Annotated in this window: 51 protein-coding genes and 1 tRNA gene (1 of these 52 cut by a window edge); 32 read left to right on the top strand and 20 right to left on the bottom strand. The window is 70.6% G+C overall.

Annotation, left to right across the window (positions count from 1 at the left end; genetic code table 11):
* The 5 genes from IC605_RS13130 to IC605_RS13110 all read left to right on the top strand — a co-directional run.
* Positions 1-951, top strand: the 3' portion of a protein-coding gene (locus IC605_RS13130; RefSeq protein ID WP_216324674.1) for a TolC family protein. The gene continues 87 nt to the left of window position 1, outside the view; 951 of the gene's 1038 nt are visible here — the last part of the coding sequence; the start codon falls outside the window, past its left edge; the stop codon is at positions 949-951.
* Between the two features lie 5 nt (positions 952-956).
* Positions 957-2294 carry an efflux RND transporter periplasmic adaptor subunit gene (locus IC605_RS13125; RefSeq protein ID WP_216324671.1) on the top strand — a complete coding sequence of 446 codons (1338 nt, stop codon included), beginning with the start codon at positions 957-959 and terminating at the stop codon, positions 2292-2294.
* A complete protein-coding gene (locus tag IC605_RS13120; protein WP_216324668.1) occupies positions 2291-5722 on the top strand; it encodes an efflux RND transporter permease subunit in 3432 nt (1143 codons plus the stop codon). The genes IC605_RS13125 and IC605_RS13120 overlap by 4 nt, the downstream gene beginning before the upstream one ends.
* A 203-nt stretch (positions 5723-5925) precedes the next feature.
* Positions 5926-6783, top strand: a complete 858-nt coding sequence (ypfJ, locus tag IC605_RS13115; RefSeq protein ID WP_216325063.1) for a KPN_02809 family neutral zinc metallopeptidase — start codon at positions 5926-5928, stop codon at positions 6781-6783.
* Positions 6784-6829: 46 nt separating this feature from the next.
* Positions 6830-7540, top strand: coding sequence for a M48 family metallopeptidase (locus tag IC605_RS13110; RefSeq protein WP_343216609.1), 711 nt, complete (start codon positions 6830-6832; stop codon positions 7538-7540).
* Between the two features lie 60 nt (positions 7541-7600).
* Here IC605_RS13110 and IC605_RS13105 read toward each other — a convergent pair whose 3' ends face one another.
* Entirely contained in the window at positions 7601-7807 is a 207-nt protein-coding gene (locus IC605_RS13105; RefSeq protein WP_216324665.1) for a hypothetical protein, read from the bottom strand.
* A 234-nt stretch (positions 7808-8041) separates the two neighbouring features.
* Here IC605_RS13105 and IC605_RS13100 point away from each other — a divergent pair, with 234 nt between their 5' ends.
* The 6 genes from IC605_RS13100 to IC605_RS13075 all read left to right on the top strand — a co-directional run bounded on the left by IC605_RS13100 (position 8042) and on the right by IC605_RS13075 (position 13795).
* Positions 8042-10096, top strand: coding sequence for a pilus assembly PilX N-terminal domain-containing protein (locus IC605_RS13100; protein ID WP_216324662.1), 2055 nt, complete (start codon positions 8042-8044; stop codon positions 10094-10096).
* Positions 10093-10596 carry a prepilin-type N-terminal cleavage/methylation domain-containing protein gene (locus tag IC605_RS13095; RefSeq protein ID WP_216324659.1) on the top strand — a complete coding sequence of 168 codons (504 nt, stop codon included), beginning with the start codon at positions 10093-10095 and terminating at the stop codon, positions 10594-10596. The genes IC605_RS13100 and IC605_RS13095 overlap by 4 nt, the downstream gene beginning before the upstream one ends.
* A 41-nt stretch (positions 10597-10637) precedes the next feature.
* Complete coding sequence (locus tag IC605_RS13090; protein ID WP_216324656.1) at positions 10638-11081, top strand: type II secretion system protein; 444 nt, start codon at positions 10638-10640, stop codon at positions 11079-11081.
* A complete protein-coding gene (locus IC605_RS13085; protein WP_216324652.1) occupies positions 11078-11893 on the top strand; it encodes a PilW family protein in 816 nt (271 codons plus the stop codon). The genes IC605_RS13090 and IC605_RS13085 overlap by 4 nt, the downstream gene beginning before the upstream one ends.
* Before the next feature lie 61 nt (positions 11894-11954).
* Positions 11955-13649, top strand: a complete 1695-nt coding sequence (locus tag IC605_RS13080; RefSeq protein ID WP_216324650.1) for a dynamin family protein — start codon at positions 11955-11957, stop codon at positions 13647-13649.
* Between the two features lie 71 nt (positions 13650-13720).
* A tRNA-Thr gene (locus tag IC605_RS13075) sits at positions 13721-13795 on the top strand.
* Between the two features lie 71 nt (positions 13796-13866).
* Here IC605_RS13075 and IC605_RS13070 read toward each other — a convergent pair.
* Positions 13867-14937, bottom strand: coding sequence for a lysophospholipid acyltransferase family protein (locus tag IC605_RS13070; protein WP_246580803.1), 1071 nt, complete (start codon positions 14935-14937; stop codon positions 13867-13869).
* Between IC605_RS13070 and IC605_RS13065 the strand changes: the two genes are divergently transcribed.
* The 3 genes from IC605_RS13065 (at position 14915) to IC605_RS13055 (ending at position 17369) form a co-directional block, all read left to right on the top strand.
* On the top strand, positions 14915-15355 hold the full coding sequence (locus IC605_RS13065; RefSeq protein WP_216324647.1) for a hypothetical protein: 441 nt from the start codon (positions 14915-14917) through the stop codon (positions 15353-15355). The genes IC605_RS13070 and IC605_RS13065 overlap by 23 nt on opposite strands.
* 95 nt (positions 15356-15450) lie before the next feature.
* Complete coding sequence (rpoZ, locus tag IC605_RS13060) at positions 15451-15750, top strand: DNA-directed RNA polymerase subunit omega (protein WP_216324645.1); 300 nt, start codon at positions 15451-15453, stop codon at positions 15748-15750.
* Between the two features lie 359 nt (positions 15751-16109).
* Positions 16110-17369, top strand: a complete 1260-nt coding sequence (locus IC605_RS13055; protein WP_216324643.1) for a cation:proton antiporter — start codon at positions 16110-16112, stop codon at positions 17367-17369.
* A gap of 52 nt (positions 17370-17421) precedes the next feature.
* Here IC605_RS13055 and IC605_RS13050 read toward each other — a convergent pair whose 3' ends face one another.
* On the bottom strand, positions 17422-19320 hold the full coding sequence (locus tag IC605_RS13050) for an N-acetylmuramoyl-L-alanine amidase (RefSeq protein WP_216324641.1): 1899 nt from the start codon (positions 19318-19320) through the stop codon (positions 17422-17424).
* 433 nt (positions 19321-19753) lie between these two features.
* Between IC605_RS13050 and dnaE the strand changes: the two genes are divergently transcribed.
* Both dnaE and IC605_RS13035 read left to right on the top strand, forming a co-directional pair.
* On the top strand, positions 19754-24019 hold the full coding sequence (gene dnaE / locus IC605_RS24670) for a DNA polymerase III subunit alpha (RefSeq protein WP_246580802.1): 4266 nt from the start codon (positions 19754-19756) through the stop codon (positions 24017-24019).
* Positions 24016-24822: an SMI1/KNR4 family protein gene (locus tag IC605_RS13035; RefSeq protein WP_216324638.1), complete on the top strand. Its 807-nt coding sequence runs from the start codon at positions 24016-24018 to the stop codon at positions 24820-24822. Before dnaE ends, IC605_RS13035 begins: the two co-directional genes overlap by 4 nt.
* 277 nt (positions 24823-25099) lie before the next feature.
* Here the strand turns inward: IC605_RS13035 and IC605_RS13030 are convergent, their stop codons facing one another.
* The 9 genes from IC605_RS13030 to IC605_RS12990 all read right to left on the bottom strand — a co-directional run bounded on the left by IC605_RS13030 (position 25100) and on the right by IC605_RS12990 (position 31066).
* Positions 25100-25288, bottom strand: coding sequence for a hypothetical protein (locus IC605_RS13030; protein WP_216324635.1), 189 nt, complete (start codon positions 25286-25288; stop codon positions 25100-25102).
* A gap of 106 nt (positions 25289-25394) precedes the next feature.
* Entirely contained in the window at positions 25395-26474 is a 1080-nt protein-coding gene (locus IC605_RS13025; RefSeq protein ID WP_216324632.1) for a PilT/PilU family type 4a pilus ATPase, read from the bottom strand.
* Between the two features lie 66 nt (positions 26475-26540).
* Entirely contained in the window at positions 26541-26990 is a 450-nt protein-coding gene (locus IC605_RS13020) for a DUF488 domain-containing protein (protein WP_216324629.1), read from the bottom strand.
* A 56-nt stretch (positions 26991-27046) separates the two neighbouring features.
* Positions 27047-27616 carry a DinB family protein gene (locus IC605_RS13015; RefSeq protein ID WP_216324626.1) on the bottom strand — a complete coding sequence of 190 codons (570 nt, stop codon included), beginning with the start codon at positions 27614-27616 and terminating at the stop codon, positions 27047-27049.
* Between the two features lie 24 nt (positions 27617-27640).
* Positions 27641-28543, bottom strand: a complete 903-nt coding sequence (locus IC605_RS13010; RefSeq protein WP_216324624.1) for an acyltransferase — start codon at positions 28541-28543, stop codon at positions 27641-27643.
* Between the two features lie 153 nt (positions 28544-28696).
* Complete coding sequence (locus tag IC605_RS13005; protein WP_216324621.1) at positions 28697-29131, bottom strand: isochorismatase family protein; 435 nt, start codon at positions 29129-29131, stop codon at positions 28697-28699.
* A 40-nt stretch (positions 29132-29171) separates the two neighbouring features.
* Complete coding sequence (locus IC605_RS13000) at positions 29172-29939, bottom strand: hypothetical protein (protein ID WP_216324618.1); 768 nt, start codon at positions 29937-29939, stop codon at positions 29172-29174.
* A gap of 17 nt (positions 29940-29956) precedes the next feature.
* Positions 29957-30742: an enoyl-ACP reductase FabI gene (locus IC605_RS12995; RefSeq protein WP_216324616.1), complete on the bottom strand. Its 786-nt coding sequence runs from the start codon at positions 30740-30742 to the stop codon at positions 29957-29959.
* A 21-nt stretch (positions 30743-30763) separates the two neighbouring features.
* On the bottom strand, positions 30764-31066 hold the full coding sequence (locus IC605_RS12990) for a hypothetical protein (protein ID WP_216324613.1): 303 nt from the start codon (positions 31064-31066) through the stop codon (positions 30764-30766).
* Between the two features lie 234 nt (positions 31067-31300).
* Here IC605_RS12990 and pgeF point away from each other — a divergent pair, with 234 nt between their 5' ends.
* From pgeF to IC605_RS12960, 6 genes are all read left to right on the top strand, one after another.
* The gene (pgeF, locus tag IC605_RS12985) at positions 31301-32074 is read left to right on the top strand and encodes a peptidoglycan editing factor PgeF (RefSeq protein WP_216324610.1); all 774 of its coding nucleotides are present in this window, start codon (positions 31301-31303) and stop codon (positions 32072-32074) included.
* A complete protein-coding gene (locus tag IC605_RS12980; protein ID WP_216324606.1) occupies positions 32071-32589 on the top strand; it encodes a YqeG family HAD IIIA-type phosphatase in 519 nt (172 codons plus the stop codon). Before pgeF ends, IC605_RS12980 begins: the two co-directional genes overlap by 4 nt.
* Before the next feature lie 88 nt (positions 32590-32677).
* Entirely contained in the window at positions 32678-35350 is a 2673-nt protein-coding gene (locus IC605_RS12975; protein ID WP_216324603.1) for a type II/IV secretion system protein, read from the top strand.
* A 73-nt stretch (positions 35351-35423) separates the two neighbouring features.
* Positions 35424-36671, top strand: a complete 1248-nt coding sequence (locus IC605_RS12970; RefSeq protein WP_216324600.1) for a type IV pilus twitching motility protein PilT — start codon at positions 35424-35426, stop codon at positions 36669-36671.
* A 239-nt stretch (positions 36672-36910) separates the two neighbouring features.
* Complete coding sequence (locus IC605_RS12965; protein WP_216324597.1) at positions 36911-37336, top strand: secondary thiamine-phosphate synthase enzyme YjbQ; 426 nt, start codon at positions 36911-36913, stop codon at positions 37334-37336.
* 247 nt (positions 37337-37583) lie between these two features.
* The gene (locus tag IC605_RS12960) at positions 37584-38390 is read left to right on the top strand and encodes an ABC transporter six-transmembrane domain-containing protein (RefSeq protein ID WP_216324594.1); all 807 of its coding nucleotides are present in this window, start codon (positions 37584-37586) and stop codon (positions 38388-38390) included.
* Positions 38391-38568: 178 nt separating this feature from the next.
* On the opposite strand, the gene fosX is transcribed toward IC605_RS12960, so the two are convergent.
* From fosX to IC605_RS12945, 3 genes are read right to left on the bottom strand one after another with little or no spacing between them, the layout of a single operon-like run.
* On the bottom strand, positions 38569-38994 hold the full coding sequence (gene fosX / locus IC605_RS12955) for a FosX/FosE/FosI family fosfomycin resistance hydrolase (RefSeq protein ID WP_216324591.1): 426 nt from the start codon (positions 38992-38994) through the stop codon (positions 38569-38571).
* 34 nt (positions 38995-39028) lie between these two features.
* Positions 39029-41407, bottom strand: coding sequence for a penicillin acylase family protein (locus IC605_RS12950; protein WP_216324588.1), 2379 nt, complete (start codon positions 41405-41407; stop codon positions 39029-39031).
* Between the two features lie 45 nt (positions 41408-41452).
* Positions 41453-42334 (bottom strand): DMT family transporter, encoded by an 882-nt coding sequence (locus IC605_RS12945; protein ID WP_343216608.1) that lies wholly within the window; start codon positions 42332-42334, stop codon positions 41453-41455.
* A gap of 124 nt (positions 42335-42458) precedes the next feature.
* On the opposite strand from IC605_RS12945, the gene priA reads away from it, so the two are divergent.
* From priA to IC605_RS12925, 4 genes are all read left to right on the top strand, one after another.
* Positions 42459-44942 carry a replication restart helicase PriA gene (gene priA / locus IC605_RS12940; RefSeq protein ID WP_246580808.1) on the top strand — a complete coding sequence of 828 codons (2484 nt, stop codon included), beginning with the start codon at positions 42459-42461 and terminating at the stop codon, positions 44940-44942.
* Between the two features lie 6 nt (positions 44943-44948).
* Positions 44949-45305, top strand: a complete 357-nt coding sequence (locus tag IC605_RS12935; RefSeq protein ID WP_216324580.1) for a hypothetical protein — start codon at positions 44949-44951, stop codon at positions 45303-45305.
* Between the two features lie 36 nt (positions 45306-45341).
* Positions 45342-45662 carry a hypothetical protein gene (locus IC605_RS12930; RefSeq protein ID WP_216324578.1) on the top strand — a complete coding sequence of 107 codons (321 nt, stop codon included), beginning with the start codon at positions 45342-45344 and terminating at the stop codon, positions 45660-45662.
* A 135-nt stretch (positions 45663-45797) separates the two neighbouring features.
* Positions 45798-46532, top strand: a complete 735-nt coding sequence (locus IC605_RS12925; protein ID WP_216324576.1) for a metallophosphoesterase family protein — start codon at positions 45798-45800, stop codon at positions 46530-46532.
* A 107-nt stretch (positions 46533-46639) separates the two neighbouring features.
* Here IC605_RS12925 and IC605_RS12920 read toward each other — a convergent pair whose 3' ends face one another.
* Positions 46640-47446, bottom strand: coding sequence for a VC0807 family protein (locus IC605_RS12920; RefSeq protein WP_216324574.1), 807 nt, complete (start codon positions 47444-47446; stop codon positions 46640-46642).
* A gap of 89 nt (positions 47447-47535) precedes the next feature.
* Positions 47536-48951: a DR2241 family protein gene (locus IC605_RS12915; protein ID WP_216324572.1), complete on the bottom strand. Its 1416-nt coding sequence runs from the start codon at positions 48949-48951 to the stop codon at positions 47536-47538.
* Positions 48952-49118: 167 nt separating this feature from the next.
* On the opposite strand from IC605_RS12915, the gene IC605_RS12910 reads away from it, so the two are divergent.
* The 3 genes from IC605_RS12910 (at position 49119) to IC605_RS12900 (ending at position 52297) form a co-directional block, all read left to right on the top strand.
* Positions 49119-49544 (top strand): hypothetical protein, encoded by a 426-nt coding sequence (locus IC605_RS12910; protein WP_216324570.1) that lies wholly within the window; start codon positions 49119-49121, stop codon positions 49542-49544.
* 118 nt (positions 49545-49662) lie between these two features.
* On the top strand, positions 49663-50748 hold the full coding sequence (locus IC605_RS12905; protein ID WP_216324567.1) for a M20/M25/M40 family metallo-hydrolase: 1086 nt from the start codon (positions 49663-49665) through the stop codon (positions 50746-50748).
* 223 nt (positions 50749-50971) lie between these two features.
* The gene (locus IC605_RS12900; RefSeq protein WP_216324564.1) at positions 50972-52297 is read left to right on the top strand and encodes a S41 family peptidase; all 1326 of its coding nucleotides are present in this window, start codon (positions 50972-50974) and stop codon (positions 52295-52297) included.
* Positions 52298-52352: 55 nt separating this feature from the next.
* Here IC605_RS12900 and IC605_RS12895 read toward each other — a convergent pair whose 3' ends face one another.
* Positions 52353-53288, bottom strand: a complete 936-nt coding sequence (locus tag IC605_RS12895; RefSeq protein WP_246580801.1) for a type I phosphomannose isomerase catalytic subunit — start codon at positions 53286-53288, stop codon at positions 52353-52355.
* Between the two features lie 109 nt (positions 53289-53397).
* A complete protein-coding gene (locus IC605_RS12890; protein ID WP_216324558.1) occupies positions 53398-53646 on the bottom strand; it encodes a DdrH in 249 nt (82 codons plus the stop codon).
* A gap of 149 nt (positions 53647-53795) precedes the next feature.
* Here IC605_RS12890 and IC605_RS12885 point away from each other — a divergent pair, with 149 nt between their 5' ends.
* The 3 genes from IC605_RS12885 to IC605_RS12875 all read left to right on the top strand — a co-directional run bounded on the left by IC605_RS12885 (position 53796) and on the right by IC605_RS12875 (position 55537).
* Positions 53796-54218, top strand: a complete 423-nt coding sequence (locus tag IC605_RS12885; RefSeq protein ID WP_216324555.1) for a HesB/IscA family protein — start codon at positions 53796-53798, stop codon at positions 54216-54218.
* A 145-nt stretch (positions 54219-54363) separates the two neighbouring features.
* A complete protein-coding gene (locus IC605_RS12880) occupies positions 54364-54867 on the top strand; it encodes a crossover junction endodeoxyribonuclease RuvC (RefSeq protein ID WP_216324553.1) in 504 nt (167 codons plus the stop codon).
* A gap of 13 nt (positions 54868-54880) precedes the next feature.
* A complete protein-coding gene (locus IC605_RS12875) occupies positions 54881-55537 on the top strand; it encodes a PrsW family intramembrane metalloprotease (protein WP_216324550.1) in 657 nt (218 codons plus the stop codon).
* A 29-nt stretch (positions 55538-55566) separates the two neighbouring features.
* Here the strand turns inward: IC605_RS12875 and moaD are convergent, their stop codons facing one another.
* Entirely contained in the window at positions 55567-56241 is a 675-nt protein-coding gene (gene moaD, locus IC605_RS12870) for a molybdopterin converting factor subunit 1 (protein WP_216324548.1), read from the bottom strand.
* Between the last annotated feature and the right edge of the window lie 178 nt (positions 56242-56419).

Here is a 56419-nt window from a genome sequence, read left to right as displayed (position 1 = left end):
GTCGCGCGCGCGCTGGCGAGCGGCCCCGACGTGACGACCGCCCGCGCCAACCTGCAAAAGGCCCAGGCCACCCTGCGCGCCACCCAGGCCGACCCCAGCTCGATCATCACCACCCTGACCCAGGCCCAGCAGGGGGCCGCCGCCGCCGAGGCCACCCTGGCGGGGACGAAGCTGGGCGTGGCGCAGACGGTGATCACCGGGTACCTCGCCGCGTACGAGGCCGCCGGGCGGATCACCCTGAACGAGGCGCAGGTCGCCCTCGACGAGCGCACCCTCCAGATCGCCCGCGCCCGGCTTCAGGCCCGGGTCGCCACCCAGCTCGACGTGAACCGCGCCCAGACCACCCTCAACCAGGACCGCCAGGAACTCGCCGACGCCCGCGCGAGCCTGCCCGTGCTGGAGGCGCAGCTCGCCCGGACCCTCGGCCTGAACACGGGCACCGACCTGCGCCTCGCCGCCCCGCCCGCGCCCCCCAAGCTCAGCGTGACGCTCGCGGGGCTCCAGTCGGGGCTCGAGAAACGGCTCCCCACCCTCGTGCAGGCGGCGCAGGGGGCGGAGTTCGCCGCGCTCCAGGTCCGCATCGCCGACAACGACTACACCCCGGCCCGCACCCTGCAAGACGCCCAGGTGGCCCTCGCCAACGCCCGGCGTGACCTGGAGGGTGCCCAGCGCTCGGCCAACACCGGGGTCCGCGACGCCTACCGCACGGCCCAGGACGCGGCGCAGCGGGTGGACCTCGCCCGCCAGACCCTCGCCAACGCGCAGACCACGCTGAGTCAGGCACAGGCGCGCCTCCGGGCCGGGACCGCCGCCGCCATCGACGTGCAGCAGGCGCAGGTGCAGGCGCAGCAGGCCGGGTTCGGGGTGACCCAGGCGCAGAACAACCTCTGGCGGGCCCTGGCGGCCCTCTCCGTCGCGTCCGGCACCGACGTGACCGGGCTCGTGAGGTGAAGGCCATGACCCCAGCACACACCCCGTCGGCACACTCCGTTCCAGCCCGCCGCCTCGCGCTGCCCCTGTCCCTCCTGCTGCTCCTCGCCGCGTGCTCGCCGGGGGGGCAGGGGGGCGAGGGTGCCGCTTCCGGCTCGGCCCGCCCCGCCGCTACCCGCAACGACCTCGACGCCGCGCCCGCCAAGACGACCGCCCTCGCCGTGCGGACGGTCCCGGCCCGCACGGGCACCCTGACGGTCCAGCGCACCGCCTCGGCCACCATCCGCGCCGACCGCGACAGCAACGTCGCCGCGCAGGCGAGCGGGACGGTCGAGCGCGTCCTCGCCCAGGAGGGCGAGCGGGTGGGGGCCGGACAGGTCGTCGTGGGGCTCGACGACACCCAGGCGCGGCAGGCCCTGGAAAACGCCCGCCTCCAGGCCCAGCAGGCGAGCATCAGCCTGGAGCAGGCCCGCACGAACACCGGACAGGCGACGGCTTCCCTCCAGGCCGCCGTGCAGGCCGCCGAGGCGAGTCTCGCCAAGGCCCGGCAGGACGCCGCGAGCGCCGAGAACCTCTACGGCCTCGGCGGCATCAGCCAGGCGGACCTCAACGCCGCCCGCAGCGCGCTGGCGCAGGCCCAGAGCGCCCTCGCCCAGGCCCGCAACAACCTCGCGCAAAACGGGCGGGGCGGGCAGAGCAGCCTCGCCCTGCTCCAGACACAGCTCGAAACCGCCCAGGCGGGTGTGCGGCAGGCGCAGGAAAACCTCAGCCGGACGGCGGTCAAGGCCCCCTTCGCCGGGGTGATCGCCTCGCTCGCGGTGGAGGTCGGGGAGTTCGCCTCCCAGGGGAGCCCGGTCTTCCGCCTCGTGGACGAGGGGAGCGTGAAGGCCACCTTCAACGTGACCCCGGCGGACGCGGCGGCCCTGAAACCCGGCACCCGGCTCAACCTGGGCTACGGGGGCGTGAACTACGTCGCCGTCGTGCAGGACGCGAGCGGGGTGGCCGGGACCGACCGCCTCGTGCCGGTCACCGCGCGGGTGGAGGGGGGCGGCAAGCTCCCGGTCGGCGGCACGGCGCAGGTGCGCTACCGCGCGACCCTGGGCAGCGGCGTGCTCGTGCCCACCGGGGCGATCCAGGTCGAGGGCGGCGAGAACGCCGTGTACGTCGCCGGGGACGGAACGGCCCGCCGGGTCCCGGTCACGGTCGTCGCCGAGTCGCAGGGGCAGGTCGCCGTGCGCGGGCTTCCGGCGGGCGCCCGCGTGATCTTCCCGGTGCCGCCGAGCCTTCAGGACGGGGCGAGCGTCCGCGTCGGGGCCCCGGCCGCCCAGACTCCGGCAGCCGGAACGGGGGGACAGAACCCATGAGCGTTCACGAGCAGCCCGAGTTCACCGCGCCGCGCGGGACCCTGCCCGACGGCACCCCCGAGCCCATCATCAACCCGGCCGTGCGCTTCAGCGTGCGCAACTACGTCTTTTCCATCGGCGTCTTCGTGCTCGCGGTGCTGCTGGGGCTGGTCGCCACCACCCGCTTGGGCGTGGAGCTGCTGCCCAACTTCGAGGTGCCCGTCCTGGCGGTGAGCACCTCGTACCCCGGCGCGACCCCCGATCAGGTGGACCGCGAGGTGAGCCGCCCGGTCGAGGACGCGGTGAGCACCCTCGGCGGCGTGGCGGACATCAACTCGACCTCGGTGAGCGGGCAGTCGGCGGTGGTGATCACCTTCGCCGACGGGACGAACATCGACTCGGCGGCGAACAGCGTCTCGCAGGCGGTCGCGGCGATCCGCGCCACCCTGCCGGAGGGGACCGAGGCCCCGGTCGTCCAGAAGTTCGACCCCAACGCCCAGCCCATCCTCACCCTGGCCCTGGGCGGCGGCGCGGCCCCGGCGGCGGACGTGACGACCTACGCCGAGGACGTGCTCGTGCCCCGGCTGGAGCGGGTGGAGGGCGTGGCCGACGTGAGCGTGTCGGGCGGCCCCGAGCGGCAGATCCAGGTGCTGCTCGACCCCGCGCGGCTCCAGGCGTACAACCTCGCGCCGGGCCGGGTGTCGGCGGCGATCCAGGCTTCCGCGCTCGACCTCCCCGCCGGGAGCGTGACCCAGGGCGGCAACACCATCGGCTTTTCCACCCGCAACACGCCGACCTCGCTCGCGGACGTGGAGCGCATCGTGGTCGATCCCTCCACGGGGCTGCGGGTGGCGGACGTGGCGAGCGTGCGCGACGCGGCGGCCCAGGCCACGAGCTACGCGCGGCTCAACGGCCAGCCCGCCGTGCTCCTCGACGTGCGCAAGGCGAGCGGCACGAACAGCGTGGCGGTGGCCGACAACGTGCGCGCGGCGATGGAGGCCCAGCCCCTCCCCGCCGGATACCGCCTGACCCTGGCGAACGACACCACCCGCGAGACCCGCGCGACCGTGGAAGACACCTTCAAGGAGTTCCTGCTCGCCATCGGGGCGGTCGGCGTGATCGTGCTGCTGTTCCTGGGGCGGCTGAACACCGTCTTCGCCGTTATTCTCGCCATCCCGATCTCGATCAGCGCCGCGCCGCTGCTGTACTCGGCGCTGGGCTTCACCTTCAACATCGTCTCGCTGCTCGCCGTCATCGTCGCCATCGGCATCGTGGTGGACGACTCCATCGTGGTCGCGGAGAACGTGCAGCGTTACCGCGACATGGGGTACGGCCAGATCAGGAGCGTGCTCCTCGGCGCGTCGGAGGTCTTTTCCGCCGTGACCGCCGCGAGCTTCTCGCTGCTCGCCGTGCTGATCCCGCTCTCGTTCATGCCGGGCATCCTGGGGCAGTTCTTCAGCCAGTTCGGCCTGGGCCTCGCCGCCGCGATCACGATGAGCTGGCTGGAGGCGCTGCTCTTCCTGACGGTCCGCATGGCGTACACCCGCGACCCCGAGCCGATCTCGTGGCGCGAGGTGCCGGGGGTCCTCGCCCGGCTGCCGCGCTTTTTCGGCCAGGCGCTGGCCGGGGTGCGCCGCCTGCCGGGGCTGCTCCTGCTGGCCCTGTTCGGCGCCGTCGCCTGGACCGCGCTCGACCGGGCGACCTCGCTCCCGACCCCCGCCGTGGCCGTCCTCGCGGTGGTGCTCGCGCCCGTGCTGCTGACGCTCGTGCGCTACGTCCTGACCGCCCTGCTCGCCCTGCTGGAGGCGCTGACGGGAACCCTGCACGGGTTCACCGACCGGGGGGTCAGGGGGACCGCCCGCGCGTATGCCCGCTCGGTGGGCGGGGCGCTGCGGCGGCCCTGGGTGGTCATGCTGGTTGCGGGGATCTTCCTCGCCAGCGTTCCGCTCGCCATGCGCGGGATCGGCTTCTCGTTCGTGCCGAACAGCGACTCGGGCATCCTGGTCGTGGAGGCGGAGCTGCCCACCGGGACCGATCTCGCCACCACGAACGCCCTCACGGCCCGCCTGGAGGACAACCTGCTCGCGCGGGACGAGGTGCGGCTGGTGCAGACGAGCGTGGGCGCCGGGGGCTTCACGGGCGGCACGAACGCGAACGCCGCCACGCTGACCCTCACCCTGGCCCCCCGGGAGGAGCGCCCCGGCATCGAGACCCTCGCCGCGCGCTACGGGGCCGACCTCGGGAAAGTCGCCGCCCGCGTCCCCGGCGCCGAGGTGCGCGTCTCCGCCCAGCAGGGCGGCCCCGGCGGCAGCGCGGACCTCAGCCTCGCGCTCACCGCCCCCAACCAGGCCCTCCTGGTCGAGCGCAACCGCGAGGTCGTGCGGCTGCTTTCTCAGGACCCCAACATCGCCACCCTGGAGAGCAGCCTGAGCGCCACCCGCCAGGAGCGGACCTTCGTGCCCGACCCCGCCCGCCTCGCCGGAAGCGGCCTGAGCGCGAGCGACATCGCCCAGGCCCTGCGGACCTACAACGACGGCACGACGGCGGGCAACCTGCGCGACGGCGACCGCAGCGTGGACATCGTGGTGCGGCTCGACCCCGCCGAGGTGCAGGGCGAACAGAGCCTGCTCTCGCAGACGGTGTACTCGCAGGCCCTCGGCGCGAACATCCCGCTCGCGCAGCTCGGGACCTTCCAGCTCCGGCAGGCCCCGGCGACCCTCAGCCGCCTGAACAAGGCCTACACCGCCACCCTCGACATCAACCTCGTGCCGGGGGGGCCCAACCCCTTCGCCTACCAACGCGTGATCACCGACCGGGTGGCGGCGGCGGGTCTGCTGGGGGACGGCGTGACGCTGGGCAACGCCTCGGCCTTCGGCAGCGCGGGCCTGACGAGCGACCTCGTGTTCTACGGCCCCATCGTGCTCGTGCTCGCGGTGCTGCTGACCTACCTCGTGCTGGGCTCGCAGTTCAACTCGTTCCGGTACCCGATCTACCTGCTGCTGCCCGTGCCGCTCGCCATCGTGGGGGCGCTGTGGACGCTGAACTTCTTCGGGGTGAACCTCGACGTGATCACGGTGCTCGGCATGGTGATCTTGCTCGGGCTCTCCACGAAGAACTCGATTCTCTACCTCGAATTCGTGACCGAGCGGATGCGGGTCCTGCCCCTGCGCGACGCCCTGATCGAGGCCGCCGAGCTGCGCTTCCGCCCGATCATCATGACCACCCTGACGGTGCTCGTGATCAGCCTGCCGCTCGTCTTCGGGCAGGGCGACGGGGCCGAGTTCCGCCGCGGCCTGGGCATCGTGATCCTGGGCGGCGTGATCACGTCCACCCTGCTGACCTTCTACGTGGTGCCGAGCGTCTTTTACTTCTTCGAGCGCGGGCGGCAAAAGCCCCGCGAGGTCAACCTCTCCCAGGTCCCGTCGCCCGCCCTGCCCGCCTCGGACTGAGCCCGGCCTCCGCCGCCCCGCGTCAAGCCCCGCCCTCCGTGGCCGGGGCTTTTTTCACGCTTTCCTGCACCTTGGGTGAAGACCCGCCGGGTTCGTGCCTCCTACAATGCGGGCTGAGCCGTGAAGGAGCCGAGCCGCCCTCCCCCGGAACCCGGGCGGGCCACGCTGGGGGCGTCCGGCAAAGAGAAGGAGTGACCCTCGACATGGACTGGCAGAACCTTCCCGGAGGCGGGAATATCGAGGACCGCAGGGGCGGAGGCATCCCCGGCGGCGGCATCGCGGTGGGCGGCGTGGGCGGGCTGATCATCGCCCTGATCGCCATGTTCTTCGGGGTGGACCCCGGCGCGATTCTCGGCGGCGGGCAGGTCACGCCCACCACGCAGACGCGGCCCCAGACCCAGCCCGGCACGCAGGACGAGGCGTACCAGTTCGTCGACCGCATCCTGGGCAGCACGAACACCGTCTGGGGGGGTATTTTTCAGCAGGCCGGGCGGACCTACACGCCGCCGACGCTGGTGCTGTTCAGTGGCGGGGTGCAGAGCGCGTGCGGGCAGGCGAGCAGCGCGGTCGGGCCCTTCTACTGCCCGCTCGACAACAAGGTGTACCTCGACACCAGCTTCTTCTCCCAGATGGACCGTCGGCTCGGCGGGGGCGGCGACTTCGCCTACTCCTACGTGATCGCCCACGAGGTCGGGCACCACGTGCAGAACGAACTCGGGATCGCCGATCAGGTCGAGCGGGCCCAGCGCCAGGCGCGCAGCGAGGCCGAGGCGAACCAGTCCGGGGTGCGGCTCGAACTCCAGGCCGACTGCTTTGCGGGCGTGTGGGGCAACCGGGTCTCCAGCCTCGCCAACCTGACGGAAGCGGACGTGCGCGAGGCGGTCGACACCGCGACCGCCATCGGCGACGACACCCTCCAGCGGCAGGGACAGGGCTACGTGGTGCCCGACTCCTTCACCCACGGGTCGAGCCAGCAGCGCGTCCGCTGGTTCATGACGGGGTTCCAGACGGGCGACCCCAACAAGTGCGACACCTTCAACCAGAGTTACGGCCAGCTCTGAGGCTCGCCTTCATCCACCCCGCACCCGGCCGCGCTTTCATGGGCCCGTGATCCCGAAGCGCCCCCGACCTCAGCCCCAGTGGACGGTCGGGGGCTTGCCCGTGCAGCTCAGACGCAGCGCCCGCCGCCGCACCCTGTCCCTGCACGTCGCGCCCGGCGCGGTCACGGTCCACGCCCCGGCCCGCACGCCGGAGGCCCTAATCGAGACCTTTCTGGAGGCCAGGCGGGGCTGGGCCGAGCGGCACCTCGCCGCCTACGCGGCCCGCAGCGCCCCCGCCCCCCTGGAGGACGGCTCTCCCTTGCCCTTCCTGGGGGAGACGCTGACCCTGCGCCTGACGCCGGGAATGCGGGCGCCCCGGCGGTCGGGGGCCGAGCTGCATGTGGCTCCCGGCGACCCCGCCGACGTCCGGGCTGGGGTCGAGCGGTGGTACCGCCGGGCCGCCCTCCCCGAGTTGCGCGCGCTGGTGGAGGGGTACGCGGACGCGCTGGGCGCGCGGGACCGCCTGCGCCGTTTTGGCCTGAGCGCCGCCCGCACCCGCTGGGGAAGCTGCACGGCCGGGGGCGACATCCGGCTCCACTGGCTCCTGGCCCGCGCTCCCCGCGAGGTCGCCGCCTACGTCGCCCTGCATGAGGCCGCGCACCTGCTCGAACTCAACCACTCGCCCCGCTACTGGGCGCACGTCGCCCGCCAGATGCCGGGGCACGCGACGTCCCGGGCGTGGCTGAAGGCCCACGGGCACACCCTGGCGCTGGAATAGACCAAGAAGGGGGCGGCCGCGGGAGGTCTCCCGGGCCGCCTCAGCCTCAGGCGCACGCCCTCACATCGCGGGCATCGGGCTGGGCAGGCCCGGCGTGTCGGGGTTGCTGGTCGGCATGGGCTCGGGCATCCCGGGGGTGTCGGGGTTCATGGGCGGGTCCATGATCGGCCCGGTGTCGTCCCCTCCCGGCATCTGCTCGGGGAGGGGGGCGGGAATGTCGGTCGGCTCGGTGGCGGGGGCGGCGGGACGGTCGTAGGGAGACGTCATGGGGCAGACCTCCTGGGGTAGGGATGGCGCCAGTATCGGACGGCCCCGGGGAGCGGCGGGGGAGAGGGGGGTAAAGGTGTGTTCAGGTCGGGACCGAACGGCGAGCCTCGGGCCCGGCGGACCGGGGTCATGCCGGGTGGAGGACCCTGGCCTCGGGGCTTCCCGGACCCACCCGATTGGGGGTACCCCCGTCCAGGGCTAGGGGAAGACCGAGCAGGCTCTCACACTGAACGCATGAAGGGATCCTCCTCCACACGCGGCGCGACCCTGGTTGTCGTCGTGTTGTTCACGACGTTGCTGCTGGCCGTGCTGCTGGCCGCCTCGTCACAGCTCACGCTGTCCGGCCGCCGCAGTGTCGGCGATCAGCGCGCCTCCTTGCAGGCCCAGTACGTCGCCGAGTCGGGGGTGGCGCTCGCGCGCAGCCGCCTGCGGGACGTGCAGACCCTGCTGTCGGCGGGGAACGTGCAGGTCAAGCCTGGAACCGGCATCGGCGACCTGAAGCTCTACGCGGAGAAGTTCTGCGGCAACGCCGTCTGGAGCTCCACCACGGACAGCGGCGGCACCGAGCACCAGACCTGCAAGGCGGTCGACACCGCCAACGCGGATCAGTTCGAGGTCTTCGCGCTTCTGGTCAAGGACACGGCCTATGACGTGCTGCCTGCTGCCGAGGAACAGCAGGCGGGCAGCACCCTCACGTCGCGCCGGGCGTTCTGGCGCACCCAGCTTGGCGGGACGCAAAACGCCTCGGGCGACGGCGTGACGCTCTCCTACCGGCTCAGGCCGACCCGGGTCGAGCGTGTGGGCGCGGCGAACTACCGCTTTCACCTCCAGTTCGACACCCTGAATGTGGGCGGCGAGCAGGCGAGCGCCCTGCGGGTGCTCAAGGCCAGCCGCACCAGCCGCACCGACTGGTGGGTGGACGTGAACTTGCCCAGCTACCTCGACAACGTGCTGTTCACCAACCACCACACGGTCAAACCGTCCAGCACGGCCAGCTCCTGGTCTCCCAGCGTCAATTTCAACGACCAGGTGTTCGACGGCCCGGTGCATACGAATGAACGCTTCCTCTTCACGCCCAACGCGACGGTCACGTTCAAGGGGACCCTCAGCAGCGCGGGCTGCACCGATCTGCCCAAGGTCGGCATGAAGTCGGACAGCAGTTGCACGCGCAAACCCGGCTTCTACGCCACCAGCCTCAGAGAGCCGGACAACGCCAGCGCGACCGATGCCGAGAAGAACAGCAACCTGCTGGCGAAGTTGAACAGCGCCACCGACGCGACGCTGGCCTCGGTCAAGAACTCGGACGGCACGTTGAGCGACAAGAAAGACGTCACCTTCACGGGAAGCTACCGGCCCATGCCCCTCAATGCCAATGACCAGCGCGCGGGCGCTCAGGGACTGGCCAAGGACGAGGACGGCAACCTCACCCGGGGAAGCGGACTGTACTTCAACGACGACATCCAGGCGGTCACGCTCATGGCGGGCGACTGGTCGGGGGGAAAAGTCGTGCCGCCCTCGACCTACAACGCCGCCACCAAGACGTGGAGCCCCGAGGCCAGATACCAGTTTATCCAGGTCAAGGACAAGAACGGCCTCGTCACCGTGTACCGGGCCGGGGAGGACCGGCGGCTGGAGAGGTGGAGCGGGGGAAGCTGGACCCTGGCCCTGGGCGACTTCAACGGCGTGCTGTTCGGCGAGAAGAATGTGGCCGGACTGACCGGGCCGGGGCGTGACGCGCAGGGCCGCCCGCTTCCCGCCCTCGCCCCCTTTTCCCAGATCACGGTCGCGGCACAAAATGACATCGAGATCGCCGGTGACCTGGTGCTCTCCAACGTTCCCTGTCACCCCGACGAGGCCGCCGACCTAGCCTGCCGCACCCAGAAGACCGAGACGCCCAAGAACGTGCTCGGCATCTACACCCAGAAGGGCGACGTCGTGATCACGAAAGCGGCGCCCAACAACCTGAACCTGCACGCCATGCTGATGTCGAGCGAGGGCGAGGTTCGCGTGGACGACTTCGACTCCGGCTCTCCTCGCGGAAACGTCAACCTGCTGGGCGGGCTGGTGGAGAACTGGTACGGGGCCTTCGGGCAGTTCAACTCCACCACCCGGGTCCAAACCACGGGCTACGGCCGAACCTTCTCCCATGATCGGCGCTTCCTCGACCCCGGCTTCACCCCGCCGTTTTTCCCCATCTCGCCCACCTGGGTGACAAAGGACGCCAGCGTGGAGAACAAAGCCCTGTTCGACTTCGTGGTGCAGCAGGGTGACAAGGGCGACCTGAGATGAGGAGCCCTGAGTCCAGAAGGGCGGGCTTTACCCTGCTCGAACTGCTCGTCGTGCTGACGGTGATCGGCGTGCTGATGGGCCTGTTCGGCGCCGGGTACCTGCGCAGCATCCGCGCGGGCGAGGTGCGGCAGGGGGCCGCGCAGATCGCCGCCGACCTGCGGGCCGCGCGCTCCAGCGCCCAGCGGCAGAGTCAGAACGCCTCGTTCGCCTGGGCCGACGGGATGACGGCGCTGAGCACCTATACCGTCATCCTGCCCTCCGGCCCCTCGGCCCGGTCCCTGCCCAACCGGGTGACCTTCCGCTGCGTCTCGGGTGGGGGCTGCCCGGCGGCCTCCTCCGGGGTCCGGACCCTGACCTACCTCGCCCCCTACGGCGAGATGACCAGCACCATCAACGGTCTGCGGCTGCTGGTGGAGAGCGCCACGCCGAACATCCCCGCCCTGGAGGTCCGGGTGGTGGGCGTGACCGGACGCGTGATGATCACGGCGGCGACCCCATGAGGTGCCTGGCGCCGCACCCCCAGGAGGATCAGACCTTGCCCATGACCCCACCCCCTTCCCCCCGGCGGCAACTCCAGGGCTTCACCCTGGTCGAGTTGCTCGTCGCCATCGCCCTGCTGGGCGTGTTGCTCGCCGTGATCATCCCGGGTATCACCGCCCTGCTGGGCATCAACCGGGTCGGCGAGCGGGAACTGACCTCCACCACCCAGGCCCAGCGTGTGCTGGAGGACGTGAAGGGCGCCTGGCAGGTCCAGAGCAACTACGACGGCAACTGCTCACCCGGGCTGGTGTTGCCCAGCGGGGTCACCCTGCAAAGCCGGTCGCTCGACTCGCGGGCCCAGAATCCGGGCAGCCTGGTCACGGTCTCGGTGGCCGCCACCTGCCCGGCGAGCACGGCGGCGCCCGTCATGCGCCGCGTGACGGTCACCGCCGGGACCGGCGCCCAGGCGACCACCCTCACGCTCGACGTGTTGAGGCCCCAGTGACGGGCCGGGCGAACGGCGAGGGCGGCTTCACCCTGGTCGAGCTGCTCGTCGTGACGGCCCTCCTCGGCGTCGTGCTGCTGGCCCTGAGCAGCACCTTCGTCAGCGGCTCGCAGACGACCGCCCTGGCGGTGGGCCGCGCCGAGTTGCAGCAGGAGACGGTCAACGCCGGGCAACTCATCGCGTCGCGCTTGAGGGAGGCGTGGTATGTCTTTCCACCCTCGCAGACCCTGGCGCTGGGCGGCGGCGAGCTGCGGCGCAACCCCCTCGCCTCGACCGCGAGCGGGAACTGGACGGTCGGGACCCACCCGATCCTGGCGATGGTCGTGCCGCCCCGTGAGACGCCCAGTGCGGCGAATGTCTGCTCCACCTCCACCCCGGAGTTCTGTTACCGCTTCTACGCCTACTACCCCGTCAAGCGGTCGGTCTGGGTCGCGGGTTCGAGCGGGGCTTCCAACCCGGGCAGCGACGCGGCCAACGACGCCTCGGTCTGGGTGCTCGCCGAGTACCGCGACTACTACTACGAGAGCAACCCGCTCACAACGGCGCTGAGCAGCCTCACGCTGCCGCCCACCGCGGGCAGCGACGCCAACTTGCTGTCAGACTATGTTGCCGTAACCACCAACGCGGGTTCCGGGGCCAATTACCGGATGTTCGACTATGCACTGAACTCCTCGGGGGCGGTGGTGGGGCTCAAGATCAACCTCGCCACCCAGCGGCAGATGAACGGCCGGGTCGTTCGCCTGCCCGACCCGGCGGGGGCCTACGCCCTGAGCGTCTATCCCCAGAACCTGGGGCGCGTGGCGATTCCCTGACCCCGGTCCCTCAACGAAGCTTGAACAGGGAGGTCGGCACGGGGGCGGGTAGACTGCCCCCATGCTCGTCACCACCCGGGTGCAGGACCTTCTCGCGCGCGAGCGGGCGCTGCTCGCCGACCTTCAGGCCTTCCTGGAGACGCAGGGCGCCCCCCCCGAGGCGGTCGAGTACGCGCGGGGGGCGGTGCGCTCGCTCGACGAGACCTTTCTCCTCGTCGTGGTGGGCGAGTTCAACGCGGGCAAGAGTTCGTTCGTGAACGCGCTCCTCGGCGAGGGCGTGCTGCCCGAGGGCGTGACCCCCACCACCGACCGCATCTACGTGCTCGTGCACGGGGAGCGGCCCGGCGAGCCCGAACCCACCCGCGACCCCTTCGTGAGCCGCCTGACCTACCCCCTGCCCAGCCTGGAGGGGGTGGCGCTGGTGGACACGCCGGGCACGAACGCGATCATCCGCCAGCACCAGGCCCTCACCGAGGGCTTCTTGCCCCGCGCCGACCTCGTGCTCTTCCTGACCTCGGCCGACCGCCCCTTCACCGAGTCCGAGCGGCAGTTCCTGGCGCTCGCCGCCCGCTGGGGCCGCAGCGTCGTCATGGTCGTGAACAAGGCCGATCTGCTGGAGACCCCAGCGCAGCGCGAGCAGGTCCGCGAGTTCGTGGAAAAGGGCGCGCGCGGGGTGCTGGGCTTGACCCCCCCCGTCTTCCTGATCAGCGCGCGGGGCGAGCGGCGGGGCGGCGACCCCGGCTTCGCCGCGCTGCGGGAGGCGCTCACCACCCGGCTCTCGGAGACCGGGCGCACCCGCCTCAAGCTGCAAAGTCCCCTCGGCACCGCCGCCGAAATTCTGGGCGGCGAGGAGGTCCGCGCCGAGGCCGCCCGACGGACACTCACGGAGGACCTGGGCATCTTGCGCGACCTCGAAGCCCAGCGTGAGCGCCACCGCGAGACGATGCTGGGCGAACTCGACGGGCAGCTCAACCGCCTGGGGCGGTTGCTGGGCGAGTTCGAGGTGCGGGCCGACCGCTTCATCGACGCGCGGCTGCGCTTTTCCAACCTGCGCGGGTTGATGAACGGGCGCGAGCTGGAGGAGGACTTCCGGCGCGAGGCGGTGGCCGAGCTGCCGGACGCCATCGACCGCCAGTTCGGCACGATGATCGACCGCTTCGTGGAGGCGAACCTGCACTTCTGGGAGGATGTGCAGGCCTTCCTGATCCGCCGCCAGCCTTCGAGCGAGGTGGCCCGCACCCGCTTCTCCTACGACCGCGGCGCCCTGCTGGAGGGGATCGCCGGGAGTGCCCGTCAGCACCTGGAGACGACCACCGAGCATGAACTCGCCCGCCAGCTCTCCCGCGACGCGGAGGACGCCCTCAAGGGGGCGGTGGGCGGCCTCGCCGGGGGCATCGGCATCGGGGCGGGGCTGGGGGCCCTCGTCGGGGCGACGGCGGTCGACTTCACCGGGGGCATCCTCGCGGGGCTCACGCTGGGGAGCCTGGGCCTGTTCGTGCTGCCCAACAAACGGCTTCAGGCCCACCGCGGGCTGCGCCAGAAAGTCGCCGAGCTGCGCGTGGCCCTGGAGCGCATCGTGCGCCGTGAGTACGAGCGCGAGCAGGAGCGTGCCGACGCCCGGCTGCGCGACGCGATCAGCCCCTACACCCGCTTCACCGAGCAGGAGCAGGCCCGGCTCGCGGGGGCGGGGGCGCGGGCGGCAGAGCTGCGCGGGCGGCTCGGCGCCCTTCAGGAGGAGGTCAAGGCGCTGGGGTAGGGGGCCGAGGTTTGACAACCCGGGGCGCATCGTCTACCCTTGTCCGTGCGGTATTTTCGCCGTTCAGGCTCGCCAGTGTAGCTCAGCGGTAGAGCAACTGATTCGTAATCAGTAGGTCGTCGGTTCAAATCCGACCCCTGGCTCCAGAGGAAGTCCGTCCGTTCCAGGGCGGGCTTTTCTTTTGCGGCCCTGTGGGGTTATGGAAAGCCCCGGACCCTCACGCCGTCTCCCCCCGCAGGAGCAGGCGGCGCGCCTCGACGAGGCGACGAAGCTCTGGAAAGGCGGGGTCGATGTCGAAGCGGTAGCCGTCCCAGTAGCCGTCGCGTTCAGGGTCGTAGCGGCGGGGTGGGGGCAGGTCTCCCGCCAGGGCCGCACGCTTCATCTCGCGCTGCACGCGGCTTCGCAGGGCGTCGGGGGGCATGGAGAGGACCTCCGGCACGGGGACGGGCGGCAGCACCCGCAGCCCCACCGGCTGGCCGTAGCGCAGGGTGGGGGAGAAGGGGTGCTCCCAGACGCGGTGCCCGCCCGTCAGCACCACGGGCAGCAGGGGCGCGCGCAGGTGCCGCGCGACCGCAAAGGCCCCCCGCTGAAAGTCCGTCTCCAGGCCGAGCACCGACCCCTGCGGAAAGAGGGCGAGGCTCTCCCCGCCCGCCAGCACCGCCCGCCCCGCCGTCAGGAGGTGCCGGTACGCGGCGGCCCCACTCTCGGGGGTGATGCTGAGGTGCCCCAGCCGCGCGATGGCCGGACCGACGAGCGGCCAGGTCAAGATCTCGTCCCGCGCGGCGAAGCGCAGCCGCAGCGGCAGCGTGAGGAGCGCCGGAACGTCGAGCAGGCTCTCGTGCAGGGCGACCACCACGAAGGGCCCGCCCCGCGCGTGTTCGCGCCCCCGGACGACCAGCCGAACTCCCAGGTGGCCCAGCAGCGCCGCGCTCGCTTCGCGCTGCCGCGTGGTGCGCTCCGCAGGCGTCAGGTCCGCCGGGAGGGCCGCCAGGGTCCGGGCCAGCCGGGTCAGGAGCGGGCGCCCGGCGAGGTGCAGCCGCATCCAGCCCCCCGGCGTCTCGGGTCGCAGGCGCAGGCGGGGCGGGGGTGAAGGGGGCAGGGTGGGAGGCACGGTCTCCCCGTCAGCGTGCCCGGTCCCGCCCCCGGAGGCCGTCAGGAACCTGACAGACCCACTCCCGGGCAGCGCGAAGCCCAGACCCCCGACCTTCACCACCGCCGCTGGATCGTCGGGCTGTCCCTTCCCGGCGTGGCGACGGGACAGCCCCGTGTCGCTCTCCCAGACGGGCATCGTCAAGAACCTGCCGGACCCCCCCGGTCCCTTCGACTCGGCCCGGGTGGACGCTTCCGAGTACGCCTACAAACGCCTGATGACCCCCGACGCCCTGATGATGGTGGTGAGTGACGGGGCGACCGCCCGGCTCGCGGCGGCGGGGGGCAAGGACCGGGCCGCGGCCCTGCCCCTCCCGCCGCTGGCGATGGGGCTGAAGATCGTGGGGGACGCCGCGACCGCCCTCGAACTCGGACGCGAGGAGTGGCAGCAGAACAAAGCGCTGGGCGCCTCCTGCCAGGTGGCGCGACCGTGGCCTCGCTCGCGTCTGTCGCGCTGGCCTTCCCCGGGACCCGCCGGGCGCTGCAAAGCCTGCTCGGGCGCCGAGCGGCCTGCCCCGGACCCGGTGGGGTGGTCGGTCCTCACCTTGGCGCGCTAGACTGAGCGGCTGAAACGCGCCGGAAGTGGCGCGGCGACCGGCGTGCTCCCAGGAACCGTTCCCGGGCGAGCCGCCGGGGCGAAAGGGGTATCACCGTGGCCGAAAAGGACATTGACAAGCTGCTTTCCCTCACCGACAGCAAGTACCGGCTGTCGGTCGTGACGGCCAAACGCGCCCTGCAACTCAGGTCCGGCGCACCCAGCGTGCTGCCCGTGGAAACGCGCGTGCGCACCCGCAACCTCGTCACCCAGGCGATGCGCGAGCTGGCGACCGGCAAGCTCACGGTCGGCACCGAGCTGATGGACGAGGGCCGTTTCCACCAGGACTACGTTCGCCAGAAGCAGGCCCAGCTTCAGGCGCAGCTCAACGCCGAGCGCGAACGCGAACGCGACTGAGGAGCCTTCGCCAAGTCGCCGTGGCTGACGCCGCTGCGCCCGGTACCTGGTTCGCAACCACCCTCCTTCACCAGCCCGCGGGGACCTCCTGCGGGCTTTTTTGTTGTCGGGACGGCAGACGGGACGGATAGCTCAGGTCCCGTGAGGGGTGGCGGCAGGCTCCACACCTCACAACGGAGACGCTGCGCCCACCCGCAAATTTACGGATGAACGGTGGGGAGGGCGAGCGAAGTGATCCTCCCCGTCCTCTTCCGGGCGGCCGCGGGGCGAAGCCCTGGGCCTGGATGGGGCTGGCCCCGTTCCCTCCAGCCCTGCGTCCGTGCCCGGGGAAAGGTGGCCGGGCCGCTAGAGTAACCCCCATGCTCACCGCCTTCGCCGTCCTCCTGAGCGTGACCGCCGTGCTGGCGTACCTCAACGAGCGCACGCTGCGCCTGCCCACCACCGTCGGCGTGACCCTGGCGGGAGCGCTGGCGAGCATCGGGTTGATCACGCTCGACGCCCTGGGGGTGCCGGGACTGCGCGGCTGGGCGGCGGGGCTTCTCCAGACCCTCGACTTCACCGATTTTGTTCTGAACGGCATCCTGAGCATCCTGCTCTTCGCGGGGGCGCTGGGCCTCGACGCGGGCCAGATGGTGCGCCAGCGGGTGAGCATCCTGACGCTGGCGCTGCTGAGCACCCTGATCAGCACGTTCCTGATCGGCTTCGCGGCCTACTTCGTGTTCGCGCTCGTGGGGCTGAACGTGCCCCTGATCTGGTCGCTGCTCTTCGGGGCGCTGATCAGCCCGACCGACCCCGTGGCCGTGCTCGACCTCCTCAAACGGGCGCGGGTTCCCGCCCGGATCGAGACCCTGATCGCGGGCGAGAGCCTTTTCAACGACGGGGTGGGCGTGGTGATCTTCCTCGTGCTCGCGGGGCTGGCGGGCTTCGGCGGGAGTCACGCGGAACCGAGCGTGGCGGGGGCGCTGGCCCTGTTCGTGCGCGAGGCGCTGGGCGGCCTGTTCTTCGGCGCCCTGCTCGGCGGGCTGGGCTACGCGCTGCTGCGCTCCATCGAGCAGCACGCGGTCGAGGTGCTGATCACGCTCGCGGTCGTCGTCGGGGGGTACGTGGCCGCCTCCGCCCTGGGAATCAGCGGGCCGCTGGCGATGGTCGTGGCCGGGCTGGTGATCTCCGCGACCAAGGACCGGGCCTTCGGTGCCGAGACCCGCGCCCACGTCGAGGGCTTCTGGGAGACCATCGATCAGGTGCTCAACATCCTGCTCTTCGCCTTTATCGGCCTCGACGTGCTGCTCACCGAGACGACCGGCCCGCAGGTCGTGGCGAGCGTGCTGCTCATCGGCGCCTCGCTCGCCGCCCGCTGGCTCAGCGTGGCCCTGCCCTTCGCGCTCGTGCGGGCGCGCGAGGGCTACGGGGCCTACACCGTGCGGCTGCTGACCTGGGGGGGGCTGCGCGGCGGCATCGCCATCAGCCTCGCCCTCAGCCTGCCGGACAGCCCCTACCGCACCCACGTCGTCACCGTCACCTACGCCGTGGTCCTGTTCACCATCGCCGTGCAGGGGCTCACGATCATGCCGCTCGTCCACCGGGCCGCCGAGTCGAGCGGCGAGGCGGCCCGTCCCTGACGAGGTGGGGCGCCGGGCGGTGTGCCCCGGCGCCCCACGCCCCGCCCCGCCGCTACTTGCCCGCCGCGACGCCCCCCGCCGTGACCCCGCTGACGAGCGCCTCGCGGATGCCCTGCGCGATGCCGAGCGCCACCCGGTCGAGGTAGTTGTGGTCTTTCAGGTTCAGGCCGTCGACCGGGTGGCTGGTGTACCCGATCTCGACGAGTGCGGCGGGAACGCGGCTGTTGCGCAGCACCGAGAGGGAACGGTTGCCCTTGAGGCCCTGCGAGAACGCGCCCGTCACGCCCACCACGTTTCTCTGGATCAGGGTGGCGAAGTTGCTCGACAGCGGGTGGTTGGGGTTCCACCACGTCTCGACCCCGTAGCCGCGCAGGGCGGTGCGGGCCTCCATCGCGTTCACGTGGATGCTCAGGAAGAGCTGGGTGCCGGGGGTGCCCGTGCGCGCACGCATCTCCAGGTCGGTCGCCTTGTTGCCGTGCAGGGCCGTATCCGTCTCGCGGGTGAGCACGGCGTCCACCCCCGCCGCCCGCAGCAGGGCCCGCACGCGCAGCGCCACGTCGAGCGTGACCTCCTTCTCGGTGATCGTGCCCACCGCGCCCGGATCGCGTCCGCCGTGCCCGGGGTCGATCACCACGCGCGGCTGCACGAGGCTCGCGCTCAGGGCCAGGATCGCCGTGCCGCGCGTGACGGGCACCGGCGGCACCGCCGCGACCACCCGGTCCCTGGGGCTCAGCGGCGTGAGGTCGGCCAGCGCCGGGGCGAGGTCGATGGCGAGCCGCGAGCGGTCGCTGCCCCCCGCCGGGGGCAGGAGCTGGGCCCGCCACCCGCTGCGGGAGGTCAGCGGCGTGCCCGTCAGCAGCGTCACCGTCACGCCCTGCCCGGTCGGCTCGAAACGCCACGCCCGCAGCTCCGGGCTCACGTTCTGCCCGGTCTGGGAAGAGGCCGTCACCCCGTCGAGTTCCACCCGCAGGCTCACCCCGCCCGGCACCAGCCGGTAGCTCGCTCCCGGCGGCAGGTCGAGCACCACCCGCGTCAGGCCGGGGTTCTTCCCCAGCCGCGGCACGGTCAGCGCCGCCCCCGCCTGAAAGCTGCCCGGCGCGCGTCCGCTCAGGGGGCTCGGTTGCCCCGCCTCGGGGCCGGGCAGGGCGGGTGCGGGCAGGGGGAGGGCCGTCTTCCCGGCGGCGGACACCGCGTCGCCCGGGGGCAGCCCCTCCGGAAGGGGGGTAGGCGGCACGGGGCGCGAGGCGGCCGGAGCCGCCGGGGTGGACGCCGCCGCAGGCGCCGCCGCGGCCGTCACCGTGGCGACCGTGCTCAGCGGCGCACTCAGGACGCTGCGCGCGTCGGGGCTCACGGGCGCCGCCGTCGAGCGCACGAGCGACTGCAACGAGGCGCTGGCCCCCCCCGCCAGCGTCGGGGCGAACTCCACGATCAGCACCCGCGCCCCGGTCGCCACCGTCGTCTCGGAGGCCCGCCAGCCGTCGGTCAGCGAAAGCGGGAAGGGCGTGACGAGCGTCACCTGCCCGCCCCCCGCCCGGTACTCACTCACGCTCGTGCCCAGCCGCGCACTCACGGCGGGCAGCACCCTCGCCCCGCGCACGTCAATCCGCAGGCCCCCGAAGGTCGGCGTGAGCTGGTACGTCACCCCCGGTGCCAGGTCGAACACCACCCGCGTCAGGCTCCCGTCGCTGCTGGCCCGCGGCAGCCCGAACGACGTTCCCGCCACGCCGGTCAGACTCAGCGCCCCCCCGCCCGCAGGAGCCGGCGTCGCCGAGCCTGCCTCCGCCGAACCCGCCGCGCCGCCTGCCGGAGCCTGGGCGGGCGGCGCGGTGCGAAGAGAGGGCGTGCTCTGCGCGGGCGCCGAACGCTGAAAGGGGTCCGTCTGGGCCGCAGCCCAGGACCCCGCCGCCGCGCACGACAAAAGAGATGAGAGCAAGATGACATGCGGCTTCATGGGTCTCCATACTGTACCCGTCGCTCGTGAGAAGCGCACATTTCGCCTCATGAGGTTCTAGAGTATAGGCCGGATAGAAACAAAAAGAACAATCTCCCGTCCGGCCTGTACTCGGTTTAAAGATTCAGGGGAGGAATCAGGAACTCGGCAAAGTCCATCCCTGCCGGTGAGCCATCTCGCCGGGACGAACTTCAGGTCTCCTCTCCGGTCGTCCTCGGCGGAGATGGGGAGGACGCCTGACCCCGTTTCCGGGACGACCCGTGGAGCCAGCGCCCCCTCATGCCGCGTGACCCGGCGGGCCTTTTGATCGTCGTGGTGGGGGAGACCGGGCCTGCCGGGGGGGCATGGAAGCCGGACTTGAGACCGCTCCCCGGCTGGGCCGTCAACCTCCGAGGTCACCCTCGCGCTTCCGCCCCCGGCCTAGACTCTGGGCATGACCGCCGCCGAGCCCCAGCCCCACCACGTCCACCTCCCGGACGGCTCCTGCTGCGCGCCCAGACGGTTCGCGCACCTGCACCAGCACACCCAGTACAGCCTCCTCGACGGCGCGGCCAAGCTCAAGGACCTCCTCAAGTGGGTCAAGGAGGTCACCCCCCACGACCCCGCGTGCGCCATGACCGACCACGGCAACATGCACGGGGCCGTCCACTTCTACAACTACGCGACCGGCATGGGCGTCAAGCCGATCCTGGGTTATGAGGCCTACGTCGTTCCCGGCCACGGCACCCGGCGCGACAAGAGGCCCGGCGTCAGCGGCGAGAAGGGCATCTTCCACCTGACGCTGCTCGCCCGCGACTTCGAGGGCTACCAGAACCTCTGCCGCCTGAGTTCGCGCGGCTACACCGAGGGCTACTACTACAAGCCGCGCATCGACCACGAGCTGCTTCAGGAGCACCACAAGGGCGTGATCGCCTTCTCCGGCTGCCTGGGCTCGGAGGTCCAGCAACTCCTGTTGCAGGGGCGCGAGGACGAGGCCAAGCAGCGCCTCCTGTGGTACCGCGACCTCTTCGGGGAGAACTACTTCATCGAGATTCAGGACCACGGCCTGCCCGAGCAGCGCAAGAACAACCCGGTCCTGAAGGCCTGGGCGCAGGAACTCGGCATCGGCATGGTCGCCACGAACGACGGCCACTACGTCAAGAAGACGGACGCCACCGCCCACGAAACGTTGCTCGCCATTCAGACGAAGGCGACGCTCGCCGACGAGAACCGCTTCAAGTTCCCCTGCGACGAGTTCTACGTGAAGGGGCTGGACGAGATGCAGGTGGCCCTCCCCGTCTCCGAGTGGGGCGAGGAGCCGTTCGACAACACGGCAATGATCGCCCAGATGTGCAATGTCGAGCTGCCGGTGGGCAAGAAGCGCCAGTACCAGATGCCCGCCCTGCCGATTCCCGAGGGCCGCACGATGGCCGAGGAACTGCGGGTGCAGACGTACCGGGGCACGGTGAAGCGGTATCCGGCGCATGCGACGGAAGGGCTGCTGCGCGACTACGCCCAGCGGTCGTTAGAGGCGTTGGGTGCCGAGGACAAGGCCCGCGTCCTCTCCCGCGTGAAGGGCTGTGACGCCAAGACCTGCGACCTCGAAACGCTGTTTACGCTGCTCGCCTTTATGGGCAGCATTTGGGAGCAGCGTGGAAAGGACGCGGGGGAGAAGTACACCAAGTACCCCGCGTTGGAGGTCATGGAGGCGGAGGCCGAAGCTACAGCGATTGAAGACGATTTCGGAGCATACGTAGTAGGAGTCATTAAAGGCGAAAAACCGCCTATCCTGCCAATTGCGCGAAGGTACTTTGCGGTAGATTTGAAAACATCTATTGACGAATTACGTAGTGAGATGGGTGCGCGCTACCAGAGATTTGTCAAGTTAAGCAAGCTGGAGACTAACTCGATAATTGAAAAAGGCACCCATTATATTTGTCCTCGACCAGAGCTAACATATGATTTTCGATTCTTAGCCAATGATGAGGTCGAGAAAGAGCGCAATTCGGTTAGGATTGCTGAAATCCTCCTCTCACTGAGCGCCCGCGAAGAAAATCCTCCTAGTGAGGAAGAACTGGCGATGGCACTTGAGTTGGCGGCAGGGCGTGAAATTCGTAAGCACCACACCCACGCCCTCGTCATCCTGCGCCGCGCCGAGTACGAGCTGTCCGTCATCAACAACATGGGCTTCCCCGACTACTTCCTGATCGTCGCCGACTACATCAACTGGGCGAAGGATCAGGGCATCTCCGTGGGCCCGGGGCGTGGCTCGGGCGCGGGCAGCATCGTCGCCTACGCCATCCGCATCACCAACCTCGATCCGCTGGAATTCGAGCTGCTGTTTGAGCGCTTCCTCAACCCCGACCGCATCTCCATGCCCGACTTCGACATCGACTTCAACGACGCGCGGCGCGGCGAGGTCATCGGGTACGTGCAGGGCAAGTACGGCGACGACAAGGTGGCCCAGATCGCCACTTTCGGGACGATGGCGAGCAAGGCGTGCCTCAAGGACGTGGCGCGCGTCATGGGCCTGGAGTATGCCAAGGTCGATAAGGTCTCCAAGCTCATCCCCATCAAGTTCGGCAAGTCGTACTCGCTGGAGCAGGCGCGCGACGCGGTGCCCGACATCCAGCAGATGCTGGAAGAGGACGCCCAGCTCAGGGAGGCCTACGAGTTCGCCCTGAAGCTGGAAGGCCTGACCCGTCACGCCTCCGTCCACGCGGCGGGGGTGGTCATCGGCAAGACGCAGCTCACCGACCTCGTACCCGTGATGCGCGACACGTCCGGCGAGGGCATGGTCTGCCAGTACGACATGAAGGCCGTCGAGGACATCGGCCTGATCAAGATGGACTTCCTGGGCCTGCGCACCCTGTCCTTCCTGGATGAGGCCAAGCGCATCATGCGCGAGTCGCGCGGCATCGACGTGGACTTCGACGCGATCCCCTTTGACGACGCCAGGACCTATGAGCTGATGAGCCGCGGCGACACCAAGGGCGTCTTCCAGCTTGAAGGGGCGGGCATCGCCGACGCCTCCCGCCGCCTCAAGCCCCGGCGCCTCGCGGACATCATCGCCCTCTCGGCCCTGTACCGCCCCGGCCCGATGGAGAACATTCCCACCTACGTCCGCCGCCACCACGGGGTCGAGGAGGTGGATTACGTCAAGGACGGTTTTCCCAATTCGGCGCAGTGGTTGGAAAAGATTCTGGCCGAGACGTATGGCATCCCCGTCTACCAAGAGCAGATCATGCAGATCGCTTCGGAGGTCGCCGGGTTCTCGCTAGGTGGCGCTGACCTCTTACGCCGAGCGATGGGTAAAAAAGACGCGGAGGAGATGAAGCGTCAGCGGCAGATCTTTGTGGACGGGGCGGAGAAGAACAGTGTTCCAAAAGATGAAGGGAACAGACTCTTCGACTTGCTGGATGCCTTTGCGAACTACGGATTCAATAAGAGTCACAGTGCCGCCTATGGCGTCATTACGTATCAAACGGCTTGGTTGAAAGCGAATTACCCGGTTGAATTCATGGCCGCTCTGTTAACTGTCGAGCGCCGCGACTCCGACAAAGTGGCCGAGTACGTTTCCGACGCCCGCAAGATGGACGTTCGGGTGCTGCCGCCCGACATCAACCGTTCCGCCGCCGACTTCGCGGTGCAGGGTGAGGAAATCCTCTTCGGGCTGTACGCGATCAAGGGGCTGGGCGAGGCGGCGGTGCAGAAGATTCTGGAGGAACGTCAGCGCGCGGGTGCGTTCAAGTCCCTCGCCGACTTCTGCTCGCGCCTGGGGAACAAGGTCTGCAACCGCAAGGCGATGGAATCCCTGATCAAGTCGGGTGCCTTCGACCGTTACGGCGAGCGTCGGCAACTGACCGAGAGCCTGGAAGATTCGCTGACCTGGGCGCAAGGGGCCGCCGCGATGGCAAACAGCGGCATGGACGCCCTCTTCGGCATGAACGAGACGGCGCCTGAGCCGAGGCTCCGCACCGGCATCGAGCCCTACACCGACCTCCAGCGCCTCGCCATCGAGAAGGAGTCGCTGGGCCTGTACATCTCCGGGCACCCGCTGGAGCAGCACGAGGGGTTGCGCGAGGCCGCCAGTTGCCGCATCTCCGACCTCGACGCCTGGTTCACCACCCAGAACGTCGCGCCGGGCAAACGGGTCAAGGCCGTGCTCGCGGGCATGATCGAGAGCGTGGTCAAGAAGCCCACCAAGTCGGGCGGCATGATGGCCCGCTTCATCCTCGCCGACGAGTCGGGGCAGACCGAACTCGTCGCCTTCTCGCGCGCCTACGACCGTATTCAGGAGAAGCTGGTCAACGACACGCCCGCCCTCGTCATCGTCGAACTCGAATCGGAGGACGGCGGCCTGCGCGCCATCGCCGAGGAGGTCGTGGGGGTCGAGCAACTGGCCGAGGTGCCCAAGGTCATGTACGTGACCATCGACCTGGAGACTGCCAGCCCCGACGCGGTGGGCGAGTTCCAGAGCGTGTTGGACGAATACGCCGGGTCCATGCCCACCTACCTGCGACTGGAGACGCCCGAGCAGTTCGTCCTCTACCAGCTCGATCACAACATGGGGAGCCCGGAGGCCATCCGCGTCCTGAACGCTGGCTTCCCCTGGGCCGACGCCTACCTCGCCTACGACCAGGGCACCATCCTCAGCCGCTTCGCGCCCAAGCCGCCCGCATGGGCGAGTAAGCAGGGGGGACGGGGGTTGCAGGCGTGAATACTCTGGAGACTTACTTCGCCCTGCCTTTTGCCTGGAACCTACCTGCCACAGAGGAGGAGTTGCAGGCTGCGGCACGGACGCTCGAAATAACCTGGCCTCCAGAAGTTGAGGTTCTTTATAGGCAGCACAACGGAGCTAATGGCCTCGCGGACGATTGGGAGGAGCAGTGGGCTGAACGGTTAAATGAGAATGAGGACACTTACCCCCAGGTGCCTCGGCTTATGACACTCCCTGAAGCCGAGGAATTCCACGAGGATAGCCGAGAGATAATGAACTCAGAGGTCCGCTTCTTTTGGACTGATGACAACTCAAATTATGTCGGCGTCTATGTTTTTGGGGCCTTAGCAGGTTGTGTCTGCTTATTCAGGCACGACGAGCCGGATTCAAGCCCCCGCTTTCGTAGCATTCACGAGTTTTTGACGATTACTACTTCAAACCCGCTGCTTGATCCCTTCCATGATGAAGAGTTTACAACGACGTACCCAGTCCTTAGATCGGATAAGGCTTATGTGGAGGGCGACTGGAACAAGGCTGAGGCGTGTTTCGCACTGGTAACAGATCATAATGATGGGGAGAGTCAGCTCCTCGCATCGGCCATGATATTGACACCGTACGAGAGAAGCGACGCCCTGATTCCCTACCTGGGGAGCCCTGACTTCTTTGTAGCGGCACGAGCAGCGAGAATTTTGGGCGCGCGCCGGTATGCGCCTGCAAAGCCACTCTTACAGCAGTTGGCTCAGAACGGCGTGTCGAATGCTCGGAGTGCTGCTCAAATTGCTCTGCGAAATTGGGACTTTTGAAATCCTCTATAGCCTCACACCCGCTTGTCTAAATTGCTCGGGTAGTGCCCCTACTTGTCCTGCCACCTGTCATCAGGGCCCAGGCCATGCCCCGAGTCCAGATCAAAAAGAGGATCAGCCGTCAACTCCGCCGCTGCCTCCCGGTAAGCCTGGGCAAGAGCTTAGGCGTCCTCACAGAACAACTTCGGTAGCTCCTGCTCTGTTTCCTTCTCTTCTTCTGGCAGCACGGTGAACCCTCATCCCACGGAAAAGCAGGCGCCCCGGCCCGCCTCTCCCCCTACTCCTTCGCCCCACCCGCCAGCGGGTTTCTTCCTAGCGCCGCCACCACCAGGATCACCACCGCGAAGCCCCCGATGATGACCTTCTGGGCCGGTTTGCCGTAGGAGAAGGCGAAGAAGCCCACCATCAGCCCGACAAAGCCCGCCACGAGCCGTTCCGAGGGGTCCATCTGTCCGTTCTTCGTCATGGTCGAATTGGACGCCGGGCACAGCGCGACAATGCCGCCCGTCCTCACTGTGTGGAGGCCCGCTCAAGGGACGGTCAAAGGGGGAGGTGTGCCCAGGCCTCCGCCCTCACGCGTACTGCCGGGTCATCATCATGATCTTGAGTTCGTGGGGACTGGTGGCGGCCTGCATGGCGTCCTCCTCGCTCATCAGGCCGGAGGTGACGAGTTCGGCGAGGTGCTGGTCGAAGGTGTGCATCCCGCGCGCGCCGCCCTCCATCAGGGCCTGCTTGATCTCCTCCATGCGGTCCACGTCCTTGAGGCACTCGCGGACGGTGGGGGTGCCGAGCAGGATTTCCATGCCCAGCACGCGCCCGCCGCCGAGCCTCGGCAGGAGACGCTGGCTGACGACGGCGACGAGGCTTTCCGAGAGGCCCAGGCGAATCTGGTCGCGCTCGTGGGGGGCGAAGAAGTCGATGATGCGGTTGACGGTGCGCACGGCGTCCTGGGTGTGCAGGGTGGAAAAGACGAGGTGCCCGGTCTGGGCGGCGGAGAGCGCGGCCTCGACGGTCTCCTTGTCGCGCATCTCGCCGATCAAGATCACGTCGGGGTCCTGGCGCATGGAGGCGCGCAGCCCGGCGGAAAAGGTCATCGTGTCGGTGCCGAGTTCGCGCTGGGAGATCAGGGCGGTCTTGTCGCGGTGGACGACCTCGATGGGGTCTTCGAGGGTGACGATGTTCACCGGGCTCGTCGCGTTGATGTAGTCGATGATGGAGGCGAGCGTGGTGGTCTTGCCCGAGCCGGTGGGGCCGGTCACCAGGATCAGGCCGCGCTCGTGGGCGGCGAGGGCCTCGAAGGTGGAGGCGGGGAGGCCGAGGTCGGCAAAGGAGGGGATGGGTTTGTCCTCGATCACGCGCATGATCAGCCCGATGGAGCCGCGCTGGAAGTAGGCGTTCACCCGGAAACGGGCGAGGCCGGGCACCCCGTAGGCGAAGTCGGCCTCGCGGCGGGTCACGAAATCCTCCCACATGCCGGGGCGGGGCATCATCTCGCGGGCGAAGACCTCGACGTGATCGGGCGTCAGCCGCGCTTCCCCGAACCGCTGGATGAGCCCGCTGACGCGGCCCGCCGGGGCCGACCCCGCCCGCAGGTGAATGTCGCTGGCCCCCCCCTTGACCATGACCTGAAGTAGTCCGTTCAAAACGCTCATTGCCCCGAGGGTACGTGGCAGGCTCTTACACTTTTATGCGTTCCCAGAAGCACGAATCCGGCCCGCCTAGCCCACGCGCAGGTGCTCCACCTCACCGACCAGCCCCAGCTCCTGCAACCGGGCGGCGATCAGCGAGCGGTGGCACGCGCCGGGGTCGGCCTCGTAGCACAGCAGGCAGGCGCGGTGCTGAGCCGCGAGGGTGCCCAGCTCCTCCAACGTCTCGCCCCGGGTGGCGAGGTGGGCGTGGTACCCGCGCGTCAGGAGGCCGAAGTCGTGGCTCAGCCGGTACTCCTTGCGGAGACTGGGCGGGGTGCCGAGGTCGCGCAGGTGGCGGTACTCGATGCCGCGCTCCCGCAGGGCTTCCCCAAGCGCCGTCTTGCTGTAGCCCCGGCGGCGGCTCTGCGCCCGCTCGCGCGTGTCCACGAGCAGGGTCACGCCGTGCGCGACCAGGGTAGCGAGGAAGGCGTCGAGGTCGGCATTCTCGTAGCCGATGGTGAGGAGGGTGGGCAGGGTCACGCGCCCAGCGTAGGGGTCTGGCGCGGCGGGCAGCGTGACCGGGGTTGTGCTGGGGGCTAGCCCTCCTTCGTCCCGCGCAACCGGCGGCTTTCCAGGTCGGCGTGCTGGGTCAGGTAGCGCAGCCAGCCCTTGGGGGTCAGCGGCCCCAGGCCGTTGTGCTCGACGGTCGTGCCCTCGGGCGGCGGAGCGTCGTGGAGTTGCCGGGCGAGGTCCACCGTCTGGGCGCGGGTCTGCGAGATGAGGTTTTGAAGCTCACCCAGGGTGGCCTCTGCGGGCGGCTTGTAGGCGTGGTGCTCGTCGCGCACGAACTCGCGCTGACCGAGCGCCACGCGCAGCCGGTGTTGCCCCCACCGCTCGATCCCGACGATGTGGGCCAGCGCCCCGCGGTTCGCCTCGGTGTCGGCGGCGCGGGCGGCCCGCTGCGCGAGGAAGGTGCCGCCCCGCTCCAGCGCCTGCCCGAGTTCGGTGTAGCTCGCTCTGGCCGCCGGGCGCTCGAACACCTGGGCGACGAGGAAGTCCTTGACCTCTTCCCGGCGGTTGCGGGCCAGGAGGGCGGCCCCGGCGGCGACACCGACGCTCGCCACCGTCACCACGGCGGGCACGAACACCTTGCTGCGTTTGGTCATGTGCCCAGTGTACGGGCCTCCGGGTCAGCTCTGTTCCTGCGGGGTCCTGGCCTGGCTCTCTTCCGGCGAGGGTCTGCGTGTCTGGTTGGGCGTCGGGTGGGGGAAGCTGGGGTTGGCCTTGCGGCCGGGGTCATGCGGGGACACGCGGGCGTCCACGTCGTACATCTGCGGCGGGCGCAGCTTGAAGCGGGTCACCTTGGCGGGCACGCCCATCGCGATGCCGTGCGGCGGAATGTCGCCCCGCAGCAGCGCGTGGGTGGCGAGCATCGCGTCGTCGCTGATCACACTGCCCGCGAGCACCGTCGAGTGGTAGGTGATGCGCGCGCCGCGCCCGATCACGGTGCGCCGCAGGGTCACGTCCGGGCCGTCGAGGACCGAGTGCGTGTGGCTGTAGATATTGACGTAATCGCTCACCGAGGCGCCGTCGTGCAGCTCGATTCCGCCGATGTCGTCGAGCAGCACGTGGCGGTGGACCACCACATCGTCGCCGACCTCCATGTTGTACCCGACCGAGAACTCGACGTTCTGCCAACATTTGAAGTTGCGCCCGACCCGCCGGAAGATGCGCTCGGCGAGGAGTCGCCGAACCGGGATGCCCGTCACCGGGTTCTGCCCGACCGGCGTGAGATCGAGGTTTTTCCACAGCCACAGCAGCGGCTTGACCTGCGCGAACTTCTCGGCGTCGGTCGCCATGTAATATTCGGCCTCGAAGGTCACGTTGCGCGCGTCGAGGTTCAGGGCCGCGAGGGGCGCGTCCGCGAGAAGTTGCCCGTACGTCCGCCCGTACATCGCCTGCGCAAGGATGTCCCGCGCCAGCACGTTGCGGTCGGTCACCGGGTCCGCGAGGCGCGACTCCAGGTCACGCAGAAACCCGTTATACGCGGCCTGCGCGTCTCCCTCGATGTTCACCGGCTTCAGCCACGTCACGCCCGCCACTGTAGCGCGCCCCCGCCCGCCGCCATAGAGTTTAAAGCAGTTTTGGAAACAGTTCTGACCCCGCCCGCCCCCTGCCGCCCCAAAAATCCCGTGCCAGAGGGCCGGGAGCGCCCGCCACGGGTCCTAGACAGGCGTGGAAGGCACTCAACCCGGAACACCCAGTGTCTGAGGCGGGGCCTCCAGCACCCGCACCCCGTACCCCAGCCCCCGCGCCGTCTCCGCCGTGGCGGGCAGCATCTCCGTCTCCGGCAGGGTCAGCAGGTGCAGTTCCGTCACCCCGCGCCGCCGCAGCTCGGCGTCCAGCCCCGAGCCCGCGAAGGCGTCGGGGTGGGTGGCCCGCAGCGGCAGGTCCCCCGCCTCCGCCCGGAAGTCGGGATGCAGCACCCACCCCCGCGAGAAGGTCGCGCCCGGCGTCCCCTCCGCCCCGTCCCACTGCACATGGACGACGAGGTACCCCGCCGCCCGCGCCGAGAGTACCCGCCGCTGCCACGCCACCGACAGCGCCTGCTCCTGCGGGTGGCTTTCCAGGTGATGCCGCTGGGCGGTAAGCAGGACGAGGGCGACGGGCATGGAGGTCATGCTGGGGATGATAACGGGGTGAGGGTGGCGGGGAGCCGGGTCACTCGGCCCAGGGAGGGGTGGGCCTCTGGCGAAGGACGGCGTTGATCTTCCGCAGGGCGGCCCGGTGTGGTTCGTAAAGAGAATCGGGCACTTTGAACGAGACGGTGCTCCACCCCGGCAAGGTGACCCAGACCCCGCCCCCCAAACGCTCGACATGACCCAATCCTGCTGACGGCGAGAGCAGCTCGGGCGGGATAAATGGCAAGAGTTCCGGCCCGTAGTACATATTCGTATACCGGTCGTCTCGTCGCCAGGGCTCCCTGAAGAAGTCGGCGTCTTCGGCCTCACTCGGCCAGATGGTGTCTCCTATCGCCAGGGCGTAGATAGGTTGAACGGCCTCGAAAAAAGCCGTTATGACACCGTGGACGGGATGACGACTGGGGAGGAGTCCGCCGTGCTTCTCCCCAGAAAAGCCGATAACTGCCAAGACGTAACGATCTCGTACCTTTTCAGAAAGGGGAAATTGAAACTCGTTTATAAGGTCGAGGCTAAATGTCGATGCTTGCCAACTCAGTGGAATCGTCCAATGTCCCAATGCGAAACCCACACCCCAGCACACATCCGTAAGCTCTGGATAGGGTGGTGTTCTGGAGTTTACCCAAGCTGCATTTCGAATGAAAGCTTGAGCGTCCTGAGACAAATCAAACTCCCGGTCGGGAAGGCACATCCACAAGTAACCCTTCCCGGCCTGCTCATGGGGGACTTGGTATTTTTTGAGAAGATGCAGTTCCGCCCCCGCCCGCTTTATATCGAGCAGGGCGAACATGACTGGATAAACACCCATTACTGCAAGGGCATCGTCGTGATGCTCGCCCCGGCGTCCACGTACATCGTCTGGCCGGTCACGCCGCTCCCCAGGTCGCTGAGCAGGAAGAGGGCCAGCTTGCCGACCTCCTCGGGGGTGGCGTGGCGGCCCAGGACGGCGCGGCGTCCGGCCTCGTCGTACAGGTTGCCGAAGCCGGGGATCGAGCGGGCGGCGACCGTGCGCATCGCCCCGGCGCTGATGGTGTTCACCCGCACGCCCGCCGGGCCCAGGTCGGCGGCGAGGTAGCGGGTGGCGGCCTCCAGGGCGGCCTTCGCCACGGCCATGACGTTGTACTTGGGGACGACCTGTTGCGAGGCGTGGTAGGTCAGGCTGACGATGCTCGCGCCCTCCCGGAGCAGGGGCTCGGCGTGCCGGGCGGCGCTGACCAGCGTGTAGGCGCTGACGTTCAGGGCGGTGTTCCAGTCGTCCGCCGTGGTGTCCACGAAGCGGCCCTCCATCGCGGCGCGCGGCGCGAAGGCGATGGAGTGGACGAGGATGTCGAGGTGCCCGAACTCCTCCCGGACGCGGGTGAACAGGGCCGTCATGTCCTCCTCGCTCGTGGCGTCGGCCTGCTGGGTCCACACGCCCTCGCGCCCCACGAGGAGCTTGTCGAGTTCGGACTTGAGCCGCTCGCCTTGGTAGGAAAAGCCCACCCGGCACCCCGCCGCGAGCAGTTGCTCGGCGATGGCCCAGCCGAGGCTGCGGGCATTGGCGACCCCCATCACGAGGGCGGTCTTGCCGGACAGGTCAACGGAAACGGTCATGGCGGTGACTCTAGCAACCCTTCAGGGGGATGCGTTGGAGCGGGTGTAAGCGGGAGGGGAGGGGAGACGGGCCAGATACGCGCGGGCACGCGGGAAAGGGTCGTGCAGGAACGCCCCCGGAGGCTGAAGACTGAAGCGGGCGCAGCAGGCGATGAGGTCGGGATCGGCCTCGTGGAGATCGGCCCGCCATCCCGCGTCGAGGGCGCGGTAGGCCCGGACATGCTGACGGAGCAGCGCCCGCTCGGATACGAAGCCCTGCGCGTCGAAGGCCGTCTGGCCGTCTGTGACATAGACATGAGTGCCCCGTCGCCCTCCACGCGGCATGAGAACGCGCGGGTGAAACCCGCTCCCGGATACGCCGCCAGGAACACGAAGGCGAGGACGTGGCACGCCCCCGCGCTGAAGAACGCCACGTCGGGCCGCGCGCAGACCCGGAGCGGGTCGCGCTTCTCGTCCGAGGTCAGCGCCCAGGCCAGGATGGGGGCTTTTCGCACCGTGTCCCCAAGCGTAACCAGACCGCCCCCGCCAGCTCAATGGACCGTCAGAATTCGGTGAGATATGCGAACCGATACTGACCTCCTGATGGTGCTGCGCTCCCCCCTCCTGCCGCTGCCGCACGCGTTCACCACGCGCGCCGGGGGCGTGTCCACGGGCGCCTACGGTGCGCTCACGGGCGGGGGCCTGAACCTCGACGACCGGGAGGACGACCCGGAACTCGTCGCGGAGAACCGCCGCCGCCTCACAGGGGCCCTCGGTTTCGCCGGGGAGCGGGTGGCCCGGCTCGATCAGGTCCACGGCACCCAGGTCCGCGAGGCCCGCCCCGGCGTGCAGGAGGGCGACGCCCTGGTGACGACCGAGCCGGGGCTCCTCCTCGCCATCGGCACGGCGGACTGCTACCCCATCCTGCTCGCAGACGAGGCGGCGGGCGTGATCGGCGCGGCCCACGCGGGCTGGCGGGGCACGCTGGGGGGAATCGGGGCACGGACGGTGGAGGCGATGGTCGCCCGCGGTGCCAGCCCTGAGCGGATTCGGGCGGCGGTCGGCCCCGGCATCTGCGGCGAGCGGTATCCGGTGGGCGTGGACGTGGCGCGGGGGTTCCGGGAGGCGGGCCTCGGGGAGTTCGTACTGGAGCGGGAGGGCGCCCCCCACCTCGACCTCGCGGGGGCGAACCGGGCGGTCCTGCTCGCGGCGGGGCTCCTCCCCGGGAACATCTGGGTGAGCGGGCGGTGCTCCACCGAGCCCGACTTCTACTCCTACCGCCGCGACGGGGGGCGCACGGGCCGGATGTGGGCCGTGATCGGCCTGCCCGGGTCGAAGGGCGGCGCGGCATGAGTCTGGCCGTGCCCCGGGGCCTGCTGCGCCCCCGCGACGTGATCGACCACATCCGCGACATCGACCCCGACTTCCTGGCCGAGCGCGGGCTGCGCGGGCTGCTCCTCGACCTCGACAACACCCTGATTCCCTACGGCAGCTACGAGGAGCGGGCGGACGTGATGCGCTGGGCCGCCGACCTGCGGCGGGCGGAGACCCGGCTCTACCTCCTGAGCAACGCGACCGGAAAACGGGCCCGTTTCTGGCTCGACAAGCTCGGCTTCGAGGGGGTCGGGATGGCGGGCAAGCCCAACCCGCGCGCCTTCCACCGGGCCCTCGATTCGCTCGGCCTGCCCGCCCGGCAGGTGGGGATGGTGGGCGACCAGCTTTTCACCGACGTGCTGGGCGGCAACCTCGCCGGAATGCACACGATCCTGGTGCACCCCCTGACGGTCAACGCCCTGCCGCACACCCGCGCGACGAGAAAGCTCGAACGGGCGGTTCTCAAACGCTACGGTCACGACTGGCGGCCCTGAATGACCCGCCCCGCCTTCCGCCCCCCCACCCACGGCCCACCCCGGGCCCGCACGGCCTGACGCACCACCCAGGACTGGAGGACTGACAGTGGCACTCTCGATAGGTGACCGGCGCCTCGGCGCGATCCTGCTGGAGCAGGGGTACGTGAACGACCTCGACCTGCAAAAGGCGCTCGTGCGCCACGCGGAGGTCGGCGGGCGGCTCAGCGACATCCTGATCGATTCCGGCATGGTGGGCGAGAAGCGCATCGCGCGGGCCATCGAGGAGGCGCTGGGCATCCCGCTGGTGGACCTGCTGGTGATCACGCCCGAGCCCGCCGCCGTCGCCGCAATCAGCGCGCAGACCGCCCAGACGGTGCAGGCCTTCCCCTTCGCGCTCGACGGCGAGACGCTGCGGGTGGCCCTGGCCGACCCCCTCTCCAGCCTGTCCATCGAGGCGCTGGAGGACGACAGCGGGCTGATCATCGAGCCCTATCAGGCGCTGCGCGACCAGATTCTGTGGTCCATCGCCACCCACTACCCCGAGCTCGACCTCTCGGCCCCCATGCCCGCCGAGGCGCCGGGTGAGGGCGTGGGCGGGGGTCGGCTCGGGCAGCGGCTGATCGCCCGGGGCCTGCTCAGCGAGGCGCAGCTTCAGGTCGCGCTCGACGTGCAGCAGCAGACCGGCGAGCCGCTGGGCGGCACCCTCGTCACCCAGGGCATCGTCACCGAAGACCAGCTCTACGAGGTTCTCGCCGAACAGGCGGGAGTCGCCTACGTGCGAAACCCGCGCGACTTCCAGCCCACCGAGGACGTGCTGGGCGGAATGCTGCGCGCCGACGCCCTGCGCCTCCAGGCCGTGCCCGTGGACGAGGGCCCCCAGGGCGTGGTCGCCGTGGCGAGCGACCCCCGCAGGCGCGACGACCTCGCGGCGGTGCTCGGGCGCCCGGTGCAGCTCGTCCTCGCCAAGCCGCGCGACGTGGAGGCCTTGATCGAGCGCTTCTACCCCCAGCGGGGTCGCCTCGGCGAGCAGATGGTGCAGCAGGGCAGCCTCTCGCGGGCGCAACTGCGAGAAGCCCTTCAGGTCCAGGCGCGCGGCGGCAAGGTCAAGCCGCTCGGCGAGGTGATTCTCGAACTGGGTTTTGCCAAGGCCGACGAGATCGAGGGGGCGCTGCAAAAGCAGAACTCGGGCGGAGGGCGCCTGGAGGACACCCTCGTCCAGTCGGGCAAGCTCAGCCCGGAGATGCTCGCGCGCTCGCTCGCCGCGCAGCTCGGCTACGAGTACCTCGACCCGGTGCAGAGCCCGCCCGACGCCAAGGTCGCCCTGATGATTCCCGAGGCGACGGCGCGCCGATACCTCGTGGTGCCCGTGCGGCTCCAGGGCGAGTCGCTCGTCATCGCCATGAAGGACCCGCGCAACGTCTTCGCGCTCGACGACCTCAAGCTCATCACGGGCCGCGAGATCGTCCCGGCGGTGATGGCGGAAAAAGACATCGTTCGGCTGATCGAGCGCTACTTCGGCAGCCAGGACATGGCGAACCTCAACCAGCGCCTCGTCGCCGAGAGCAAGAGCCGCGAGGCGAAAAAGCAAGACGACGTGGACGTCTCCGCCCTCGACGACAACGCCGTCGTCCGGGTGGTGGACAACGTGATCCGGGAAGCGGCCTTGCAGGAGGCCTCCGACATCCACATCGAGCCCACCGAGACGTCCGTGCGGGTGCGCTACCGCATCGACGGTGTGCTGCGCGAGCAAAACGAGTTGCCCAAGGGCAGCGCCCAGAGCATCCTCGCGCGCATCAAGATCATGGGAAGCCTCGACATCTCCGAGCGCCGGGTGCCCCAGGACGGGCGCATCCGCTTCAAGAAGGGCTCCATCGACATCGACCTGCGCCTCTCGACCCTGCCCACCGTGTACGGCGAGAAGGCCGTGATGAGGCTCCTGCAAAAGGCGAGCAACATCCCCGAAGTCGAGCAGCTCGGCTTTTCCGAACACAACTTCCAGCGGTATCTCGACGTGACCGACAAGCCCAACGGCATCTTCCTGGTCACGGGCCCCACGGGCTCGGGCAAGTCCTTTACCAGTTTTTCGACCCTCAAGCGCATCGCCCGCCCCGAGAAGAACACGACGACCATCGAAGACCCCATCGAGTACGAGATTCCGGGCATCGTGCAGTCGCAGGTCAACGTGGCGGCGGGCATGACCTTCGCGCGGGCGCTGCGGGCCTTTTTGCGCCAGGACCCCGACATCATCTTCGTGGGCGAGGTCCGCGACGCCGAGACCGCCAAGATCGCCACCGAGGCCGCCCTGACCGGCCACCTCGTGCTGGCGACCCTACACACGAACGACGCCCCCGGCGCGATCACCCGCATGGAGGAGATGGGCGTGGAGCACTTCAACATCGCCGCCGCCGTGGTGGGGGTGCTCGCCCAGCGCCTCGTCAGAAAGGTGTGCGGCGAGTGCAAGCAGCCCACGAACGCCGACCCCAACGTGCTGCGCCGCCTGGGGCTGACGGAGGCGCAGGTCAGCGGCGGCAGTCTCGTGCGCGGCTCGGGCTGCCCGCGCTGCGGCGGCACCGGGTACAAGGGCCGCATGGGCATCCACGAGCTGATGGTGATCGACGACCCCCTGCGCCGCGCCATCGGGGCGGGCAAGACCGCCGCCGAGGTCCGCGACGTGGCCCTGAGCGAGAGCGGAATGCGCACCCTGCGCCAGGACGGCATCGAGAAGGCGCTCCAGGGGCTCACCACCCTGGAGGAAGTGCTGGCGGTGACGAGCAACTAGTCGCCAGCCACCAGCTCCCGGCCGCCAGCACAAGCCTCGCCCTTCCCACTCCCCACCCACCGAGGTTTCCCTCATGACCATTCCCCCGACCGACATCACCGACATCCTGCGCGTGGCCGCCGACAAGGGCGCGTCCGACGTGATCCTCACCGTGGGGCTGCCGCCGCAGTTCAAGCTCCAGGGCGTGTACGACCCGCAGGGCTTTTCCGAACTCGCGCCGACCCAGACGCGCAAGCTGATGTACTCGATGATGAACGAGAAGCAGCAGCGCACCTTCGAGGAAAAGCGCGAACTCGACTTCTCCTTCGCGCTGGGCGAAAAGGCCCGCTTCCGCGTGAACGCCTTTATGCAGCGCGGGAACGTGGGCGGGGTGCTGCGCCTGATTCCCACCCGCATCAAGACCGCGCAGGAAATGGGGCTGCCGCAACAGGTCGTGGACATCGCGAACGCGCCGCGCGGCCTGGTGCTCGTGACGGGGCCGACGGGCAGCGGCAAGAGCACGACCCTCGCCGCGATGATCGATCACATCAACCAGACCAAGCGGTTGCACATCGTCACGATTGAAGACCCCATCGAGTTCATGCACACGCACAAGAACAGCATCGTGAACCAGCGCGAGGTCGGCGCGGACACCCAGAGCTTCAACGCCGCCCTGCGCGCCGCGCTCAGGCAGGCGCCCGACGTGATTCTGGTGGGCGAGATGCGCGACTACGAGACGATCAAGGCCGCCGTCACCGCCGCCGAGACCGGGCACCTCGTGATGGGCACCCTGCACACCAACTCCGCCCCCGAGAGCATTGACCGCATCGTGGACGTGTTCCCCGAAGAGCAGCAGGAGCAGATCCGGGTGCAGCTCGCGGGCAACCTCGTCGCCGTGATGACCCAGCAGCTTCTCCCCAAGGCGGACGGCTCGGGCCGGGTCCTCGCCTACGAACTGCTGATCGCCAACCCCGCCGTGCGCTCCCTGATCCGCGAGGGCAAGACCTTCCAGATCGTCTCGACCATGCAGACGGGTGCCCGCGAGGGCATGGTCACGATGGACGCCTTCCTGGCGAACCTCTACCGCCGCCGCGTGATCACCTACGACGTGGGCGTCGAACGCGCCGTGGACCCCAAGGAGTTCGCCCGCCTCGCCAACGACCCGAGCGCGGGGGTCGGGGCCGCCGCCGGGTACGCTCCCCCCGCGGGCACGGGCGGCGCCACGCCCCAGGCGGCGGGCCGCACCCCTGCCAATCCCACCCTCCCGGGCACGCCCGCGGGCCGCACCGTCGCCGACGCGGGCTTCGGCACGGGCGGGAGCAAGCCGTACGGGCGGGGCTGAGGAGAACAGGTCGTCCTGATCGCGGTCCTGCGTGGCGTTGAAGGGACGCACTTTGTCCCTTCAACGCCACGCAGGACCGCTCTCCTCACGGGTGCTCGCTCTGCCCGGGCCGGACACGTTGAGGGGGGAAGACCCTCAACGTGTCCGGCCACCGCTGTGAGAGGAGAGCGAGCCCACAGGGGCCAGCGCTCCTCTCTTGTCCTCCTCACCACCGACCATTTCCCACTACCCTCTTTCCCATGTGGGCCCAACACGATCTGCGTCTCCGCCCCCTGCCGCGCGGCTTCCACCTCATCACCCGGGAGGTGGTGGCCGCCGTGCCCGAACTCGCGCGGGTGCGGGTGGGGCTGCTTCATGTTTTCATCCAGCACACCTCCGCCAGTCTCGCGCTGAACGAGAACGCCTCGCCCGACGTGCGGCGGGACTTCGAGCGGTCCTTCAATCACCTCGTGCCGGACGGGTGGCCCGAGTTCGAGCACACGCTGGAGGGGCCCGACGACATGGCCGCCCACATCAAGGCCAGCCTGCTCGGCCCCGGCCTGACCCTGCCCGTGCGGGAGGGGCAGCTCGCGCTGGGGACGTGGCAGGGCCTCTACCTGTGCGAGCACCGCGACGAGGGTGGGGCGCGGCGGCTGGTGCTGACGTTGCAGGGCGAGGAACGGTAGCGCGGTTCACCGGGGACCTTCGGCGCTCCGGCGTCCACACGGCAGAGGTGGGATCGGCGGAACGGGGGAGGTGGCCTGACCGCCAGAACCGTTCCGGAGGCGGACGGCCGCTCTGCCCGGCCCGCCCCGGGGCGGGGTTATGCTCGGCCGAGGGAGGGAGTCTCATGCCAGGGACGGGTCGGACCCGACGGGGCGAGGTCGCCGCCAGCATCACCTTCCGCCGGGGGCCCGCCGCCCTGCCCCGGCCATGACGGGCGCCGTGTCCCGGGCGATGGGGACGCTCTACCGGGCCTACCGCCCGCGCATCCTGTTCACCTACGCCCTGACCCTGCTGGAAAACCTCTTCAACCTGTTGTATCCCTTCGCCACCGGCCAGGCCATCGACGGGCTGCTGGGCGGTTCTTACGCGGGCCTCGCGCTGTTCGGGGGCATCTGGCTCGCGCACAGCGTGACCGGGGTGGTGCGCCAGCGTTTCGACACCCGCACCTTCACCCGCCTCTACGGCGAGGTGGCCGAGCGGGTCGTGCTGGGTCAGGCCCGCCGGGGGCTGCCCACCTCGCAGATCGTGGCGAGGAGCGCGCTCTCGCGGGAATTCGTGGACTTCTTCGAGCGCGACGTGCCCCTGATCATCGGGGCGCTGGTGGGCTTCGTGGGGTCGCTGGGGATGCTCTTCGGGTACGACGCCCTGACCGGGCTGGCCTGTCTGGCCCTGCTGCTGCCCGCCCTGTGGGTGAGCCGCCACTTCGCCCGCCGGGCTGTGACGCTCAACCGCGGCCTCAACGACGAACTGGAGCGCGAGGTGGACGTGCTGTCCCGGCCGGGGGAGGGGCCGGTGCGCGACCACTACCGGCGGCTGGCGCTGTGGCGCGTGCGGCTCTCCGACACCGAGGCGGCCAACTGGGGTCTGCTCGAACTGTTCCTGATCGCCCTGGCGGGGTTCGTGATCGTGCGGGCGGTGCGGCTGCCGGGCGCGGAGCCGGGCACCATCTACGCCATGATCGCCTACCTGTGGACCTACCTCGACAGCCTCGCGGGCGTGCCCACCCTGGGCTAGCAGGTCGCGCGGCTGCGGGATATCGGCCAGAGGCTGCGCGTCGAGGGCACCGGGGAGGATGGCGGGGCCGCCCATCCGGACTCCTGACGCCACGGAGAGGGGAGATGCGTGACGAACACCGCCCCACGTCTCACCTTGCCCCCTCGTGAACCCAACCCACCGTCTCCGACGCTCAGCCTCACCGGGGCGTGGTCGGCGGCCCACCCTGCCGGTAGCGGTTCAACCGCCCATCGAGGGTGCCGGTGTGCAGCTCGAAGAGATGGTTGTCGAAGTCGAAAAAGTACAGGGAGCGGCCCTCGCCCTCGACGCGGGGACGTGGAGGGAGGAGGTAGACGCCCAGCGTTTGCAGGCGCTCCCGGCACCCGTCCAGGTCCTCCTCACGAATCTGGAAGGCGATGTGGTTGTACGTCTGGGTGGGCAGCGGGTCCCCCTCCATGACCGCCAGCCAGACCCCACCGAGCAGGAAGAACTTTTCCCGCGACAGGGAGAACGTCGCCTCGCCGCTGAAGTAGACCTCCTCGGCTCCCAGCCCGTCGGCGAGCAGGCGTGTCGTCGCCCCGAGGTCGCGGACGATCAGGGTGAGGTGGCTCAGACCTTGGATCATGTCCTGCCCAGGATGGCAGACGTTTCCCCGGTGCCTACTGCCCCGGCCGCAGCGTCAGCGTCCGCGTCCGGCCCCAGTCCCGCTCGTCGGTGCTCATCGGGAGGTACTCGCCCGCCGCCCACAGCGCCTGCTGGTCGGAGACGTGATCGCCGAGGGGATGGCCGCTCTGTCCCAGGCTGCCCACGTAGAGGCTGCGGTTCATGTCGCTCAGGTCGATGATGTGGCGGTAGCTCGGGCCGTGCGTCTGCCGCAGGGTCTCCGGGTCGGGGCGGGCGACGTTGACGGTGTTCGTGCCGCCGGGCGTGGGGGTGGAGTGGTTGAAGAGCCAGGCGAGAGCCCGCACGCCCCCGAAGGCGCGGTGGTTGCTGGCGACCGTATGGACCCTGCCGTAGGTCCAGCCGTTCAGGTCGGGGCCGAGGCGGGCGCTGAGGTCGGCCACGGCGCGGCTCAGGCTGTCCTGAAGTTCCGAGGCGCAGTCCTGCCGCCCGTCGGTTTCAAAGCGGCACAGCTCGCCGTCTGTCCGCAGTTGGTTCAGCACGGCGAGGCTGCTCACCCGCGTCCCGTCCCCCAGTTCGTCCTGCCCCATCGCCTGAAGCTGGGCGAGCCACGCCTCGAAGATGGTCGCCTCCACGCTGTCGGTCGTCTCGTTCCCGTCCCAGCCCCGCAGCCGGGCGAGGGCCTGGCGGCTGAGGTCGTCCCCCGGGCGGGTGGCGAGCAGGAAGGGTTTCAGGTCACGCCATACCAGACTCACCGTGTCGAGCTGCACGCGCCTCACATCGTCCAGGGACAGGCCCGTGGGTTTCGCGGTCAGCAGACTCGTGATGCGCTCGGCGCGGTACGGCTCGGCCCAGTTGCGGATGTTGCCGAGGTTGAAGGGGTAACCCTCGGGCACGACCTTGTTGTTCGCGGTGACGACGAGGCCGTCGGCGGGGTTGTAGGTGTGGGGGAGCTGCCCGAAGGGGATGTAGCCCTGCCACTCGCGGGTGCCGTCGCCGGGCACGGGGAGCGAACCGTCCCAGCCCCGGCGAACGGGAATACGGCCCGGCGCGTAGTACCCGGTGTTGCCGTCCACGTCGGCGTAGACGAAACTCTGGCTGGGGGCCACGTACCGCTCCAGGGCGGTCACGAAGTCCTGCCAGTTGCGCGCGTAGTTCAGGCCGAAAAAGGCGTCGAAGGTCGTGTCGCCGGGTTGCAGCGCGGTCCACTTCAGGGCCACGCGCGGCCCCGCCTCGCCCGCGCCCACGTCGCTGACGATGGGGCCGTGTTCGCTCTCGCGGACGGTGAGGCGCACGTCGGGGCCACCCTTCACCCGGATGACCTCGACCCGCTCGGTGAGCCTCGCGTTCTCCGGCTCGACATAGAGGTCCTGCACGTCGGGGTTCACGTTCGTCACGCCCCAGGCGACGCGCTCGTTGCGCCCGATCACGACGCCGGGGAGGCCGGGGATGGTCGCCCCGATGGCGCGCAGGCGGTCGCCACGCACGTCCGCCAGATACCACAGCATCGGGCTGGTGAGCGCGAGGTGCGGGTCGTCGGCGAGGATGGGCCTGCCGCTCGCGGTGCGGCTTCCGGCGACCACCCAGTTGTTGCTCCCCTTGCCGGGCACCCGTTCCATGCCCAGGGACCGGGCGGCGGCGAGGTGCGTCCGCAGGGCCTCCAGCGTCGCGTCCGGCAGGACGGGGGCGCGGCTTTCCACCCCCGCCGCCGCGGGTCCGCCCGCCCCGAGTTCGTCCCGGCTGAGGACCGTGGGCGCGCCCTGTGGGTAGGGGGGCAGGACCTCGTTCAGGCCGCGCCCGCCCAGGCGCCGCCGCACGCGGGTCCCCAGCAGCTCGTCGTCCTGATTCCCGCCGAGGTCGTAGGCCATCAGCTTGCTCCACGAGACGCTGTCCACGTCCGTCCAGGGCCCTGGGGTGTACCCCAGGACGCGGAACTCGGGGGCGAGTTTCCCCTGACTTCGGCCCGCGTTCACCCCCGCCGTGTAGGCCCGGACCAGCCGCCGCGACTCCTCCGAGAGGGCGGGGAGGATGCCCTGCGCGGCGCGCTGGAACCCCCAGGTCCGCAGGAAACGGTCTTGCGGGAGGGCGGCTTCTCCCAGCACCTCGGCGAGGCGCCCCTGCGCCACCCGCCGCTGGAAGTCCATCTGCCAGGCGCGGTCCTGCCAGTGGACGAAGCCGAGCGCGAACATCGCGTCCGCGTCGCTGACCGCCCGGATGTGCGGCACCCCCCAGCGGTCGCGCGTGACCGTGACGGGACCCGAGAGGCCGGGGAGGCTCACCGTCCCCTGCACCCGTGGGGCCGAGGTCGCCCGCACCCACAGCACCGCCGCCAGCGCAGCCCCCAGCACCAGCAACACGACCCACAGCACGCCCCGTCCCAGCCGCCCCGCCCACCCTCGCCGAGCCCTCAACGTCATCCCGACCCCCTTTTGAAGTGAGTCCAGAATAAGGGGCCGGGACCGTTACGTCGCGCGCCGCTGGGCGAGGACCGCGCCCGCCAGGATCAGCCCGCCGCCGAGGAGCACGGCGGGCCGCAGCGCCTCCCCCAGGATCAGGAAGGCGAGCAGCACCGTGAAGAGCGGTTCCAGCGTGCCGAGCAGGCTGGCCCGCGCCGCCCCCAGCCGGGCGACCGCGCCGTACAGGGCGGGCACGGCGACGAGGGTGGCGAGCCCCGCCATGCCCACGACCACGCCCCACTGGGCGGCGCCCTCCGGCACGCGCAGGGTCCCGCCCCCCGCCGCGAGGAGCGCGAAAGAGCCGCCCGCCACGAGCGCCATGTGTCCGGTCGAGGCCAGCGGGGCGACGCCCGTCAGCCACCGCTCGGAGGCGAGGAGATAGGCGGCGTACAGCGCCCCCGCCCCGGCGGCCAGGGCCAGCCCCACCGGGTCCCGGTCCCCCGCTCCCGGCACCCCGACCACCAGCCCCAGCCCCAGGGCGGCGAGCGCGACCGCCCCCAGCTGGGCCGCACCGGGCCGCCTGCCCAGCAGCCACCCGAAGAGGATCACGAAGGCGGGCGCGAGGTACAGCAGCAGCGAGGTGGTGCCCGCCGTGATGCGCTCCAGGGCCCCGAAGTAGAGGGTGGTCGCCACGGCATAGATCAGCCCGACGCCCAGCAGCGGCCCGCGCTCCCGCCACGTCATCCCCCGGCCCGCCAGCGGGAGAAGCACGGCGGCCACGAGCCCGAAGCGCCACGCGAGGAGGTCGAAACTGTCCAGGCCCACCTGTCCCCCGAGCTTGCCCCAGATGCCCAGGGTGCCGAAGCCCAGCGCCGACACGAGACCCAGCCCCAGCCCGGCGCGGGTAGGGTGGGCGTCTGTGGGCGGGGCGGCGGGCGTGGTCGTCACGCGGGCGAGCTTAGCGCGGCGGTGGGGGTGGGGGCGGGGTGTCAACCCGGGTCGCTCACCCCGGCTCCGGAACGGCTGCGGCACAATGGAGCGTGTGACCCTGCCGCCCGCCTCCCCCCCTTCCATGCCCTGGCGGGTGGTGGTCCCTCTCCCGGTGCCCGCGCTCGACTACGCCCCCCCCCACGGCCGGGGAGGAGCGGTGCCCGTGGGCTGCCGGGTCCTGGTGCCCTGGCGCGGCGAGCTGGCCGTCGCCCTGGTGGTCGGTGAGGGAGACCCCCACGGCGCCCACCGCCTGCGCGAGGCGGTCCACGTCCTCGACGACGAGGAGGGGCCCTGGGTGCCCCCCCCCACGGTGGAGGCGGTCTGCACCTGGGCGCGGGACGCCCGCCTTCCCGCCGGGCTGGTGTGGGGCGACCTGCTCGGCGTGGGCTGGACGGCGAGGTACGACCACCGCGTCCGGGCGGTGCCGGGGGCCGACCTGGGCGCCTTCGGGCGTCGCGCCCCGGCGGAGGCCTGGACGGGCGCCCGCGACTTCTCTCCCGCCCTCCTCGACGCCATCCGCGAACAGGGCCTGCTGGAGGAGAGCTTCCGGCCCACCTCGCGCACCCGGGGGCTCGTCCGCGCCCGGCCCCTGGACGCCGTGCCCGCCGCCACGAGGATCACGACCGTCCTCCGGGCGGTTGCCGAGGCGCCGACGACCCTCACCCCCAAGGGGCGGCAGGCCTGGGCCTGGCTCGCCGAGCACGGCCCGCAGGCCACCCTGAGCGCCTGGGCACGGGGCGCGGGGGTGGGTGTCGGCGTCGTGTCCGGCGTGGTGAACGCGGGCGGCGCCGGGCCGGTGCCGGTGGAGACGGGGCCGCCCGCCGCCTGGACCTGGCTGACCGAGCGTGGCCCCACCGAGTCCCTCAGCGCGTGGGCCAACGGGGCGACGGCGGACGGGGTGCCCCTCTCGCCCACCGGGGCGGGCACCCTCGTCGCGCGGGGCTGGGCGGACGCGGTGCAGGAGGCCGCGCCGCCCCCGCCGCTTCCCGGGCCGGGGGCTCCCTGGCTGACCCCCGACCCCGACCGCCTGCCGGAAGCCCCGGCGTGGCGGCTGCACGGGGGCCGCTCCCTCTCCCGCTTCCGCACCCTCGCCCCCCGTCTTTCCCGGTTGCTCGCCCAGGGGCGCGGCGTGCTCGTCCTCGCGCCCGACCACGCGACGCTGCGCCGGGCGTGGGAGGGGCTCTCGGGGCTCGCGCAGACGGCGGGCACCCGGGCGGTGCAGGTCAGCGGCGCCCTGGGTGACGGCCAGCGCGAGCACGCCTGGACCCTGATCCGCTCGGAGGAGGCGCGGCTCGTCATCGGCAGCTACCTCGCCCTCACCGCGCCCCTGCAAGGCCCCGCCCTGATCGTCGTGCTGGAGGAGGCGAGCGACGCCTACAAGCTCCCGGCGGGCTCGCACGCCTTCATCCCCGACGTGGCCGCGCGGGTGGCCCAGGCCCACGACGCCGCCCTCGCCCTGGTGGGAAGCGCCCCCGCCGCCGAGAGCGTGCCCCTGCCCGGCGCCGTGCTGCCCCCGCCGCGTGCCCGGGTGCATGTGGTGGACTACGCCAACCCGCCCGAGCAACCCGAACTCGGACCCCTCAGCGGCGTCCACCTCACCCCCGGCGACCTCGGGTACCCGGTCAGCCACGACCTCGCGCGGCTGCTGCGGCAGGTGCAGGAGCGCGGGCGGCAGGCGGCCCTGCTCGCCCCCCGGCGGGGGTACTCGGCGCTGCTGCGCTGCCCGACCTGCGAGCACACGCCCCAGTGCCGCAACTGCGACGTGGCGCTGCGTTTCCACCAGGAGACCCGCCAGCTCACCTGCCACCAGTGCGGCTACCGTGAGTCCGTCCCCGACCGCTGCGACGTGTGCGGCGAGCAGATGTGGAAGGCGCGCGGCCCCGGCACCGAGTGGATCGCCCAGACCGTCGAGCGGCTCGCCCCCGGCCTCCCCGTCTACCGCTACGACCGCGACCGCCAGGACGACCTCTCGCCCCTGCACGCGGGGGAGAGCGGCGTCGTCGTCGGCACCCAGCTCCTCCTCTCGCAGGACGCCCCGCCCGACCTCGCCCTGATCGGGGTGACCCTCGCCGACACCTGGCTCAACCTCTCGGACTTCCGGGCCTCCGAGCGGTATCACCGTCTGCTGCGCCAACTGGCCGAGTGGCACCCGCTGCGGGCGCCGCTGCTCGTCGTGCAGACCTTCCAGGCCGACCACCCGGCGCTCAAGGTTCTCGTCGAGGGCCGCGACGCCCTGGCCTACCCCGCCGCCGAGGAACGGGCCCGCGCTGCCCTGGGCTACCCGCCCCACGCCCGCCTTGCCCAGGTGGAGGTCGCCGCCCGTGACCCCCAGCGGGCGAAGGTCGCCGCGCAGGAGGTCTTCGACGCCCTCCACGGGGCCGGGGCGCACGCGCACGAGGTCCTGGGCCCGGCCCCCAGCCCGGTCGCCCGCCTGCGCGGCGTGTACCCCTACCACCTCCTGCTGCGGGCGCGCGACGACACCCGGCTCGCCCAGCTCCTCGCCACCCTCGACCGCTCGTGGAAGGCGCGGGTGCGGGTGGACGTGAACCCGAGGGGGGGGCTGTAAGGAGGCGTGGGAACCGACATCTACGAGTCCTACGAAGTTTGGGAGGGCGGACGCTGGGTGGAGCGGGTCTTCCAATCTCTTCCCGACCGGGACCACATGACGGAAGAAGCGGACGCTTCCCTCGCCTGCCCCCCTCAACTGGGCCGCAACTCCGCCCTCTTCGCCACCCTGGCCGACGTGCGAAACGGGGTCGGTTTTGCCGGAGTCCGCACCGGGACGGGATACCGCCCCATCTCCCCACCGCGCGGCCTGCCGGGGGACGTGTCGGCGGAGGTCCGGCGGGCGGGTGGGGATGAGGACGGCACCCGCCTGGACTACGGCCACTCCTGGATCACCCTGCGCGAGTTGCTGGAGTACGACTGAGAACAGCGCACGACCCACTACGGGGAGGTGGACGCCGTGGAGTACGCCCGGTTCCGGCGGGAGGGCCGCCCGGGAAGCTGGTCCGCCGCCGTGCTGGACCCGGAGGCCGTCCACATCGGTAATGCTGAGATGGATGCCCTCCTGAAGCGCGAGCCGCACCTCATCGAGCTGTCGCTGGGCGAGCCGCGCTCAGAGCACCGGGCGGCGGGCGATGGCCGGGTCTACGTTACCTCCCTTCGGTGGGAGGAGACCTACGCCGAGGCCGTCGCCCCCTTCGTGGAGAGGACGCTGCCCTTCCTATGTGCCCAGGTGCAGGACCCGGACGACCTGCGGGTGGTGTTCTGGTTCAGCGGTTGAGCCGCCCCACGGGAAAGAGGCGAGCAGCCGCACACGCAGGGACCGGAGGTCCGGGTCTCACCCCCAACCCCTCCCCCTAATTCCTTCCTTCAGCCTGCTACGGTTGACCTGAGCCCCTGGGCTAAACTGCCCCTCATGATTCGCCTCGCCGTCCTCGCCGACCTCCACGCCAACCTGGAGGCGACGCTGGCGGTCCACGCGGACGTGCAGAGGCGCGGCATCTCCGAACTCTGGGTCCTCGGCGACCTCGTGGGCAAGGGGCCGCGCCCGCGCGAGGTGGTGGAGTGGACTCAAGAGCACGCCACCCGCGTCATCCAGGGCAACTGGGACGCCCGCGTCGCCGGGGCCACCCACCGTCCCCAGGACCTCTGGCCGCGCAGCCAGCTCACGCCGGGGCAGCTCTCGTACCTCGCGGGGCTGCCCTACGGCATCGAGGAACAGTTCGGCGGCGCGTGGTGGCGGTTTGTCCACGCGAGCAGCAAGGGCCTCTTCCACCGCCTCTACCCTCACTCCAGCCTCGCCGAGCAGCTCGACGCCTTCGCCCCCAACCCCCAGTTCGCCCTGCGCCAGCACGCCGACGCCCTCGTCTACGCCGATGTCCACGAGACCCTGATGCTCGACGTGGAGGGCCGCCCCCTGATCAACACGGGCTCGGTCGGCAATCCCCTCGACAGCACCCTCCCCAGCTATCTGATCCTCGAATTCGACCCACAGGGCCCCGCCCACACCGCCTCCTTCGTCCGGCTGACCTACGACCGCGCCGCCGAGATCGCCGTCGCCGAGGCGAGCGGGATGCCCTTCACCCGGGAGTACATCGCGGAGCTGCTGACGGGGGCGTACCAGAAGCGGCGGGCGCGGACGGGGGAATGAGCCTGTCGCCCCTGGCGCGTGGCTTGTAGATAAAGATCAAAACCCCGCACACGGCGGGGTCTTCTTGCTGTTCGTCCGTTCTCCACAAGAGATCAGGCCACCCGCCCTCACGCCGTCAGTTCCCCCCGCTCCCGCATCCGCTCGGCGAGCTTGGCGGGCTCGAAGAGGCTGGCGCCGTCCCCGTAGCGCCGCCGCACCGCACTCTGCACCAGCCAGAGGGCGAGGCCGACGCCGACGAGGCTGATGGCGAGGGCGGGCACGCGCATGATCGCGTTGACCTCCGCGATCTGGGCGTTGAAGGCGTCGGTGCCGAAGCGGGCCGTCACCCGCCCGTAGTTCACGACGCTGTTGACCACGCCCCCGATCAGGTCCACCACGGCGAAGGCGACCGTCCCGAGGGCGAGTGCCCGGTGAATCTGTGGGTCGCGCATGGCCTGCTGGGTGGCCGCGCGGTCCTCCGGCTTCTCGCCGATGCTGGCGGCGTCGAGAAAGACCCGGAAGAGGGGCACGCTCGTCGCCGCGCTGATCAGGAAGAGCAGGCCCGTCAGGTACGAGCGGGCGCTGTCCTTGATCGCGTACCAGAAGCCGTCCACGTACCAAAAGGCGAGCGCCCCGGAAAAAATCGCCCCCGCCCCGCCGATGAGGGCCACCGGGCTGACGTTGCGGTTCACGAACAGGTCCACGAGCACGTAGACGACCGGGATCAGGGCCGCGAGCAGGTACGCCCGGATATTTCCCGCCGTGCCGCCCCCGAACACGTTCTCCGCAATGCTGATCCCGCTGCCCAGGATATTCGGGCTCAGGATCAGGATGGGGATGATCAGGGTGAACACGAGGTCCCAGACGGTCTTGGGAACGCCCGCCGCGGGTTTCTTGGAAGGGGTGGCGGGGCGGGGGGTGCGCGGGGCGGTCATGGGGGGCATTCTCTCACCCGAGGGTGAGGGGTCAGTGGAGATGTTTTCGCCTCCCCGACCCCCCACGGCCCCACCTTCCCTGCCGTCCCTCAGTCGGCGTGCCCCGACCCCGCCTGTCCGCGCTTCCCGCTGACCTCCTCGCGCACCTCGGCGATGAGGTAGGTGCAGGCCTCGGCGCAGGGGATCGCGCCCGGCACGCCCGCGAAGAAGGTGCGCGGCAGCTTCTCACCGGCCCACAGCCGCGTCTTGAGGCAGCCGCCGCACACGTCCTTCGCCACGTCCTCGACCTGTTGGGGGGTCGCCCGGGTGACCTTGGCGTAGATGCCGGTCTGGCGGCGCGCGGTCGTCGGCCAGGGGGTCGCGCGCAGGGTGTGGCCGTGCTGGGCGTACCCCTCCTCGACCACGGCGGGGTAGAGGAAGTGGACCCCGCGCGGGAGGTCGGCCTCCGAGAGCACCGCCCGCCAGCCGCGCGGCAGGTTGCGGAAGGTGTGGACGGGGCGGTGGTGCCCTCCCTCGTCCCGCCGGGTGAGGTCGCGCAGGCCCTCCGGGGTGACGGCGGTGGTCAGGTCGTCGGCGGGCTGCCCCTCGTCGAGGGCGTGCCGCAGCTCGAACATGCCCGCGTGCGGGGTGATCAGCGCCTCCCCGAGTCGGGTGCCCCGGCGCGCGAGGTCGAGAAAGGCGGCCCAGGCCCCGGCGTGTCCCCGCTCCTCGTCCCCGCCCCGCTCCGACGCCCCGCGCGCCTCCTCGGCGAGGTGCAGCACCACGTCGGCGACCGCCGGATGGGTGCCCACCGGCCTCGCGTAGTACACCGTCTGCGCCCCGTGCGGGTTGTCCGGAAACACGGTCACCTCGCCCGTCAGGCCCATGTCCTCGGGGATGGTCTCCAGCGTGTGCCACCCCTCCGAGGCGAAGAAGGGCACGACGACCACGCGGCGGGCCCCCACCCGCTCGGGCCACGTCCCCACCTTGGGTTCCTCGTCGAGGAAAAGGGCGTGGACGGACGCGAACAGGCCGCTCTCCCGCAGGCGGTCGGCGTTGCCGTAGATCACCCGGTTGGAGTTCTCGTTGCGGGTGGTGCCGTGCCCCAGCACGATCAGGGCGGTGTCCTGCGCGCTGAGGTCGGGCAGCACCTCGCGTGCCCGCGCCAGGATCACGTCGCTCATGCCCGGGTGGACGCCGTAGGGGAGGGTGTAGCGCACCGTCCGCCCGCCGAGGACCCGGGCCACGCCCTCCGGGGGCACCGGACCCTGGTGACCCAAGCCGAGTTCGCGCGGGATCACCGTCTCGGTGAAGTAGCCCTCGGAGATGAACATGGGGATCACCGTCACGTCGGTGCTCGCGGTGGTTCTCAGCACCTGCCGGAGAGACGGCTCTTCCTTCCAGTAGCCCTCGACCACCTCGTCGAAAAGGCCGCGCCCGCGCAACAGCTCCGCGTAACGGTACACCGCGCCCGCCGACTCGCCGTTGAGGTGGGAGCCGTGACCGATCAGGACGAGAGAACGCATACCCGGCAATCTAACGCGGCGCCCCGCGCGCGATTGTCCCGCCTCACCCGCTCGCCCGAGCCCGATAAATCGCCCTGAAGTGTGCCCTCACGCACGCTCCCGAAGAGGTGCGTAGGTTGAGAGGCGTCCGCACGCTCTTCCCCCGACACCCCACAGGAGGTGCTCCCATGTTCTTCCAGCAACGTGACCGCCACGAGCAGATGGCCCGCCTCGACCCCCGCGACACCAACATGGACGGCGTGGTCAGCCCACAGGAGGCCGCCGCCTACATCCACGACTACATGCAAAACGCCTCGCCCGACGAGCGCCAGCAGATCATGCGCGAGTATTTCGGGCAGATGCCCGCCGACCAGCGGCGGCAGATGGGCGACGCGATGGTGCAAAGCCCCTACAGCCCGGTGCAAAATGTCCGCCCCGACGACGACGACGACCTGATCGACGCCTACACCCGCACGGCGCAGGCGCCCGCCCAGGATGGCCGCAGCCCGCTGGAGGCCGCCTTCGGCCAGGGCGGGGCCCTGAGCAACCCGCTCGTCAAGGCCGGGCTGGTCGGCCTCGCCGGGATGATCGGCAGCCGGATGCTGCGCCGCTGACCTCACTCCTTCCCGAGCCCCCGGTTCATGTGGCCGGGGGTTGCGTCATTCCCCACCCTGGGAGATGGGGGAAGGGGTTGCGACCTTGCGCCGAACCCAGCCGCTACAATCGCCCGCGATGCCCCTCTCGTACCTCACGCGCATCGCGCAGACGCCCGCCCCCACCTTCGAGGAGGAGGCGCGCGCCGGGCTGATGGCCGAGCTGTGGGGGGGCCTCGGTTACCGCACCGAGCGCGACGAGGTGGGCAACGTCCTCACCCGCCTGACCCCCCCCGGCACCGAGGGCCGCCCCGCCCTGCTCCTCGCCGCCCACCTCGACACGGTGTTCGCCCGCGGCACCGACGTGACCGTGCGCGAGGAGCGCGGCCGCCTGATCGGCCCCGGCGTCGGCGACAACAGCGCCAGCCTCGCGGTCGTGACCGCCCTCTTGGAGGGCCTGCGCGGGCAGGAGGGCACCCTGCGCCGCCCCCTCTGGGTGGCCGCCAACGTCGGCGAGGAGGGGCTGGGCGACCTGCGCGGAGCCAAGCACCTCCTCGCCCGGCACCGCCCCGAACTGGGGGCCTTCATCGCCGTGGACGGCTACCTTGGTGTGGCGGTTACCCGTGCCGTGGGCGTGCGGCGTTACCGGGCCGTCTTCCTGGGGCCGGGCGGGCACTCCTGGGGGGACCAGGCCCCCAGCGCCCTGCACGCGCTCGGCGTGGCGATCAGCGCCCTGTACGCCCTGCGCCGTCCCCTGTCGCCGCGCACCACCCTCAACGTGGGCCTCGCCTCGGGGGGCACGAGCGTGAATTCCATCGCGGGGAGTGCCGACCTCCTCCTCGACCTGCGCTCGCTCGATCCGCAGGTCCTCGCCGACCTCGACGCGCGGGCGCAGGCGGCGATCCACTCTGCCGCCCGCGAGGTCGGGGTGAACGTCCACCTGGAACGGGTGGGCGACCGCCCCGGCGGCGACCTGGGGGCCGAGCCCCTCCTCGACCTCGCCCGCGACGCCGCCTCCGAGCACCGCACCGACTTGCGCCTCGCGTCGAGCAGCACCGACGCCAACGCCGCCGTCCCCCACGCCCTGCCCGCCATCGCGGTCGGCGTCTACCGCGGCGGCAACGCCCACCGCGAGGACGAGTGGGTCCAGGCCAGCAGCCTTTCTCCCGGCCTGCGCTTCCTGCGCCGGATCGTGGACCTCTACCAGCGCCGCCCGGTGGCGTAGGAGCGGTCAGCTCTCAGCGATCAGCTTTCAGCCGCAGGGAGCCAGCGCCAACAGCTCAGGGCGGACGTGTCCCGGTTCACCCCCCACTTCGGACCCCGGCCTGAGGGGAGAGAACGCCGCGCAGTGACGGCTGAGCGCGGACCGCTGAAGGCTTTTTTTGTGACTCACGCGCCTTTTTCGGCCCACCAACTTCCCATCTGTTCAGAGCAGAATGAGGGGACCCATGATTCCCTCCACACGCCGCCGTGCGGCCTCCCACCTGTCCGTGTTCCTCGCAGCCGCGACCCTGCTCACGACCGGACCGCTGGGCCCGGCGGCGGGAGCCCAGGGCGCGGCCCCCGCCTCGCCCGCCCAGGCGACCTTCGATCAGGTCAACCTCCTGCTCCAGCAGGAATACGGCGGGCTCTCCACCGTGGACCGGGTGGCGCTGGGGCGGGAGTACCAGACGCGGCTCGACGCCGTGTGCGCGCCCACGCCGTTGATCTGCCCCGCCGAGAAGGCCTACCCCGTGATCGAGGCCGAACTCAGCGCCCTCGGCGACGAGCACAGCTTCTTCCAGACGCCCGAGGACTTCCAGGACTTCGTGGCGAGCGCCACGGGCGGCAACCGTCGCCAGTTCGGGGTCAAGCTCGCCCCCCTCGACGGCGAGAACCGGGTGGTGCTGGAGGTCGTGCCCGCGAGCGCCGCCGAGGAGGCGGGCCTGACACGCGGGGACGTGATCCTCACCCTCGACGGCCAGCCGTATACCTTCGCGGGACTGCGCGAGGCGCGGATCGCGGGCCGCACGGTGAATCTCGGGCTGGAGCGCGCGGGACAGCCCCTGACCGTCCCGCTGACCTCGCGGGACAGCTCCACCCGCGACCTGCCCCGGCTGAGCTTCGCGGGGGCGGCCCAGAATGTCGCCGTCTTGCGCATCCCGACCTTCCTGGCGGGCGGCGGCATCGCCCAGCGGGTCCACGACCTCGTGGGCGAGGCGCGCGGGCGCGGGGCTCAGGGCCTGATCGTGGACCTGCGCGGCAACACGGGGGGCAGCCTCGCCGAGTGCGACAGCTCGGTGAGTGCCTTTGTGCCCGCCTTCACGCGGGTGGCGCGTGGGGCGGACGGGAACGACTCCACCCGCGTGAGCCGGGGGGTGCGCTTCGAGGGCGGCCGCAGCCTGGGCGGGGTGCAGAGCCCGCAGCTCTGGACCGGGCCGCTCGCGGTGCTCGTGGACCGGGGCAGCGCCTCGTGCAGCGAGTTTTTCGCCTACGAGGTCCAGTACGCCGCGCGCGGCCCCGTGATCGGCGCGGCCACGGCGGGCGTCGGCAACACGGCCACCCGCATCTTCCCGGTGGGCGAGGACGCCGCCCTGCAACTCACCATCCTCAACTACGCCAAGCCCGACGGCACCCCCTACCCCGTCCGCGTGACCCCCAACGTCGCCCACGACGGCGGTGAGGCCGACATCCGGCTCCTCACGCGCGGTCAGGATACCCTCCTCAACCTCGGCCTCCAGGCCCTCTCCACCGCCCCGACGGTCACCCAGGATCAGGACCGCTCGCGCCCCTGACGGCGGGTCGTCTGACGCCCCGGGTCATGGCCGCGGACCTGGGGCGTGCCCCTGCTCAGGGCAGCCGGGAGCGCAGGGCCGCGAACTCGCCCTCCAGGCGGTAGGGCCCGAGAGCGGCCGGGAGCACCACGGAGTCGAGCGCCCCCAGGGTCACGTCCTCACCCTGCCACGTCAGCCGCGCCTCCCCGGACAGCACGGTGACGGCGTGGAAGCTCTCGCCGCGCGTGTCGCCCATCACCGCCTCCCCCCCCGCCAGACGTTCGAGGACGAAATAATCGCAGCGGGTGAGTTCCTGCGCCTCCCCGGCCCGGGGCGGGTGGCTGCGCTCCACGGCGGCCTGGGCGTTCGTCGTCACCAGGGCGCTCTCGCGCAGGTGCAGGGCGCGGCCCGCGCTCGGGGGGCGGTCCCAGTCGTAGACGCGGTAGGTCAGGTCCGAGGTCTGCTGCACCTCGTACAGAAAGAGTCCCGGCCCGAGCGCGTGCAGCGTCCCGGCAGGCATCAGGACCGTGTCCCCCGCCGAGACGGGCTGGCGGTGGGCGTGGTCCATCACCCGGCCCTCCAGAATGGCGGCGCGCAATTCGTCGGCCCCGGTGCCCGGCCGCACCCCCGCGATGAGTTCCGCCCCCGGCTCCGCGTCCAGGAGGTGCCACGCCTCGGTCTTGCCGAGGTGGCCCTCGCCCGCCAGGTCGCGCGCCTGCCCGTCGTCCGGGTGGACCTGCACGCTCAGCCACTCGGCGCAGTCGAGCAGCTTGATCAGCAGCGGAAAGCGGGTGCCCTGCGCGCGGGTCCCGAGCATCTCGCCCGGATGCTCGGCACTCACCTCCCCGAGCGTGCGCCCGGCGTGCGGTCCCCCCTCGACCACGTTGCCCTCGTAGACCACCCACGCCTCGCCGACGGGCGCCCCGGCCTCCGGAGCAAGCCGCCTGCCCCCCCACACACGTTCCGAGAGCCGAGCCTGGAGGACGAGGGGTGCGGCGGTGGGAGAGGTCATGCTCCGCATCATGGCAGAGGGCACCACCCCGCCGGTACGAACGTGCCGACACGAGAAATCTCGCCTGACCCCTTGGGGGACCAGGCGAGACGAAGATCGGGGAAAAAGCTCAGGCCTGCACGCGGTTCGGGCGGCTCACCACGCTGCGGGCGTCCTCGTGCTTGGAGCCCGCCGCGTAGCCGACCTGGGCGCCGAACTGCCACGCGAGCTTGATCATAAACTGGATGGCGTCCTCGTCACCCGCCCGGATCAGGGTCCGCAGATGCTCGGGCAGGCCCTCGGGCAGCGGCATGGCCCCGAGCTGCTCACCGTACTCCGCGCGGAGCTGTTCGAACCACTCGGCGTAGGGGTTGGTCATACCCCAATCTTAATACAGCCACGCTCAAGGAATGTAAGTGACATCCTTCATGGACGGGTCGGGGGCGAGGGGTGGGGGCTGGCTATGCAGGCGGCGGAGTTTGCCTCCCGGGCACTTTTTCCTTTCCCCAATGGTGTTACGCTTCACGCATGACGGCGACCCTGAACCCCAACCTCCAAGACGGTGCGCCCGCCCGTCCTCTCACCATCAGTGAATTCGGCGCCCAGAAGGCGCTGGCGATCCTCTCCCAGAGCGGCAAGGAACAGGCCGGAGTCCGCGTGTTCATCAAGAGTGGCGGATGCAGCGGCTACCAGTACGGCATGGCGATTGACGACCGCGAGCTCGAAGGCGACACCGTGGTCGTCGACCGTGGGGTGAAGCTCGTGGTGGACCGCATGAGCCTGCCCCTCCTGCTGGGCAGCGAGGTGGACTTCGTGGAGAACATGATGGGCGGCGGCTTCACCGTCCACAATCCCAACGCCACCAGCTCCTGCGGCTGCGGCCACTCCTTCCGCACCGACGGCTCGCAGTCCCCCGACGGGGCGGGCAGCGGTGGCTGCGGCAGCCACTGACGCGCCCGAGCCCTCCCGCCCCACACCGCCCGCGCCTCCCCGCCGGGCGGTTTGTCGTGCCGGTCTGCGGTCTGTGGCCCGGGACACGTCGTCCGGCACGCGGAAAATCACCGGCGGCTTTTCAGGAACTTGCTATCCTGCCCCCATGATCGTGCTCGGCGTGGACCCCGGCCTGGCGAACCTCGGCCTGGGACTGGTGGAGGGGGACGTGCGCAAGGCCCGCCACCTCCACCACATCTGCCTGACCACCGAGAGCGCCTGGGTGATGCCGCGCCGCCTCCAGTACCTCCATTCGGAGGTCTCCCGCCTCCTCGCCGAGTACCGGCCCGACGCCGTGGCCATCGAGGACCAGATCCTGCGCCGCCAGGCCGACGTGGCCTTCAAGGTCGGGCAGGCCTTCGGGGTGGTGCAGCTCGCGTGCGCGCAGGCGGGGGTGCCCGTCCATGCCTACGGCCCCATGCAGGTCAAACGCTCGCTGGTGGGCACGGGCCGCGCCGACAAGGAGCAGGTGATCTACATGGTCAAGGCGTCCCTGGGCCTCGGCGAGCTGTTCAACAACCACGCCGCCGACGCGCTCGCCCTGGCCCTGACCCACCTCGCCCACCAGTCCGTGGTCTCCGCCTCTGCCGCCCGACTCGTGCGCAGCTAGGCTGGGGCCCCAAGTGTCGGTCGTCCTCCCGCTCGCCGCGTCGGTGCTGCTGACCTTTGCGTGGCTGTGGTTCTTTGTGCGGCGCGACCGCCACCCCGAGCCGCCCTGGCTGCTCGCGCGCACCTTCGCATGGGGCATGGTGGCGTGGGCCGTCTCCGCCGCCTTCGAGGGCAGCTTTCAGCGGTTGGACGCGGCGCTCCTCGCCTTGCTCCTGGCGGCGGTGGTCGAGGAGGTCACCAAGTTCCTGGCGGCGAGCACGGCGACCACCGAGCGCGCCTTCGACGAGCCGATGGACGGGCTGGTCTATGCGGTCACCGCCGCCCTGGGCTTCGCCCTGCTGGAAAACGTCACCTATACCCTGGGGTTCGGCACCCCCGCCGCCACCTGGCACGCCCTCCTCACCACCCTGGCCCATGCGCTGTTCAGTGCCCCGCAGGGGTACGCCCTCGGGGGCCGGCACCTGCGGGGCGGGCGCTGGTGGCGCTCACGCGGCCTGCTCCTGAGCATCACGCTGCACGTCGTGTTCAACGGGCTCGTGACCGGCCGGGCGGGCTGGCCCCAGCTTGCCGTGCTGGGCGCCGTCGTGGTGCTGATGGCCGTGCTGGCAAGCCGGTACTACCTCCACTTCGAGGAGCACGCCCGCAGCAACCCGCAGCCGCGCTCCCGCTGAGCCGGGCGTTCCCCCGGTAGGGCCCGCTCTCAGAGCGTGGGATGCCCGGCCCGCCCGTCCACCCAGTGCTCGCCCTCCTCGTCCGCCTCGTGCTTCCAGACGGGGAGGTGGACCTTGAGATGCTCGATCAGGAAGTCGCACGCCTCCAGGGCGGCGCGTCGGTGCGGGCTCGCCACGCCGATCAGGATGCTCGCCTCGCCGGGCAGGAGCTTGCCCAGGCGGTGCTGGATGACCATGCGCAGTTCGCCATGCCGCCTGCGTGCCTCGGCGGCGGCCTCACGCATCACCTTCTCGGCCATCGGGGTGTACCCCTCATACTCGATGAATTCCACCTGCTTGCCCCGGTTGGGCGAGCGGACGGTGCCCACGAAGTACGCCTGCGCCCCGTGCTCCGGCCGAACCAGAAAGCTGTCGGCCTCGGCAAGCGACAGGGGAGAGGTCACCACCTCACACCGAACCCCGTCCTCGGAACCTCCCGCCACCGGGGGAAGGAAGGCCACCTCGTCCCCGGGCAACAACGTCTGGTCCGGTGTGGCGTACGTCTCGTTGACCGCCACCATGCAGCCGCGCAGGCTGAGGCCATGCCGCGCCTCGACCAGGGTCGCCAGGTCGCGCACCGTCGCGCCGCCCGGGACCTCCGCGCTCGTTGTTGCCAGCCCCGATTCACGCCTCAGGCGCGCGAAAAACACCACCTTGACCTGCATGGCCGGAGGGTACCACGCCCTTCCAAGCGAAGACCAAGGCCCGGGGGTTGACAGCCAGGGAGATGGCCTGTATCTTTTCTGAGCCTCGGTTGAGGCGAGCCGCATGACAAGCGAAGGTGTGAGCGAGAATGCAACGTCCGGTGCGGGCCGAGAGGCCAGCGCTGAGAGACGAGACGGT

Source organism: Deinococcus aestuarii (genome assembly GCF_018863415.1).
Lineage (GTDB): Bacteria > Deinococcota > Deinococci > Deinococcales > Deinococcaceae > Deinococcus > Deinococcus aestuarii.
This window is presented reverse-complemented; position numbering and strand designations above follow the sequence as displayed.

Excerpts from the sequence above, each read along its gene's own strand:
- IC605_RS12910 (WP_216324570.1), top strand. The coding sequence starts at position 49,119 with ATGTTCTTCCAGCAACGTGACCGCCACGAGCAGATGGCCCGCCTCGAC.
- IC605_RS12885 (WP_216324555.1), top strand. The coding sequence starts at position 53,796 with ATGACGGCGACCCTGAACCCCAACCTCCAAGACGGTGCGCCCGCCCGT.
- IC605_RS12960 (WP_216324594.1), top strand. The coding sequence starts at position 37,584 with ATGACGGGCGCCGTGTCCCGGGCGATGGGGACGCTCTACCGGGCCTAC.
- IC605_RS12970 (WP_216324600.1), top strand. The coding sequence starts at position 35,424 with ATGACCATTCCCCCGACCGACATCACCGACATCCTGCGCGTGGCCGCC.
- IC605_RS12995 (WP_216324616.1), bottom strand. The coding sequence starts at position 30,742 with ATGACCGTTTCCGTTGACCTGTCCGGCAAGACCGCCCTCGTGATGGGG.
- IC605_RS12925 (WP_216324576.1), top strand. The coding sequence starts at position 45,798 with ATGATTCGCCTCGCCGTCCTCGCCGACCTCCACGCCAACCTGGAGGCG.
- IC605_RS13120 (WP_216324668.1), top strand. The coding sequence starts at position 2,291 with ATGAGCGTTCACGAGCAGCCCGAGTTCACCGCGCCGCGCGGGACCCTG.
- IC605_RS13025 (WP_216324632.1), bottom strand. The coding sequence starts at position 26,474 with ATGAGCGTTTTGAACGGACTACTTCAGGTCATGGTCAAGGGGGGGGCC.
- IC605_RS13070 (WP_246580803.1), bottom strand. The coding sequence starts at position 14,937 with ATGCCCGTCTGGGAGAGCGACACGGGGCTGTCCCGTCGCCACGCCGGG.
- dnaE (WP_246580802.1), top strand. The coding sequence starts at position 19,754 with ATGACCGCCGCCGAGCCCCAGCCCCACCACGTCCACCTCCCGGACGGC.
- IC605_RS13000 (WP_216324618.1), bottom strand. The coding sequence starts at position 29,939 with ATGTTCGCCCTGCTCGATATAAAGCGGGCGGGGGCGGAACTGCATCTT.
- IC605_RS13105 (WP_216324665.1), bottom strand. The coding sequence starts at position 7,807 with ATGACGTCTCCCTACGACCGTCCCGCCGCCCCCGCCACCGAGCCGACC.
- pgeF (WP_216324610.1), top strand. The coding sequence starts at position 31,301 with ATGCGAACCGATACTGACCTCCTGATGGTGCTGCGCTCCCCCCTCCTG.
- IC605_RS12880 (WP_216324553.1), top strand. The coding sequence starts at position 54,364 with ATGATCGTGCTCGGCGTGGACCCCGGCCTGGCGAACCTCGGCCTGGGA.
- IC605_RS13090 (WP_216324656.1), top strand. The coding sequence starts at position 10,638 with ATGACCCCACCCCCTTCCCCCCGGCGGCAACTCCAGGGCTTCACCCTG.
- IC605_RS13055 (WP_216324643.1), top strand. The coding sequence starts at position 16,110 with ATGCTCACCGCCTTCGCCGTCCTCCTGAGCGTGACCGCCGTGCTGGCG.
- IC605_RS12990 (WP_216324613.1), bottom strand. The coding sequence starts at position 31,066 with ATGCCGCGTGGAGGGCGACGGGGCACTCATGTCTATGTCACAGACGGC.
- priA (WP_246580808.1), top strand. The coding sequence starts at position 42,459 with ATGCCCTGGCGGGTGGTGGTCCCTCTCCCGGTGCCCGCGCTCGACTAC.
- IC605_RS13100 (WP_216324662.1), top strand. The coding sequence starts at position 8,042 with ATGAAGGGATCCTCCTCCACACGCGGCGCGACCCTGGTTGTCGTCGTG.
- IC605_RS12895 (WP_246580801.1), bottom strand. The coding sequence starts at position 53,288 with ATGACCTCTCCCACCGCCGCACCCCTCGTCCTCCAGGCTCGGCTCTCG.
- IC605_RS13095 (WP_216324659.1), top strand. The coding sequence starts at position 10,093 with ATGAGGAGCCCTGAGTCCAGAAGGGCGGGCTTTACCCTGCTCGAACTG.
- IC605_RS13125 (WP_216324671.1), top strand. The coding sequence starts at position 957 with ATGACCCCAGCACACACCCCGTCGGCACACTCCGTTCCAGCCCGCCGC.
- IC605_RS12915 (WP_216324572.1), bottom strand. The coding sequence starts at position 48,951 with ATGCGTTCTCTCGTCCTGATCGGTCACGGCTCCCACCTCAACGGCGAG.
- IC605_RS12900 (WP_216324564.1), top strand. The coding sequence starts at position 50,972 with ATGATTCCCTCCACACGCCGCCGTGCGGCCTCCCACCTGTCCGTGTTC.
- IC605_RS13005 (WP_216324621.1), bottom strand. The coding sequence starts at position 29,131 with ATGACCTCCATGCCCGTCGCCCTCGTCCTGCTTACCGCCCAGCGGCAT.
- IC605_RS13080 (WP_216324650.1), top strand. The coding sequence starts at position 11,955 with ATGCTCGTCACCACCCGGGTGCAGGACCTTCTCGCGCGCGAGCGGGCG.
- IC605_RS12950 (WP_216324588.1), bottom strand. The coding sequence starts at position 41,407 with ATGACGTTGAGGGCTCGGCGAGGGTGGGCGGGGCGGCTGGGACGGGGC.
- IC605_RS13015 (WP_216324626.1), bottom strand. The coding sequence starts at position 27,616 with ATGACCAAACGCAGCAAGGTGTTCGTGCCCGCCGTGGTGACGGTGGCG.
- moaD (WP_216324548.1), bottom strand. The coding sequence starts at position 56,241 with ATGCAGGTCAAGGTGGTGTTTTTCGCGCGCCTGAGGCGTGAATCGGGG.
- IC605_RS13030 (WP_216324635.1), bottom strand. The coding sequence starts at position 25,288 with ATGACGAAGAACGGACAGATGGACCCCTCGGAACGGCTCGTGGCGGGC.
- IC605_RS12920 (WP_216324574.1), bottom strand. The coding sequence starts at position 47,446 with ATGACCGCCCCGCGCACCCCCCGCCCCGCCACCCCTTCCAAGAAACCC.
- IC605_RS12890 (WP_216324558.1), bottom strand. The coding sequence starts at position 53,646 with ATGACCAACCCCTACGCCGAGTGGTTCGAACAGCTCCGCGCGGAGTAC.
- IC605_RS12965 (WP_216324597.1), top strand. The coding sequence starts at position 36,911 with ATGTGGGCCCAACACGATCTGCGTCTCCGCCCCCTGCCGCGCGGCTTC.
- IC605_RS12905 (WP_216324567.1), top strand. The coding sequence starts at position 49,663 with ATGCCCCTCTCGTACCTCACGCGCATCGCGCAGACGCCCGCCCCCACC.
- ypfJ (WP_216325063.1), top strand. The coding sequence starts at position 5,926 with ATGGACTGGCAGAACCTTCCCGGAGGCGGGAATATCGAGGACCGCAGG.
- fosX (WP_216324591.1), bottom strand. The coding sequence starts at position 38,994 with ATGATCCAAGGTCTGAGCCACCTCACCCTGATCGTCCGCGACCTCGGG.
- IC605_RS13050 (WP_216324641.1), bottom strand. The coding sequence starts at position 19,320 with ATGAAGCCGCATGTCATCTTGCTCTCATCTCTTTTGTCGTGCGCGGCG.
- IC605_RS12980 (WP_216324606.1), top strand. The coding sequence starts at position 32,071 with ATGAGTCTGGCCGTGCCCCGGGGCCTGCTGCGCCCCCGCGACGTGATC.